The organism is Gilliamella sp. wkB72 (assembly GCF_001693745.1).
GTDB classification, from domain to species: domain Bacteria; phylum Pseudomonadota; class Gammaproteobacteria; order Enterobacterales; family Orbaceae; genus Gilliamella; species Gilliamella apicola_E.
The window spans coordinates 1-57,671 of sequence record NZ_LZEI01000002.1; the positions used below are offsets into that span (position 1 = coordinate 1).

Annotated in this window: 58 protein-coding genes (1 of these 58 running past the window's edge); 25 read left to right on the forward strand and 33 right to left on the reverse strand. The window is 34.7% G+C overall.

The genetic code is table 11. The features are described from left to right. The first annotated feature begins 559 nt into the window (after positions 1-559). Positions 560-2,452: a tRNA uridine-5-carboxymethylaminomethyl(34) synthesis enzyme MnmG gene (mnmG, locus tag A9G07_RS00390; RefSeq protein WP_065733595.1), complete on the forward strand. Its 1,893-nt coding sequence runs from the start codon at positions 560-562 to the stop codon at positions 2,450-2,452. Continuing rightward, positions 2,430-3,029, forward strand: coding sequence for a 16S rRNA (guanine(527)-N(7))-methyltransferase RsmG (gene rsmG / locus A9G07_RS00395; RefSeq protein WP_065733596.1), 600 nt, complete (start codon positions 2,430-2,432; stop codon positions 3,027-3,029). The genes mnmG and rsmG overlap by 23 nt, the downstream gene beginning before the upstream one ends. 29 nt (positions 3,030-3,058) lie before the next feature. Here rsmG and A9G07_RS00400 read toward each other — a convergent pair whose 3' ends face one another. Continuing rightward, on the reverse strand, positions 3,059-4,291 hold the full coding sequence (locus A9G07_RS00400) for an N-acetylmuramoyl-L-alanine amidase (RefSeq protein ID WP_065733597.1): 1,233 nt from the start codon (positions 4,289-4,291) through the stop codon (positions 3,059-3,061). Positions 4,292-4,557: 266 nt separating this feature from the next. Between A9G07_RS00400 and miaB the strand changes: the two genes are divergently transcribed. The 5 genes from miaB (at position 4,558) to A9G07_RS00425 (ending at position 11,344) form a co-directional block, all read left to right on the forward strand. Further along, on the forward strand, positions 4,558-5,985 hold the full coding sequence (gene miaB / locus A9G07_RS00405; RefSeq protein ID WP_065733598.1) for a tRNA (N6-isopentenyl adenosine(37)-C2)-methylthiotransferase MiaB: 1,428 nt from the start codon (positions 4,558-4,560) through the stop codon (positions 5,983-5,985). A gap of 91 nt (positions 5,986-6,076) precedes the next feature. Then, positions 6,077-7,078 carry a PhoH family protein gene (locus tag A9G07_RS00410; protein ID WP_081303306.1) on the forward strand — a complete coding sequence of 334 codons (1,002 nt, stop codon included), beginning with the start codon at positions 6,077-6,079 and terminating at the stop codon, positions 7,076-7,078. Positions 7,079-7,107: 29 nt separating this feature from the next. Beyond that, positions 7,108-9,039 carry a penicillin-binding protein 2 gene (mrdA, locus tag A9G07_RS00415; RefSeq protein ID WP_065733599.1) on the forward strand — a complete coding sequence of 644 codons (1,932 nt, stop codon included), beginning with the start codon at positions 7,108-7,110 and terminating at the stop codon, positions 9,037-9,039. Next, positions 9,039-10,148 (forward strand): peptidoglycan glycosyltransferase MrdB, encoded by a 1,110-nt coding sequence (gene mrdB / locus A9G07_RS00420; protein ID WP_065733600.1) that lies wholly within the window; start codon positions 9,039-9,041, stop codon positions 10,146-10,148. The genes mrdA and mrdB overlap by 1 nt, the downstream gene beginning before the upstream one ends. Positions 10,149-10,162: 14 nt before the next feature. After that, positions 10,163-11,344, forward strand: a complete 1,182-nt coding sequence (locus A9G07_RS00425; RefSeq protein ID WP_065733601.1) for a serine hydrolase — start codon at positions 10,163-10,165, stop codon at positions 11,342-11,344. 154 nt (positions 11,345-11,498) lie between these two features. Here the strand turns inward: A9G07_RS00425 and fliR are convergent, their stop codons facing one another. The 13 genes from fliR to fliF form a co-directional block, all read right to left on the reverse strand. Further along, entirely contained in the window at positions 11,499-12,302 is an 804-nt protein-coding gene (gene fliR / locus A9G07_RS00430; protein WP_065733602.1) for a flagellar biosynthetic protein FliR, read from the reverse strand. A 5-nt stretch (positions 12,303-12,307) separates the two neighbouring features. Further along, positions 12,308-12,577, reverse strand: coding sequence for a flagellar biosynthesis protein FliQ (gene fliQ / locus A9G07_RS00435; RefSeq protein WP_065561876.1), 270 nt, complete (start codon positions 12,575-12,577; stop codon positions 12,308-12,310). Between the two features lie 14 nt (positions 12,578-12,591). Continuing rightward, positions 12,592-13,335 carry a flagellar type III secretion system pore protein FliP gene (gene fliP / locus A9G07_RS00440; RefSeq protein ID WP_065733603.1) on the reverse strand — a complete coding sequence of 248 codons (744 nt, stop codon included), beginning with the start codon at positions 13,333-13,335 and terminating at the stop codon, positions 12,592-12,594. A gap of 1 nt (position 13,336) precedes the next feature. Further along, positions 13,337-13,714 carry a flagellar biosynthetic protein FliO gene (fliO, locus tag A9G07_RS00445; RefSeq protein ID WP_065733604.1) on the reverse strand — a complete coding sequence of 126 codons (378 nt, stop codon included), beginning with the start codon at positions 13,712-13,714 and terminating at the stop codon, positions 13,337-13,339. 13 nt (positions 13,715-13,727) lie between these two features. After that, on the reverse strand, positions 13,728-14,042 hold the full coding sequence (gene fliN / locus A9G07_RS00450; RefSeq protein ID WP_370632649.1) for a flagellar motor switch protein FliN: 315 nt from the start codon (positions 14,040-14,042) through the stop codon (positions 13,728-13,730). 46 nt (positions 14,043-14,088) lie between these two features. After that, on the reverse strand, positions 14,089-15,120 hold the full coding sequence (gene fliM / locus A9G07_RS00455) for a flagellar motor switch protein FliM (RefSeq protein ID WP_065733605.1): 1,032 nt from the start codon (positions 15,118-15,120) through the stop codon (positions 14,089-14,091). Between the two features lie 5 nt (positions 15,121-15,125). Next, positions 15,126-15,587, reverse strand: coding sequence for a flagellar basal body-associated FliL family protein (locus A9G07_RS00460; RefSeq protein WP_065733606.1), 462 nt, complete (start codon positions 15,585-15,587; stop codon positions 15,126-15,128). Positions 15,588-15,756: 169 nt separating this feature from the next. Next, positions 15,757-16,842 carry a flagellar hook-length control protein FliK gene (locus A9G07_RS00465; protein WP_065733607.1) on the reverse strand — a complete coding sequence of 362 codons (1,086 nt, stop codon included), beginning with the start codon at positions 16,840-16,842 and terminating at the stop codon, positions 15,757-15,759. Continuing rightward, the gene (gene fliJ / locus A9G07_RS00470) at positions 16,832-17,296 is read right to left on the reverse strand and encodes a flagellar export protein FliJ (protein WP_065561869.1); all 465 of its coding nucleotides are present in this window, start codon (positions 17,294-17,296) and stop codon (positions 16,832-16,834) included. The genes A9G07_RS00465 and fliJ overlap by 11 nt, the downstream gene beginning before the upstream one ends. Further along, positions 17,280-18,677: a flagellar protein export ATPase FliI gene (gene fliI, locus A9G07_RS00475; protein WP_065733608.1), complete on the reverse strand. Its 1,398-nt coding sequence runs from the start codon at positions 18,675-18,677 to the stop codon at positions 17,280-17,282. The genes fliJ and fliI overlap by 17 nt, the downstream gene beginning before the upstream one ends. Then, on the reverse strand, positions 18,667-19,425 hold the full coding sequence (locus A9G07_RS00480; RefSeq protein WP_081303307.1) for a flagellar assembly protein FliH: 759 nt from the start codon (positions 19,423-19,425) through the stop codon (positions 18,667-18,669). Before A9G07_RS00480 ends, fliI begins: the two co-directional genes overlap by 11 nt. After that, complete coding sequence (gene fliG, locus A9G07_RS00485) at positions 19,409-20,407, reverse strand: flagellar motor switch protein FliG (protein ID WP_065733610.1); 999 nt, start codon at positions 20,405-20,407, stop codon at positions 19,409-19,411. The genes A9G07_RS00480 and fliG overlap by 17 nt, the downstream gene beginning before the upstream one ends. After that, positions 20,407-22,101: a flagellar basal-body MS-ring/collar protein FliF gene (gene fliF, locus A9G07_RS00490; RefSeq protein ID WP_065733611.1), complete on the reverse strand. Its 1,695-nt coding sequence runs from the start codon at positions 22,099-22,101 to the stop codon at positions 20,407-20,409. The genes fliG and fliF overlap by 1 nt, the downstream gene beginning before the upstream one ends. 171 nt (positions 22,102-22,272) lie before the next feature. Between fliF and fliE the strand changes: the two genes are divergently transcribed. Further along, positions 22,273-22,566: a flagellar hook-basal body complex protein FliE gene (gene fliE / locus A9G07_RS00495; protein ID WP_416380056.1), complete on the forward strand. Its 294-nt coding sequence runs from the start codon at positions 22,273-22,275 to the stop codon at positions 22,564-22,566. 235 nt (positions 22,567-22,801) lie between these two features. Here fliE and fliT read toward each other — a convergent pair whose 3' ends face one another. From fliT to fliD, 3 genes are read right to left on the reverse strand one after another with little or no spacing between them, the layout of a single operon-like run. After that, positions 22,802-23,152, reverse strand: coding sequence for a flagellar protein FliT (fliT, locus tag A9G07_RS00500; RefSeq protein WP_065733612.1), 351 nt, complete (start codon positions 23,150-23,152; stop codon positions 22,802-22,804). A gap of 2 nt (positions 23,153-23,154) precedes the next feature. Beyond that, positions 23,155-23,523, reverse strand: coding sequence for a flagellar export chaperone FliS (gene fliS / locus A9G07_RS00505; protein WP_065561862.1), 369 nt, complete (start codon positions 23,521-23,523; stop codon positions 23,155-23,157). A gap of 11 nt (positions 23,524-23,534) precedes the next feature. Continuing rightward, positions 23,535-24,968 (reverse strand): flagellar filament capping protein FliD, encoded by a 1,434-nt coding sequence (fliD, locus tag A9G07_RS00510; protein WP_065733613.1) that lies wholly within the window; start codon positions 24,966-24,968, stop codon positions 23,535-23,537. 660 nt (positions 24,969-25,628) lie between these two features. Here fliD and A9G07_RS00515 point away from each other — a divergent pair. From A9G07_RS00515 to flgL, 8 genes are all read left to right on the forward strand, one after another. Beyond that, on the forward strand, positions 25,629-26,441 hold the full coding sequence (locus tag A9G07_RS00515; protein ID WP_065562537.1) for a flagellin N-terminal helical domain-containing protein: 813 nt from the start codon (positions 25,629-25,631) through the stop codon (positions 26,439-26,441). A 172-nt stretch (positions 26,442-26,613) separates the two neighbouring features. Further along, positions 26,614-27,330 carry an RNA polymerase sigma factor FliA gene (locus A9G07_RS00520; RefSeq protein ID WP_065562536.1) on the forward strand — a complete coding sequence of 239 codons (717 nt, stop codon included), beginning with the start codon at positions 26,614-26,616 and terminating at the stop codon, positions 27,328-27,330. 185 nt (positions 27,331-27,515) lie between these two features. Then, on the forward strand, positions 27,516-27,836 hold the full coding sequence (flhD, locus tag A9G07_RS00525; RefSeq protein WP_141673924.1) for a flagellar transcriptional regulator FlhD: 321 nt from the start codon (positions 27,516-27,518) through the stop codon (positions 27,834-27,836). Positions 27,837-27,849: 13 nt separating this feature from the next. After that, entirely contained in the window at positions 27,850-28,455 is a 606-nt protein-coding gene (gene flhC / locus A9G07_RS00530; protein WP_081299485.1) for a flagellar transcriptional regulator FlhC, read from the forward strand. 55 nt (positions 28,456-28,510) lie between these two features. Then, entirely contained in the window at positions 28,511-29,398 is an 888-nt protein-coding gene (motA, locus tag A9G07_RS00535) for a flagellar motor stator protein MotA (RefSeq protein WP_065733614.1), read from the forward strand. Further along, positions 29,398-30,285, forward strand: coding sequence for a flagellar motor protein MotB (gene motB, locus A9G07_RS00540; protein WP_065733615.1), 888 nt, complete (start codon positions 29,398-29,400; stop codon positions 30,283-30,285). Before motA ends, motB begins: the two co-directional genes overlap by 1 nt. A gap of 148 nt (positions 30,286-30,433) precedes the next feature. Then, positions 30,434-32,077 carry a flagellar hook-associated protein FlgK gene (gene flgK / locus A9G07_RS00545; protein WP_065733616.1) on the forward strand — a complete coding sequence of 548 codons (1,644 nt, stop codon included), beginning with the start codon at positions 30,434-30,436 and terminating at the stop codon, positions 32,075-32,077. A gap of 15 nt (positions 32,078-32,092) precedes the next feature. Then, complete coding sequence (gene flgL, locus A9G07_RS00550; protein WP_065733617.1) at positions 32,093-33,031, forward strand: flagellar hook-associated protein FlgL; 939 nt, start codon at positions 32,093-32,095, stop codon at positions 33,029-33,031. A 94-nt stretch (positions 33,032-33,125) separates the two neighbouring features. Here flgL and flgJ read toward each other — a convergent pair whose 3' ends face one another. From flgJ to flgB, 9 genes are read right to left on the reverse strand one after another with little or no spacing between them, the layout of a single operon-like run. Next, positions 33,126-34,115 (reverse strand): flagellar assembly peptidoglycan hydrolase FlgJ, encoded by a 990-nt coding sequence (gene flgJ, locus A9G07_RS00555; RefSeq protein WP_065733618.1) that lies wholly within the window; start codon positions 34,113-34,115, stop codon positions 33,126-33,128. A 12-nt stretch (positions 34,116-34,127) separates the two neighbouring features. Continuing rightward, positions 34,128-35,231, reverse strand: a complete 1,104-nt coding sequence (locus A9G07_RS00560) for a flagellar basal body P-ring protein FlgI (protein WP_065733619.1) — start codon at positions 35,229-35,231, stop codon at positions 34,128-34,130. Positions 35,232-35,242: 11 nt separating this feature from the next. Then, entirely contained in the window at positions 35,243-35,920 is a 678-nt protein-coding gene (locus A9G07_RS00565; protein WP_081299484.1) for a flagellar basal body L-ring protein FlgH, read from the reverse strand. 10 nt (positions 35,921-35,930) lie between these two features. After that, the gene (gene flgG / locus A9G07_RS00570; protein ID WP_065562527.1) at positions 35,931-36,713 is read right to left on the reverse strand and encodes a flagellar basal-body rod protein FlgG; all 783 of its coding nucleotides are present in this window, start codon (positions 36,711-36,713) and stop codon (positions 35,931-35,933) included. An 18-nt stretch (positions 36,714-36,731) separates the two neighbouring features. Next, on the reverse strand, positions 36,732-37,481 hold the full coding sequence (locus A9G07_RS00575; RefSeq protein WP_065733620.1) for a flagellar basal body rod protein FlgF: 750 nt from the start codon (positions 37,479-37,481) through the stop codon (positions 36,732-36,734). A 14-nt stretch (positions 37,482-37,495) separates the two neighbouring features. Next, positions 37,496-38,707 carry a flagellar hook protein FlgE gene (flgE, locus tag A9G07_RS00580; protein WP_065562525.1) on the reverse strand — a complete coding sequence of 404 codons (1,212 nt, stop codon included), beginning with the start codon at positions 38,705-38,707 and terminating at the stop codon, positions 37,496-37,498. Positions 38,708-38,723: 16 nt separating this feature from the next. After that, positions 38,724-39,404 carry a flagellar hook assembly protein FlgD gene (gene flgD, locus A9G07_RS00585; RefSeq protein WP_442903349.1) on the reverse strand — a complete coding sequence of 227 codons (681 nt, stop codon included), beginning with the start codon at positions 39,402-39,404 and terminating at the stop codon, positions 38,724-38,726. A 52-nt stretch (positions 39,405-39,456) separates the two neighbouring features. Further along, entirely contained in the window at positions 39,457-39,864 is a 408-nt protein-coding gene (flgC, locus tag A9G07_RS00590; protein WP_141677437.1) for a flagellar basal body rod protein FlgC, read from the reverse strand. 2 nt (positions 39,865-39,866) lie between these two features. Then, positions 39,867-40,277 (reverse strand): flagellar basal body rod protein FlgB, encoded by a 411-nt coding sequence (gene flgB, locus A9G07_RS00595; protein ID WP_065733623.1) that lies wholly within the window; start codon positions 40,275-40,277, stop codon positions 39,867-39,869. Positions 40,278-40,427: 150 nt separating this feature from the next. On the opposite strand from flgB, the gene flgA reads away from it, so the two are divergent. The 5 genes from flgA (at position 40,428) to flhA (ending at position 45,278) form a co-directional block, all read left to right on the forward strand. Further along, a complete protein-coding gene (gene flgA, locus A9G07_RS00600; protein ID WP_081303308.1) occupies positions 40,428-41,090 on the forward strand; it encodes a flagellar basal body P-ring formation chaperone FlgA in 663 nt (220 codons plus the stop codon). A gap of 78 nt (positions 41,091-41,168) precedes the next feature. Beyond that, the gene (gene flgM / locus A9G07_RS00605) at positions 41,169-41,456 is read left to right on the forward strand and encodes a flagellar biosynthesis anti-sigma factor FlgM (RefSeq protein WP_065733625.1); all 288 of its coding nucleotides are present in this window, start codon (positions 41,169-41,171) and stop codon (positions 41,454-41,456) included. Positions 41,457-41,478: 22 nt separating this feature from the next. Then, positions 41,479-41,913, forward strand: a complete 435-nt coding sequence (locus A9G07_RS00610) for a flagella synthesis protein FlgN (RefSeq protein ID WP_065562519.1) — start codon at positions 41,479-41,481, stop codon at positions 41,911-41,913. 137 nt (positions 41,914-42,050) lie between these two features. After that, on the forward strand, positions 42,051-43,181 hold the full coding sequence (flhB, locus tag A9G07_RS00615) for a flagellar biosynthesis protein FlhB (RefSeq protein WP_065562518.1): 1,131 nt from the start codon (positions 42,051-42,053) through the stop codon (positions 43,179-43,181). 15 nt (positions 43,182-43,196) lie between these two features. Next, complete coding sequence (flhA, locus tag A9G07_RS00620) at positions 43,197-45,278, forward strand: flagellar biosynthesis protein FlhA (RefSeq protein ID WP_065733725.1); 2,082 nt, start codon at positions 43,197-43,199, stop codon at positions 45,276-45,278. Positions 45,279-45,312: 34 nt separating this feature from the next. Here flhA and A9G07_RS00625 read toward each other — a convergent pair whose 3' ends face one another. The 3 genes from A9G07_RS00625 to A9G07_RS00635 form a co-directional block, all read right to left on the reverse strand. Continuing rightward, positions 45,313-46,695, reverse strand: coding sequence for an NCS1 family transporter (locus tag A9G07_RS00625; RefSeq protein ID WP_065733626.1), 1,383 nt, complete (start codon positions 46,693-46,695; stop codon positions 45,313-45,315). Positions 46,696-46,737: 42 nt separating this feature from the next. Continuing rightward, positions 46,738-48,105, reverse strand: coding sequence for an allantoinase AllB (gene allB / locus A9G07_RS00630; protein WP_065733627.1), 1,368 nt, complete (start codon positions 48,103-48,105; stop codon positions 46,738-46,740). Between the two features lie 332 nt (positions 48,106-48,437). After that, a complete protein-coding gene (locus tag A9G07_RS00635) occupies positions 48,438-49,073 on the reverse strand; it encodes an NAD(P)-dependent oxidoreductase (RefSeq protein WP_065562515.1) in 636 nt (211 codons plus the stop codon). Between the two features lie 177 nt (positions 49,074-49,250). Between A9G07_RS00635 and A9G07_RS00640 the strand changes: the two genes are divergently transcribed. Further along, the gene (locus A9G07_RS00640) at positions 49,251-49,586 is read left to right on the forward strand and encodes a winged helix-turn-helix transcriptional regulator (RefSeq protein ID WP_065733628.1); all 336 of its coding nucleotides are present in this window, start codon (positions 49,251-49,253) and stop codon (positions 49,584-49,586) included. Positions 49,587-49,673: 87 nt separating this feature from the next. Here the strand turns inward: A9G07_RS00640 and A9G07_RS00645 are convergent, their stop codons facing one another. Further along, a complete protein-coding gene (locus tag A9G07_RS00645; protein ID WP_065733629.1) occupies positions 49,674-50,204 on the reverse strand; it encodes a hypothetical protein in 531 nt (176 codons plus the stop codon). Positions 50,205-50,397: 193 nt separating this feature from the next. Between A9G07_RS00645 and treR the strand changes: the two genes are divergently transcribed. The 3 genes from treR (at position 50,398) to treC (ending at position 54,689) form a co-directional block, all read left to right on the forward strand. Beyond that, on the forward strand, positions 50,398-51,354 hold the full coding sequence (gene treR / locus A9G07_RS00650; RefSeq protein ID WP_065733630.1) for a trehalose operon repressor TreR: 957 nt from the start codon (positions 50,398-50,400) through the stop codon (positions 51,352-51,354). A 163-nt stretch (positions 51,355-51,517) separates the two neighbouring features. Then, positions 51,518-52,945, forward strand: coding sequence for a PTS trehalose transporter subunit IIBC (gene treB, locus A9G07_RS00655; protein ID WP_065562511.1), 1,428 nt, complete (start codon positions 51,518-51,520; stop codon positions 52,943-52,945). A gap of 70 nt (positions 52,946-53,015) precedes the next feature. After that, the gene (gene treC / locus A9G07_RS00660) at positions 53,016-54,689 is read left to right on the forward strand and encodes an alpha,alpha-phosphotrehalase (protein WP_065733631.1); all 1,674 of its coding nucleotides are present in this window, start codon (positions 53,016-53,018) and stop codon (positions 54,687-54,689) included. A 58-nt stretch (positions 54,690-54,747) separates the two neighbouring features. On the opposite strand, the gene A9G07_RS00665 is transcribed toward treC, so the two are convergent. From A9G07_RS00665 to A9G07_RS00675, 3 genes are all read right to left on the reverse strand, one after another. Then, a complete protein-coding gene (locus tag A9G07_RS00665) occupies positions 54,748-55,557 on the reverse strand; it encodes an AraC family transcriptional regulator (protein WP_065733632.1) in 810 nt (269 codons plus the stop codon). Between the two features lie 96 nt (positions 55,558-55,653). After that, a complete protein-coding gene (locus A9G07_RS00670) occupies positions 55,654-57,183 on the reverse strand; it encodes a DHA2 family efflux MFS transporter permease subunit (protein WP_065733633.1) in 1,530 nt (509 codons plus the stop codon). Next, a protein-coding gene (locus A9G07_RS00675; RefSeq protein WP_065733634.1) for an HlyD family secretion protein crosses the window boundary here: on the reverse strand, positions 57,180-57,671 show its end. Its footprint extends 681 nt past the window's final position; only the last 492 of its 1,173 coding nucleotides appear in the window; its start codon lies off the right edge, out of view — the gene reads right to left on this strand; it ends in the stop codon at positions 57,180-57,182. Before A9G07_RS00675 ends, A9G07_RS00670 begins: the two co-directional genes overlap by 4 nt.

Consider the following 57,671-nt stretch of genomic DNA (forward strand, 5'->3'; position numbering starts at 1 on the left):
GTCGCTAAGTATGATCAAAGATCATATTTCGAACTTTATAATGATCATTAAAACTCATAATTACATTTTTATTGATCATAATATTTAAGATGTATAACTTTTTTAACCAGAATGATCTAAATAATTAAGATTAAATTATAGACAATAAAAGATAAAATTTAAGCAAACAAATTTATTTTTTGTGGATAACTCTGTGATAAACCCACTATATAAGCTGTTATAATCATATTAATAACCTTAAAAGTAAAAAAGGTTGTGGATAAAAATAAGAGTTATAAACAGGATTAACTAAAAAAAGATCCGATCAATTAACAGCATTAGACGATCATTAAGATCCTATAAAATAATCATAAAAAAGAGTTATCAACAAAAATGATCCAAACTAATAATAGTAAAAATAAAAAAGATCACAAAAAGATCTTATTTAATTTAAATGATGATCAAAATAGATCATTTGACGTAATAAAAAAGATGAGTAAAATTCCTTACGCTAAATAAAACCAAATCACCTGATCAAAATAATGATCATCTATCTGTAAAATAAAAAACGAGGCTTTATATGTTTTATCCAGATCTTTTTGATGTCATCGTCGTTGGTGGTGGCCATGCCGGAACAGAAGCAGCAATGGCATCAGCAAGAATGGGCCGAAAAACATTACTTTTAACCCATAATATCAATACGTTAGGACAAATGTCATGTAACCCTGCTATTGGTGGTGTTGGTAAGGGACATTTAGTAAAAGAAATTGATGCAATGGGTGGATTAATGGCACATGCTATTGATCTTTCTGGGATCCAATTTAGGATCTTAAACAGCAGCAAAGGTCCTGCTGTAAGAGCAACACGAGCTCAAGCGGATCGATCTTTGTATCGTAAAGTAATACGAACAACCCTTGAAAACCAAGAAAACTTAATGTTATTTCAACAATCAGTTGAAGACGTGATCATTGAAAACGATCAGATCACGGGGGTGGTTACACAAATGGGTGTTTCATTTAAAGCAAGATCTGTTGTATTAACTACTGGCACTTTCTTAGATGGCAAAATCCATATAGGACTTGATAATTATAGTGGCGGTAGAACGGGTGATCCTGCTTCGATAGGTCTTTCCAAATCGTTGCATCAATATCCATTTAGAATGGGTCGTTTAAAAACAGGAACGCCGCCTCGTATCGATGCTAGAACCATAGATTTTTCTAAATTAGGTACACAATACGGTGATGATCCTGTGCCTGTATTTTCATTTTTAGGTGATGCTAAACAGCATCCTAAACAAATTCCTTGTTATATAACAAGTACTAATGAAACCACACATGATATTATTCGAAACAGCTTAGATCGTAGCCCTATGTATACAGGTGTTATTGAAGGTGTAGGTCCACGATATTGTCCATCAATCGAAGATAAAATAATGCGTTTTGCTGATCGTAACTCGCACCAGATCTATTTAGAACCGGAAGGTTTAGACAGTAATGAAATTTATCCAAATGGAATATCAACAAGTTTACCTTTTGACACACAATTAGCTTTTGTTCGCAGTATGAAAGGACTGGAAAATGCCAATATAGTCAGACCAGGTTATGCGATTGAATATGATTACTTTGATCCTCGTGATCTCAAACCAACTCTTGAAAGTAAAGTGATCAAAGGCTTGTTTTTAGCAGGACAGATCAATGGTACTACAGGTTATGAAGAAGCCGCTGCTCAAGGTATGCTGGCAGGATTAAATGCAGCTCGTTTTGTTTATGATCAAGATCAATGGTATCCAACGCGTGATCAAGCTTATTTAGGGGTTTTGGTTGATGATCTTTGTACTTTAGGTACTAATGAACCTTATCGTATGTTTACTTCACGAGCTGAATATCGCTTAATGTTACGTGAAGATAATGCAGATATTCGTTTAACAGAAATTGGACGACAACTTGGAATGGTTGATGATTACCGTTGGCAACGTTTTAACGAAAAATTTGAAGCTATTGAACAAGAAAGAGCACGTCTTCGTGACATTTGGGTTCATCCTCACATTGAAACAATTGATGAAGTTAATGCGGTATTAAGCGCTAACCTTACCAAAGAAGCCAATGGAGAAGAGCTGCTTAAACGCCCTGAAATGAGCTACAAAACTCTACAATCCCTGTCTTTATTTGCACCAGGGCTAAGTGATGATCAAGCAGCAGAACAAGTTGAAATTCAAGTTAAGTATGACGGCTATATAAAACTACAAATTGAAGAAATAGAAAGACAAAAACGAAATGAGGAAACTCTCATACCTGAGCATATAGATTATGCTGAAATATCAGGGCTATCTAACGAAGTTGTTGCTAAATTAAAACAACATAAGCCGGTTTCAATTGGTCAAGCTTCACGTATTTCAGGTATTACACCAGCTGCAATTTCAATGTTATTAGTTTATTTAAAAAAGAAGAACTATGTTAAAAAAGAAACTCATTAATCTTATTGATCAAGCGGATCTTCCAATCAATTGTCAGCAAATTGATCAACTGATCAATTACGTTGAAATGCTTAATAAATGGAATAAAGCTTACAACCTAACAGCGGTGCGTGATCCTAATGAAATGTTAATAAAACATATTATGGATAGCTTAGTTGTTTCACCTTATTTAGTTGGTAGCACGTTTATTGATGTAGGTACAGGCCCTGGATTACCAGGGATTCCTTTAGCAATTATCAATCCAGACAAACAATTTGATCTCGTTGACAGTTTAGGTAAAAGGATCCGTTTTTTAAAACAAGTTCAATTTGAATTAAAGCTAGCAAATATTCAACCAATTCAAAGCCGTATTGAAGAATATAATCAAAAAAAATTCGATGGGGTAATAAGTCGAGCATTTGCTTCTTTACAAGATATGTTAACCTGGTGTAAACATCTTCCTAATGAACAAGGATTATTTTATGCGTTAAAAGGCAGTGATCTTGATCCTATCCCTGAAGGATTTACACTGAAACAAGATATAAAACTTACTATACCTGAATTGAATGCTGAAAGACGATTAATGATCATTGAATAAAAAACAAATTGATCTAATCACTTTTTAGATCAATTTTTACGTCTTTTCAAATAATCCTTAATACCATCAACTATGGCTTTAGAAACCTGATTTTGGAAGGCTGCTGTTTTAAGTTTTTGCTCTTCAGCTATATTACTAATAAAGGCTGTTTCAACTAAAACTGATGGAATATCTGGCGCTTTTAACACTGCAAAACCTGCTTTTTCTATCGATGGTTTATGTAATTTATTCACATTTTTCATTCGATTTAAAATAGCACTTCCTAATAATACACCATTAGAAAGGGTTGTTTTTTGTACTAAATCTAAAATAGTGTTATCTAAATATTTATCACCACTTCGGCTAACCCCACCTATTTGGTCTGCATCATTTTGAGTTTGGGCTAAATAACTTGCAGCAGAACTACTAGCGCCACGTGTTGATAAAGCAAACACAGATGAACCTCTAACAGATCGACTAGCAAAAGCATCAGCATGGATAGAAACAAATAGATCTGCATGTAAAGATCTTGCCTTTGCCACTCGAACTTTTAATGGAATAAAAACATCTTCATTACGAGTCATATAAACTTTTATATTGGGTTCTTTTTTTAGCAAACTATATGCCCGTCTGGCAATTTGCAAAACAATGTCTTTTTCTCGTGTTCTTTTATAGCCAATCGCACCAGGATCCTCACCACCATGACCAGGATCAAGCATAACAATAATAGGCGAGTTTTTATTTTTATTCGTTGGTGATTTTATTTGCGCTTGTTTTTTATTTAGATCCCCTTTTTGATACTCTTCTAAAAGCGCAAGTAAAGGATCATCATTAGCTGTAGCCGGTTTAGACGGATAAAGATCAACGACTAATCGATGTTTAAATTCAGCAATGGGTGGTAATGTAAACGTATTAGGATCAATACCCTGTTTTAATTCGATCATAATACGTACAGTTTTAGGATCTAACTGTAATGCACGTATAGATTTAATAAAAGGATCACGGCTTAAAACTTTTGTCGAAACGGTTTTTAATATTGGATTTAAATTGAGATTATCAATATCAATCACCATACGATCAGGGTTATATAATTGTGCGCTTTTATAATTAAGCTTAACGTTTGATTCTAACGTTATTCGTGTATAGGTTGATGAAGGCCAAACACGCACAGCAACAACTTGAGCCATTGCCGCAGCAAAGCCAACTCGTGTAACAGATAATAAACAAGTAGCAATAATGCCTTTGATCAAAAAGCGCTTTGTTGGACTAAAAGTTTTTGACATACCTAGACACTTTTATATTAGTAATATTAATAGGCCAAGAATAATAGCATAAAATAAAACGATATTAAAAAGAATGATTATCATAATCAGTTGTTTTTTCGATAGATTAATTACTAATTAGACATTATTTTTCAAATAAAGCATATAAATATAGTTTTTTATATTAATTATAGACCCTACAATCACAAAGGATTACAATATGGCACGCTAAAATCACGGATTTAAACCCGTTTTCATTTTAACAATTAAATATAGCTGAGTTATTGATGAGCAAAAAATTACATATCAAAACTTGGGGTTGCCAAATGAATGAATATGATTCAACAAAAATGGCAGATCTCCTTGAATCCACCCATGGTTTAACTTTAACAGAAAATGCCGAAGAAGCAGATATTTTACTATTAAATACTTGCTCTATTCGAGAAAAAGCCCAAGAAAAAGTCTTTCATCAACTAGGCCGTTGGAAAAATTTAAAACAACATAACCCTGATATCATCATTGGTGTAGGTGGTTGCGTAGCATCACAAGAAGGTGCACATATCCGTAAGCGTGCTCCTTTTGTTGATATTATTTTTGGACCACAAACGTTTCATCGTTTACCCGAGATGATTGAACAAATTCGTAGTGGTAATGGTCATCATGTGGTTGATGTTAGTTTTCCTGAAATTGAAAAATTTGACCGTTTACCCGAACCTCGCAGTGAAGGTCCAACAGCTTTTGTTTCAATTATGGAAGGATGTAATAAATACTGTACTTATTGTGTGGTACCTTACACCCGTGGTGAAGAGGTGAGCCGACCTTGTGATGATGTAATTTATGAAATAGCTCAACTTGCTGAACAAGGTGTACGCGAAGTTAATTTACTGGGTCAAAATGTAAATGCTTATCGAGGACCAACTTTCGATGGTGATATTTGTTCTTTCGCTGAACTACTACGCTTAGTTGCTGCTATTGATGGTATTGATCGTATTCGCTTTACAACCAGCCATCCAATTGAATTTACTGATGATATTATTGATGTATATCGTGATACGCCAGAATTAGTTAACTTTTTACATTTGCCGGTACAAAGTGGTTCTGACCGAGTGTTAAATTTAATGAAACGAACTCATACAGCAATTGAATATAAATCAATCATTCGCAAATTACGCAAAGTTCGTCCTGACATTCAAATTAGTTCAGACTTTATTGTTGGATTCCCTGGTGAAACCCAAGAAGATTTTGAACAAACCATGAAACTCATTGCTGATGTTAATTTTGATTTAAGTTATAGCTTTGTCTATTCAGCACGACCAGGTACACCTGCTGCTGAAATGGAAGATAACGTTTCTGAAGAAGAGAAAAAACAAAGGCTCTATATTCTCCAAGAACGAATCAATCAACAAGCAATGCAATTTAGTCGTCGCATGTTAAATACTGTGCAACGTATTTTAGTTGAAGGCCCCTCTAAAAAAGATCTTATGGAATTAACTGGACGAACAGAAAATAATCGTATTGTTAATTTTGAAGGTAGTCCGGATATGATTGGTAAATTTGTTGATGTTGAAATTACCGATGTTTATCCTAACTCATTGCGTGGTAAAGTAGTAAAAACAGAGGATCAGATGAATTTACGTGTGAGTGAATCACCAATATCGGTCATTTCTCGTACCCGCAAAGAAAACGATTTAGGTGTGGCTATCTATCAACCATAATTAAATAATGATTGAAATAAAAATATATAAAATGTTGATAAATTTTGGCTCAAAAGAACGTGATTAAAATAAACGATTTGGGGACATATCTTTGAATATTACGACATATGAAACAATGCTTGAACCAGCAGATAATCAGCGGCTTAATAGTCTTTGTGGTCCTTATGATGACAATATCAAACAACTTGAACGACGATTAGGATTAGAAATAAACCATCGGGGTAATCAATTTGCTATTACTGGCGATACAATTTGTGCAAAAGCGGCAACTGAGATTTTGCAATCGCTGTATAAACAAACTAAAGTAAAAGACAGTATTGTCGATATAGAACCAGAGCAGATACATTTAGCTATTAAAGAATCAGGTGCGTTAGAAAAAGCTAATGAACACGCACCTAGTTATGTTGATTTGCATGGTAGCAAACAAGTGATGATAAAGACCAAGCGAGGAGTAATAAAACCGCGCACGCCTAATCAAGCACAATATATTGCTCATGTATTAGATTATGATATCTCATTCGGTATTGGGCCTGCTGGTACAGGTAAAACCTATTTAGCTGTAGCTGCCGCAGTTGATGCACTTGAAAAACAACAAGTTAGGAGAATTGTATTAACACGCCCTGCTGTTGAAGCTGGTGAAAAATTAGGTTTTTTACCGGGTGATTTAAGCCAAAAAGTTGATCCTTATTTGCGTCCGCTTTACGATGCTTTATTTGAAATGCTTGGTTTTGAAAAAGTCGAAAAATTAATTGAAAAAAGTGTGATTGAAGTTGCACCATTAGCCTATATGCGTGGGCGTACACTCAATGATGCATTTATTATTCTCGATGAAAGCCAAAACACAACGATAGAACAAATGAAAATGTTTTTAACGCGCATTGGTTTTAATTCTAAAGCGGTAATAACGGGTGATATAACCCAAATAGATTTACCTCGTCATCAAAAATCTGGGTTACGTCACGCAATAGAAGTATTAAATGAAGTTGATGATATTAGTTTTAATTTTTTCAAGAGTGAAGATGTAGTTCGCCATCCTGTGGTAGCTAGAATTGTTAATGCTTATGAAAAATGGGAACAAAAAGAACATCTATAAACAGAATTTAGAGGAGTTAGATTATCTCTATTTCAGGTAAAAAAGGCTATATTCGCGATCACTCCGCAGAAACAAACTTATTTTTGCGTAGAGCACTGTTTGCATTTGTCGTAATTATACTACTAATTTTTGTATTATTAGCGAATTTAGCTGATTTGCAAATATCGAATTTTAGTTATTACAGCACCAAATCGAACAATAATCGTATTGAAATTATCCCTATTCCTCCAAGTCGCGGTATGATTTATGATCGTAATGGCACGCCATTAGCGATAAATAATATTACCTATCAACTTAATATTGTTCCTGACAAAACTAAAAACCTTAATGAGCAATTTGAACAATTAAAAAAGATTGTTGATTTAACTGATGAGGATATTGAAAATTTCCAAAAGGAGCGACGAAATTATCGATCTCATCGTCCTGTACCACTTAAAGAAAACTTAACTGAAAAACAAATTGCTCGGTTTATTGTTGATCAGCATCGATTCCCTTTTGTATCGATTGTAAAAATTCAACATCGATATTATCCATACGGTGCTTCACTTACCCATATTCTTGGTTATATATCTAAAATAAACAGTCAAGATAAGCAACGTTTAGAAGAAGAAAATAAAGCTAGCAATTACGTGGCTACCTTTAATATTGGAAAAATGGGGATTGAACGATATTACGAAGATGTTTTACATGGTACGGCGGGTAACGAAAAGGTTGAAGTCAATAGCCGAGGTCGTATTGTTCGCTTACTTGAACAACATCCACCACAAGCGGGAGAAGATATCTATTTATCCATTAACCTCAAATTACAACTCTATATTGAATCACTGCTTGCTGGACGTAAAGCCTCTGTTGTTGCTATTAATCCAAATAATGGTGAAATATTAGCAATGGTATCAAGCCCAAGTTATGATTCAAACGACTTTGTAGGTGGTATTTCAAGTAAGAAATATAGTGAGTTACTTAATGATCCAAGTAAACCACTATTTAACCGTGCCTTGCTCGGTGCTTATCCCCCAGCTTCAACTGTTAAACCATTTATTTCGATAGCAGCATTAAGTGAAGGCGTTGTTTCACCAAAAAGTGTGGTTAACGATCCGGGTTGGTGGCAATTACCGGGTACTGAAAGACGTTATAGAGACTGGTTAAAATGGGGACATGGCCATGTCGATGTATTACGAGCGATAGAAGAATCAGTAGATACCTATTTTTACCAAGTTGCATATGATATGGGTATAGATCGCTTAAATTTATGGATGACTAAGTTTGGTTATGGCCAGCGAACAGGCATTGATATCTCGCCTAGTGAAGAGACACGAGCTGTCATGCCAAGTCGTGAATGGAAATTAAAACGCCATAAAAAATCTTGGTTACAAGGAGACACTATTCCTGTTGGCATAGGTCAAGGTTATTGGACAGCAACGCCAATGCAAATGGCTAAAGCATTAACTACACTAATTAATAATGGTAAAACCTATACACCACACTTTTTATTATATAAAAAGAGCGACATTATCAATACCAATCAAAATCAACCTTTGATTGATCCGTCAAAATATATTGAAAAAAATAGTCTTGTTGACGTTAATCCAGCCTATTGGGCATTAGCAAAAGAAGGTATGCACCGCGTAATGTTTGGTGCTCGAGGCACCGCGCGTAAAGTTTATGCAGGCGCTAAATATCAAGCCGCGGGTAAATCAGGTACTGCTCAAGTTTATGGTTTAAAAGAAAACGAAACCTATAACGCACATAGAATACCTGAACATTTACGCGATCATGCTTTATTTATTGCTTACGCACCTTACGATAAACCGAAAATAGCCTTAGCGATTGTTCTGGAAAATGGTGGAGGAGGAAGCTCCAACGGTGGTGCAGTCGCACGTAAGATACTTGATTATTATCTTGAAGGTGATAACTCAACGGAATTAAACGATGAATCACCTAATACAGGACATGAAGATTAATGATGAATAATATTAAGAAATCTTTTTGGCAAAAGATACATATTGATCCGCTTTTTTGCTTATTTATCACCTTACTACTTGGTTATAGCCTTTATATTCTATGGAGTGCTAGCGGCCAAGATGTAGATATGATGCAAAAAAGAGTGATCCAAATATTACTTGGTTTTTTTGTGATGATTGTCTTTGCACAATTTTCACCAAGAAGTTATGAACAGTGGGCACCTTATCTTTATATTGTTTGTATTTTTATATTGCTATTGGTTGATATTTTTGGTTACACCAGCAAAGGTGCTCAACGCTGGTTAGATTTAGGTGTTATTCGTTTTCAACCGTCAGAAATCGCTAAAATAGCTGTTCCTTTAATGGTGGCTAAATTTATTCATCGTGATGGTTGCCCTCCACCACTAAAAACCACCTTACAAACATTAGCTATCATCGGTGTGCCAACACTATTGGTGGCAATGCAACCCGATTTGGGAACTGCTATTTTAATTGTCATGTCCGGTATTTTTATTATCTTTTTGGCTGGCATTAATTGGCGATTTATTCTTGTTGCTTTGATATTGTTGGCTATTTTCGTACCGATTATGTGGTTCTACTTAATGCACGATTATCAACGTGAACGAGTACTAACGCTAATTAATCCTGAACGTGACCCTAATGGTACCGGCTATCATATTCTTCAATCTAAAACAGCAATTGGATCAGGTGGAATATGGGGCAAAGGCTGGCTAGAAGGCACCCAGTCACAGTTAGAATTTCTACCTGAACGCCATACTGATTTTATTTTTTCAGTCATCGCAGAAGAATTTGGCTTTATTGGCTCGATTATTTTGCTGGTCTTATTCTTATGCTTAATAATTAGAGGTTTGATTATTGCCTCTCAAGCACAAACGACTTTTGGCCGAATCCTTTCTGGTGGTTTAATTTTGGTCTTTTTTGTCTATGTATTTATTAATATCGGTATGGTCAGTGGAATATTGCCAGTAGTTGGTGTACCATTACCACTAATAAGTTATGGTGGCTCATCATTAGTCGTTTTAATGGCAAGTTTTGGCATTATGATGTCTATTCACACTCATCGATATATGTTATCTAAAAACATTTAACGGAATTTTTATAAATGAAAAAGAAATTTAAATTATCTTTTGGATTATTAGTGCTCGCAATATGTTCTTCTGCTTCCGCGGAAATGGCTTTTCCTATACCGGCTATTCCACAATTAGATGCTGAAGCGTATATCTTAATGGATGCCAAATCTGGCGAAATTTTAGCGCAATATAATGCGGAACAACAACGTGATCCAGCAAGTTTAACTAAAATGATGACAAGTTATGTTGTTGGTCAAGCCTTAGAATCAGGCCGAATTAAAAATGATGATATGGTATTAGTGAGTAAAGATGCGTGGGCAACAGGTAACCCAGTATTAAAAGGCTCATCATTAATGTTTTTAGAAGTCGGTAAGACTGTTTCGGTCTCTGATTTAAATAAAGGTATCATTATTCAATCGGGTAACGATGCATGTATTGCTATGGCTGAACATGTTGCAGGTAGCCAAGGTGCTTTCGTTAATTTGATGAATGAATATGCGAAAAAAATTGGATTACAACACACTCATTTTGAAACTGTCCACGGACTCGATGCTCCAGGTCAATATACCACAGCTAAAGATATGGCGTTGTTAGGTCAGGCTTTAATCCGTGACTTACCAAAAGAATATGCAATTTATAAAGAAAAAGAATTTACCTACAATCTTTCTAAACCTCAAATGAATCGTAATGGATTACTTTGGGATACTACATTAAATGTAGATGGCATTAAAACTGGACATACTAATGCAGCCGGTTATAACCTTGTTGCTTCTGCTGTTGATGGTAATACGCGTTTAATATCAGCGGTATTGGGTGGTCGAACATTTAAAGGTCGTGAAGAAGAAAGTAAAAAATTACTTACGTGGGGATTCAGATTCTTTGAAACGGCAAATCCAGTAAAACCCAATGATCCACTCGCGATTGAGTCAATTTGGTATGGTGATGAAAATAAAGTTAAATTAGGTGCGATCAATGGCGCTTATATCACAGTGCCAAAAGGTCGTTCAGCAGATGTTAAAGTGCAATATACCATTGATGATTATATTTATGCACCAATAACCAAAGGAACAGCGGTAGGTAAAATTCAATTTTTATTGGATGATAAAGTTATCAATGAACAATCTTTAGTTGCGCTTGAAAATATTGAGGAAACCGGATTCTTCGGCGGTATTTGGGATTGGATATGTTTACAATTCCATAAATTATTTAATTAATTTTTTCTTAATAACCGCTGTGTGACTTTTGTTTACGCAGCGGTTTTTTCTTTTAAGCAAAATTTGATTTTATCAAGCGTTAATTATCTCTATTTAGGCGTTCAAAAACCCCGTTCCTCAACTTTTTTTAGAAAAAAGATAGTTGCTTATTTGGCTAATTAGATACGTCAGCAAGATAAATTAATATTCGAGAAATTGTTGAAAAGATCTGTTCTAAAATTGATTCGACAAACAATGGTAAAGCAGAAAATAGATACGATAACATCGTTAGCCCACATAATAATGTAAGCGGGTAGCCGACTACAAAAATTGATAGTTGCGGTGTAAATCTATTCAATAAGCCCAATGACAGATTAATAATAAGTAATAGTGTCATTAATGGTAATGCCAACATAATGCCGTTATTAAATAATAGACCCGTTATTTCGATTAAGGCTAAATAGCCGTTTTGTTTTAAAGGATAGACCGTAATAGGAATGATATCAAAACTGTTAGCTAATCCGTAAAGTAACCATAAATGACCATCTAAACTTAGAAATATCAACATAGCAATAATATTAATTAAACGTGATAATACCGAGGTTGAAGGTCCGCTGATAGGATCATAAAAAGTCGCCATTCCTAATCCCATTTGCATACTAATTAACTCCCCCGAAAATCTAACCGTCATAAAGGTAAGTTGTATTGCAAAACCAATTAGGATGCCAATTATGATTTGCTGAGCAATAATCCAGATGCCCATTAACGAATAAAGGGTAAGGTTGTCGTCTAACTTTGGTAAAGGTAACACAATGACAATAAGTATTGCTAAACCTATTTTTACTCGGTTTGGTACTTCTTTTTCGCCAGTGATTGGTGCGACCATAATTAAAGCTAAAATACGAACAAAAGGGAGAAAACTTGATTGAACCCAAGCAAAAAAATCAATATTCAATAGATCGACAATAGCTAAATCCATTAAGGTTAACTTGTTAGGTTGGGAATGCTAGTGATGACAAGGCGAATATAGTCGATCATTGTGGTTAGCATTGATGGACCTAAAATAATTAATACTAGAATAACAGCCAAAATTTTGGGGATGAAAGATAAAGTCATCTCATTAATTTGGGTTGCTGCTTGTAGTAAACTGATGATTAATCCTGTGACCAGTGCCGCTATTAATAAAGGACCAGCAAGCGATGCTGCAACCTTGATGGCTTGTATGGCGAAATGGCTAATATATTCAGATGGCATTATATTCCTTTACTTTAACTAAAAAAACTTTGTGCTAACGAACCTAATAGTAAGTGCCAGCCATCAGCTAATACAAACAACATAATTTTAAATGGTAGAGATACCGTTGCGGGTGGCACCATCATCATCCCTAACGCCATTAAGGTACTGGCGACAACTAAATCAATTACTAAGAAAGGAATAAACAGTGTAAAGCCAATTTGAAAAGCGGTTTTGAGTTCACTAACGATAAAAGCCGGCACCAAAATTCGTAGTGGGATATCTTCACGAGTTTGAATTTCATTCGTATGAGACATATTTACAAATAACCCTAAATCGCTTTCACGAGTCTGAGAGAGCATAAATTCACGAAGCGGTTTTGTTGCTTCATTTAACCCTTCTTGCATGGTGATTTGTTGTTTCGAATAAGGCACATACGCCTCTTGATATATTTTATCGAGTGTTGGTGACATGATAAAAAATGTCATAAATAACGCAATGCCTATTATCACTTGATTAGGTGGTGCAGATTGTGTGCCAAGTGCACTTCGCAATAATCCTAATACAATAATGATCCGAGTAAAACTCGTCATTAGTAGTAGAATAATAGGGATAAAAGTGAGTAAAGTTAAAAAGACTAAGGTTTCAACTGGTAAAGACCAACTTTGTCCTTCTTGATAGGGTGTTTGAGAAACAATTGTTAATGGTGATAATTCAGCAAAACTACATTGACTAAAAAACAGTACGTTTAGCAAAATAATATGTATTAACCGCACTATGTTACCTCTTGTTTAACACAGACTGTAATATCTGATTAAACAGATTACTTTTTGACAATTGCTCAACCTCAGCGGGCTCAGCTAATAACATTTCAGTGCGTTGTTCATTTATGGTATGCAGTAATGTCATTTGTTGTGCAGTAATACCAACGACCAGTAATTGATGATCAACATAAACCAGAAGAATGCGCTCTTTAGCGCTTATATTATAAGTTGCTTTAACATCAATAAATTGTTTCGTAGACTTTTTCCAACCAATTCGTTTTATTATCCATGCTAAAAATAAGATAACAGCAATTACACAAAAAAATGCCATACCGATCTGGCTATATAGGCTTGATTCTATTGGAATGGGTGATAAAGTTTGTGATTCTGTCATGGTTATCTCATTTTTAACGGCTTAATCTGCGAACGCGTTCAGATGGAGTAATAATATCGGTAATTCGTACTCCATAATTATCGCCAACTACAACGATTTCACCTTGGGCGATTAAGTAACCATTGATAAGTATGTCTAAAGGCTCACCGGCTAAACCGTCTAAGGCTATAACTGAACCCTGAGTTAAATTTAAAAGATCTTTAATGGCCATTTTAGTTCGACCAAGTTCTACGCTTAGATTAACTGGAATATCTAGGATAAGGTTAATATCTTGCTTTTTTACATCTGTTGGTTGTGGCGAAAGGGTTTCGAAAATAGCTTCTTTCATTACTGATTCATCACTAATATTTAGTTGGCTATCATCACTTGGTATATCACTCATTGAACACTCCTTCATTCAATTGTTCTAAAACTGGATTGCTTATCTGATCTACTTGGATTGCATATTGTTTATTGACGCTACCATAATGACCTTTTAATACTGGTACACCACCAATGGTGACATCAAGGCTTGTTGGTTTTTCGATATCCAAAATATCACTGACTTTTAAAGCTAATAATTTGGCAACAGTTGTTTGAATGTTTGTAAAGTTTGCGACTAATTCAACAGTTGATTGTTTAATACCACTAGTAAGAGAACTCATCCACACGTTATCATCTTGGTGAGTTTGGTTTTCGATTGGTGGTTTAATTAATAGCTCTTTAATTGGTTCAACCATTGCATAAGGAATACATATGCAAAATGTTCCTTTAAAATTACCAATTTCGACTAAAAATGATGAAGCTAACACAACATCGTCAGGTGAGCTGGTAATGTTGGTAAATTTACTTTCTACTTCAGAACGGATGTATTCGGTTTCAATGTTGTATACGTCAATCCAGGAACTTTGATAAGTAGTTAATGCTAGACCTAATACTCGTCGAATAATCTCTTGTTCAGTATGAGTAAACTCTCGTCCTTCAGTATCAACATTAGTAGTATGGCCATCCCCACCAAAAAGAGTATCAACAACAATAAATACTAATTCAGGTGAAAATGAAAATAAGCAACTTCCCCGCAAAGGGTTAAGATGAACTAAATTTAAATGATTGGTTGCCGAAACATGTGAAAACTCTTTAAACGTTTGGGGTTCAATGGGTGAGGTTATAACATCAGTATTTCGACGTAATAAATTAAATAATCCAATTCTGAATTGACGCGCAAAGCGTTCATTAATAATCTCTAACGCGGTTAGTCTTTCAGGGATAAAGCTATGTTTAACTGATATATCATAAGGCTTAACTTCAGTCCGTTTACTTTGTTGTAAATGATAATTTTGCTCAGCATCATTTTTTATACTGGCTGAATTATTTTGTGAATGCAAAGATTCACTTTTATCGGTATTAGGTTGAAGCTTATCAGACATGATAATTACCTTACAATGAAATCAGTAAATAGAACTTCATCAATTTTTACTGAATGTTTTGCATCATATTGGCGAGATAATGCCATTTTTATCTGCTCTTGTAATTCAAGTTTGCCTGACTCTTTCTTTAAATTATTAACATACTGTTTTGAAGTTAACAAAAGTACGTCACTTCTTACTTCAGGAAGATAATCTAATAAAACGGTTTTTTGTTCTTCATCAGCGACGCGTAATACCATACCAACATATAGAATTTTATTGATTTCTAAATTTTCTTTAGATGGAGGTAGTGAAATCGTGAAAGGTTTTAGTGTTAAAAAAACCGGTGATAACACTTCTGGTTCTACCTGGGGCGTCGTTTTTGGAGAATTTTGTAACCATAAATAAGCAGCAAAACCTGTTGCTAAAAGGGTAATTAAAATAAGTACTAGATTTAAAATACTTATCTTTTTCTTGGTAGTTTGCATATTTATTATTGTCTCAATGAAATTTAATGAAATGTCTATTTAAATAGCCAAAAATTACCAAAATAATAAATCATGCTTTAAGAATTAATTGGAAGAATAGGCAGTAAAAATATGACCTATTCAACCTTTTTAATCTCTAGCTACGTAGTACTGTTTCAAATACTATTATTTAGGCAAAAATACTTAACCCGGATTGAACAATGTTTGATGGATGTTCAAGTTCATGAAGTGTTTGATTTTTATCGTCCATTAATTGTTCTATTTCAAGCTCTTGTTTATAAGGTGATGAGGAGTCATTCATCATTGAAAAATCACTAATATCGGTCTGCTCTAACATAATACCTTGCTCTTCCAATGAAGTTCTTAATTGGGGTAAAGCTGATTCTAACACGCTTTTAACCATATTATGTGCAACAGCCATGTGAAGGTTCATTTTGTCATCAACTATTGCCAATTTAATATGCAGCGAACCCAATTCTTCAGGGTGTAATTTGATTTCCGCATTTTGGATACCTTGACGACAAGTGAGACTAATTTTTTCGTTTAATGTTTTTTGCCATTCAGTAATATCCATTGGCATAGGTAAATTTATATTTAACGTTTTTTGACTTTCAATTAATGGTGTTGATGAGGTTAATTGATTTTGGCTATGGACTAGTAATGTAGGTTCTTGTTCAAAGTGGCTAATATCAACATTGGTGATAGGTAAATCAATATTAGTATTTTGAGTATTAGTAAGAGTTGGTAATGGTTGATTTGAGGTTTTAACAGAGTTTATATTTGTTGATATATTATGCTCATCATTCGTTAGCAAGCTCGTTTGTTCATTTGCTTTAATGATCACTTGTTCACTACTATTAATAATAGTGAGTATTTCTGCTGCTTTTTCATCTACATTGATATCATCAGAAGCTGGTGTCTCTAAAAGTATATCATTAGCTGTAGTATTAATTTTTAATTCACGTATCGCTGGCTGTTGAGTATTATTATGCTCATTATTAATTATAGGCTGTTCATCGATTTGCAAAGTTAGTGGAAATAATGTGAATAATTCATCACTATCTTCCTCTTCTTGAGGATCTAATTGATGATCGAGTTTGTTCTCGAGAATATTAGCTTTGGCTAGGCTATTATTTTCGCCTTGTTTTTCATTAAACTGTAATAAAAGCTGAAAAAAGTCGTCTTCAATAATTGATATTTCATTCAATTCTATAGGTGATATTAATGGGATATCACTAAACTGATTAATATTCATTCAACATTCTCCTTGCTAACTGCTGCTGTGCAAATTCATCGGTTAATTTTTGTTGTAAACGGCTTTGCTGTAGCAGTAGTTTTTTATCTTGTTTATCCAATAATGTGGTGTAAGTATTGAGACTTTTTTGTGATTGATTTAGCTCATTGGTGATCTGTTTTTGTTTAATTTCTAAAGTTAACAATAACTTTTTTTGTTGTGTGATCCCTTGCTCAATAGCAGTAATAAAAGCATTAAAATTGTTCAGTTCTGATCCTGTAATGCCAACTGATAACGCTTTATTTAAGCGCTGTTGGTACTCATTATAGTAATCATTCAATACATTTAGTTGTGATTGAGCATTACGCTTATTATCATGCGCATTTTTTAATTTAATCAATTTGTCGTCGACTGATTTTTCAGCTAACTTTTTTAATGTTAAAAAGGCAAATTTACCATTATATTGATTGGCCATTGTTCTTTCCTAAGTTTGAATCAACAATTCTTGCTAACTGTTGATAAGCGTCTTGATAACTACAATGTTCATAAATTCCTTGTTGTAAAAATTGTTGCATAGCAGGAAAAAGCGTTATTGCCTTATCTAATAAAGGATCGGTTCCTGCTACATAAGCCCCAACATTAATTAAGTCACGATTTCGTTGGAAACTTGAAAATAATTGCTTAAATAACCGTGATTTTTTTTCGTCTTTGGTTAGTTCTGTCATCACGCGACTTATTGATGCTTCAATATCAATAGCTGGATAATGACCTGATTCGGCAAGAGAACGGGATAAAACAATATGTCCGTCGAGAATTGCTCTAGCTGAGTCAGCGATAGGATCTTGCTGGTCATCACCTTCGGTTAGCACGGTATAAAAAGCGGTAATAGCGCCTTTGCCTTCTGCGTCATTACCGGCTCTTTCAACTAATGCGGGTAATTTTGCAAATACTGAAGGAGGATATCCTTTAGTCGCTGGTGGTTCACCGATCGCTAAGGCTATTTCACGTTGTGCCATGGCGTATCGTGTTAATGAATCCATAATGAGTAATACATTAAATCCTTGGTCACGAAATTTTTCAGCAATTTTAGTCGCGTAGGCTGCACCTTGTAGACGTAATAATGGCGATACATCAGCTGGCGCGGCAACAACAACAGATCGAGCTAAGCCCTCTTCACCTAAAATATTTTCAATAAAATCTTTTACTTCTCGACCTCGCTCACCGATTAAACCAACCACAATAATATCGGCTTTGGTGTATCTTGCCATCATGCCAAGTAAAACACTTTTACCAACGCCTGAACCTGCAAAAAGCCCCATTCGCTGACCTTGACCAACGGTTAATAATGCATTGATTGCACGAATGCCAACATCGAGAACTTGATGAATTGGTGTTCGGGTTAGCGGATTTAGTGTTTTATTAATTAATCCTTCATATTCGATATCTTCAGGTAATGGTTTGCCATCGAGAGGTTTTCCCATTGCATCGACAACTCGGCCTAATAACCCCATACCAATTGGTAAAACTTTGTGACTAAAATGTGTTAAATCATATTGTGATGTATAAACTCTTGCATCGAGTAATATACCGTCAGTTGATTCAAACGGCATGAGGTATAGTGTTTTTCCTTTAAAACCAATTACTTCACACTCAACCGCTTGGATATTGCCATCTAATTGTCGTTCAACAAAACAGTTGGATCCTAATGGTAGTTTTAAACCAATAGCTTCTAGAACAAGACCAGACGCTTTAACCAATCGACCATATTGACGAATTAAAGATGCAGACTCTAATTTCTGTTTAGCACTATCAATTTTAGTTGCCCATTGCGTACAAAAGCTCACCTTAACACTCATCTCCATGCACTGTGTCTGAAATAATTTGCCAGTGATTGGTTATACTTGCGTCGATCTCATTTGTTTCAGTAAATATTTTGCAGCCACCTAATTCTATATTTGCATCGGCAATAAATTGCCATTCGTTTTTTAGTTGATCATCTAGCAGTGGCTCTAGCCATAAAAAATCATTCGGATTGATTCGAACCACAATCGGTGTAATTGTATTTTGTTCAATTAATGACTTGATCGAATGCATTAATTGCTTTTGTTTTACTTTGGATAACGAACCAACAGTTTTTTCAGCGGCAAGTAAAGCGAGATCAAATAGCTTTGGTACAATTTTTTCATCAATTTGATTAATTGACTGCTGAAATTGAATTGCTAGATTTTTGATGGATTCAACAGTATTTAATTTTTCTTCGTTTATCTGTTGTTCTATTTTCTCCAGGCCTTCTTGTTGGCCTATTGTTAACCCTTCCTCATACCCTGTTTGTTTACCAATATTGAAACCTTCTTCTTTACCTAGATTAAAGCCTTCTTGATAGGCTTCTTCTCTTGCTTGTTGTTTGATATTTTCAAGTTCTAGCGTTATTTCAGGGCTATTAATATCAATAAAATTGGTATCGGCCTCATCGACTATTTCAAGTTCTGGTTCACTCTCTTCTAGCTCATCGGTTTCTGGTATAAGTGGTGATGATTCTGCTAAATCTTGAAAGTGTAATGGTTTCCAAGTTAAGGTACTAGCTTGATTATACATATTCATCATCACCGCTACTTAAGATCATCTCACCAGTTTCAGCTAAACGACGAGCAATAACCAAAATTTTCTTCTGTTCGGTTTCAACTTGTGACAAGCGCACTGGTGGTCTGTTTTCTAAATCTTCACGTAATATAGATGCAGCACGTTGCGACATATTCGATAATAATTTTTCCCGTAATGGTTCTGTCGCACCTTTCAGGGCAATAATTAAGGTTTCATTATCCACATCTTTGAGTAGACGTTGGATACTTCTATCATCCACATCAACCAGATTTTCGAATAAGAACATTTCATCAATGATTTTTTGAGCTAACTCATTGTCATAATCACGTAATGCATTGATAACCAATTCTTCTTGTTGTGATTTCATCAGGTTGATGATTTCTGCTGCGGTGCGGATACCACCCATATTATTAAGTTTAATATTTTGTCCATGTAGTAAAGTTGATAACGATGTTGATAAAACTTCTAGCGCTGAAGGCTCTACTCCACCGAAGGTTGCAATACGTAGCATTACATCATTACGCAGATCATCATCAAATAGATTTAATATCTCAGCAGCTAAGTCACGATTTAAGTGAACTAAAATTGTGGCGATAATTTGTGGATGCTCTTTCTTAACTAAATCAACAGCTCTGGCCGCATCAACAAAATTAAGCATTTTTAAGCCATCGGTAGTATCTTCAATATCGGTATCTAACAGTTCATCAAGTAGACGGCTGGCTTTATCACTACCAATTGATTTTTCGAGAACTTTTCGTAGATAGCCATTAGTATCGGTATTTAATACGGCACAATCATCAAGTGTGGTTTGACAATCATTAAGAATATTTTTGAGTTGTTCTTGGGTTAATTGTGGTAATCCCATCATGGCACTACTAATTTGTTGTACCTCTTTATGGTCTAAAAATTGCATTACTTTTGCAGCTAATTCTTCACCTAAAATCATTAAAATTGTCGCTGCTTTTTGAGATTCACTTAAATTCATTACTCGGTGTCCTTCTTGTTCATCCAACCACGAATAATGAGAGCCATTACACGAGGATCTTTTTCGACAATTTTTCGGATGTATTGCTGTTGTTGCATATTATCTTCAAAAATTTTCTGTTGCAGTTTACTGTGTGCTTTATAATCAAGCTTATCTTCAGCGCCCATCGTGCCGTCAGATTTATCCGTATTGAGGTATTGTCTTTGAATCTTAATCCATACCGAACGCAGTACTTTTCGCCATGCATACCATATTATTAAGATATAAATTAGATATTTAATTGCCGTTTTCAGCATGTCGTAAACTTCATGTTTTTGTAAAAAGGTGATGGCGTCATTTTCATCATCTATTTGATCTGTAAATTTCAAATTTGCTACTGTTAATGAATCACCACGTAAGTCAGAAAATCCAATAGCTTGACGTGCTAATGCTTCAATATGAGTAAGCTCTTCTTTATCGAGTTTTACCCATTTTTCGACCGCTTCATTTTTTTGATTTTCTTCATTTGACGATGCAACTTCATTGATTGTCGCAAATTTATAATTAACTAGAACCGCGACAGATAAGCGCTTGATACGGCCTTCAGGAATTTTGCTATGAATAATTTGACGATTAACTTCAAAGTTCAACGTATTATTGGATTGTAAATGATACATTTTTTGCTTGTCGTCTTTATCTTTTACTTCATTCTCTCCATCAATAGGTGCACTTGGTGTGGGTACTGGTTGGTTAGATAAAGCCCCTGGTACACCACCAATAGCATTGCTTGATGCTAATTGACGGTTTTCAACTTGCTGCTTACTGCGAATGGTTTGATTGTTAACATCGCTATTAGGATCATAGATTTCGGATGTTGATTCCTGACTGCTAAAATCAATGTCAGCATTAACTTGAACTTTAACATTTTGTTTACCTAAAATCGGTATAATGATTTTTTCTACGCGTTCACGCACCAAATTTTCGATTCGTTCACTATATTCTAATTGGGCAACATTAACGTTAGTATCGCGGTATTTTTCTCCAGTCAATAAATTACCGTTTTGATCGATGATAGTGACTTTATCCGCTTGTAATTCCGGCACACTACTTGAAATTAGATGGATAATAGCGTCAATTTGACCTTGAGATAGCGAGCGACCAGGTAATAAAGTTAATGCGACTGATGCAGAAGGGAATTTTCTTTCTCTAACAAATAAAGAGGGTTTTGGCATAGCCAAATGCACTCTGGCATCATCAACACTACTAATGATTGAAATTGTTCTAGATAATTCGCCTTCTAATGCTCGTTGATAATTGATTTGTTCATTGAACTGGCTCATTCCAAAACTTTCTTTATCAAGCAGTTCAAAACCGATAGCACCGCCTTTAGGTAAACCTTGTTGAGCAATTCGTAGGCGAGTATCATAAATTTTATTTTCGGGAATTAAGATCGTTGTACCGGATGATGAAAACTTATATGGAATATTCATCTTATCAAGTTGGCTAATGATTTCACCGCCATCTTTATCATTCAAATTACTAAATAGCACACCGTAAGCATCACTCTTAAGCCATAAATAGGTGATACTACTTATAGCAATTACGATCACTCCTACAATAAGGAGCAGCATTTTTCGATTTTGTTTTAATTGATTGATAAATGGTAACTTATTCAATATTGATTCGCCTTTGTTACCCACTGACTGGCTATCCATATGTATCCTAATTCTAAACAGGTTAGATTAATTCTAGGGTCTATTATCTGTGTATTTATAAAAATCAATAGCTAAAAAAGCACATGCTTTACCCTTTAGTTATCGCTTTTAGATTGTTATCTTTGTGATAATTTAAGCGGTAATTTTATTAAGATGAATATAATTAATATGATGAACAGTATCGAGGCTTTCAATCCGGCAACTAAATTGGATTTTTCTTCGAATCAACAGGTAAGTAAAGAGCAAAATTTTGTTGCTGAATTAAAAATGGCATTAGATAAAATTAGCCAAACTCAAATTGAAGCAAGTAAGCAAGCTAAAGCTTTTGAAATGGGTGAACCTAATGTTTCATTAAATGAAGTGATGGTTAATATGCAAAAGTCTTCGGTTTCATTGCAATTTGGCGTGCAAGTTAGAAATAAGTTAGTAGCAGCGTATCAAGAAATCATGAATATGAATGTTTAATTTATTAATGATTCTATTTGTTTAAAAATCGTCATTCATCAACTACCAATTTTTATCAAAAATTGGTTTTCATCTATATTGTTAAAAAGTCAGCCTACTATTCACCTTTTATAACCTTAACAAGTTTAATTTAATAATAAAAAAATTTTGAGGAGCGGGGTTTTTAGCGATTCTAATATGCCAAAAACCCCGCTCCTCAATTATTTTTAGTCGATCTTTTTGATTACTTAGTGAATTATGCTAGGTTGGCAATTTTTTGGTAACTATCTATTTTAGTTTGATAATTAACCTGCTCGCCAATGAGTCTGGTAAGTTCACCATGCCGTAGATGTATTAATTGTTCTAATTGCTCTTGATAACCCAAAATATTATTGATATACATTCGAATAATATCTTGCTGAGGTAATGCTATAGTATCTGTAACATTTAGTTGGATATCTTTAGATAATTGGTGGTATTGAGCTTGCCAGCTGATTAATGATTCCCAGTTTTCTTTTTGTGCATTAATTAGCATTTGCTCAACAACATAATTAAGCTTTTCATATTGTTCTAATAATAAATTATTATTTAAAACTGATATTCCCATAACTATGCTATCTCCCGCCAAGCTTGAGCAATGTTATCAAGCAAATTAAAACAGACTTGCAGTTTGTCTTTATCATTATGTAAATTGGCTAAAACCAACTGCTGACTGATGTATTGATATAATTGATCTAAATTTTCGGCAATTTCACCACCTTGCTCTAGATCAAGTGAACTCTTAAGTCCATTATCTATAATATTAATTGCTTTCGAAATGGCTTGCCCTTTGCCTGCAATATTCCCTTTTTCTATATATAACTCAGCTAAACGAATAGCATTAAGTGCGCCCTCGAATAATAAAACAATAAGCTGATGTGGCGAAGCCTGATTAACACTCGTTTCTAAATTAACTTGCTTATAAGCTTGAACTCCCATTTTTATATTCCTTATTTTTTCATGTTCGCCATCATTTCGAATTGCGTGGTTAAGTAATTGCTCATACCATTTAATTCATTGATCAAGATATCTAATTTAGTAAACTGCACGCGATAACGTTCAATAGTTTGGTCAATAGAGTTGTTAACTTGATCATAGCGTTTATCTAATGATTTTAAGGTTGAGTTTAAGCCGTTAGTTGCGGTATCAATCATACCATCACTATCAATGAAGCTACTCACTTTGGCACATACTTCGTTAGCTATGCCTGTCGTTTCACCATCACCAATAAATAGCATGGCGACTGCTTCACTGTTTTCTTTGAGGGCTTTTTCTAATTCGTTTTCTTTAATAATTAGCTTGCCATTACTATCCATATTGATACCGATTTGAGCCAATACAGAGATTTCACCAGCTTGACCTTTCGAAAAGATAGATCGGATACTTTGATCTATATTACGTAGTGTTGAATCACCAACCAGTGGTCCATTATTACTATTTAATTCATCTGAATTGGCATCACTAGCAGTAAATTGAGTTAAGGCTGATATCGTTGATTGTAATTGATTAAATGCCTCCACCCACTCTTTAAGTGCCTCTTGGGTTTTTTCGTTATCCGCGGTAATAGTTAAATTTTGCGATGTGGTGGTTACTGCTTTTAAAGTGATATCAACGCCAGGGATGACATCTTTAACGGTATTTGATGCACTATTGACGGTAATACCATTAAAACTAAATTTAGCATCTTGCGCTTTAGCGATTTCGCTCATTGCTGATGAATCAGCTTGATTAATATCAAAACCAACTAATGAATTGAGTTTTTCATCATCGGATGATATTGAAGTTATAGTTTGTTGTTCACCTGTTTCTTTAGATGTGATAACCAGTTGATAGCTATCGGTTCCTGAACGAACAATTGTGGCATTAACGGGAGATTCACTGATTGAACCATCTTCATTAACCACTTTAGCTTGGTTAATTGCATTTGCGATTGATTCTAAGGATGTTTCATCTTTACCTAAAGTGACATTTAATTTTTGACCATTAGCTTGTTCGATGGTGATTGTTCGCGTTTCATTATTGTTACCTAACGCTGTTTGTTTATCGTTTATTGTATTAGTAGCAACGCTGTGTGCGCTTGCAAGTTGTTGCACACTCACTGCATAATTACCTAATTGAGCATTGCTACTTACGTTAGTAGTAAAGTAGTTGTCATTGCCCGATACCGTTCTAGCTTGGAACAGCTCTTTTTTTTGTAGTTTTGCTGTTGCGCTATTAAATGTTGATAATGCACTTTTTAATTTGCCAAAACCGCTTATTTTATTATTAATTGTTTTTTGCTGTGCTTTTATTGGCGTAAGACGGTTTTTTTCTACCGCTTCTAATTGATCTAATACTTCATTTAAATCAATACCAGAACCAATCCCCAATATACTCATTGCCATGTTTTATTATCCTATTATAAATTCTTTCATCTCTTGTTTTATCGACTGATGTAATAAAAAGTTTAGATATTTTTACTAATAAATAATTAGGTTTTGGCAATGCATATATTGCTAGACGATTTTACCTATTCAAAAACCAGTTATTTATTCAGTTATCAATGTTATATCCATATCAATTTTGCACTGTAAAAAGATGTAGGTGATATATTGCTACTGGAGTAATAAATTATCTTTTTAATCAATGAACTTTGATATTTTAGAGTGTTAAAAGCTAAATGTTTTTCTAAATGGTTTTAAGGATGGCGGTCGTAATTTAAAAATAAAATTAAGTAATGATCTTTCTAATATAATTTCTATTATTAGTAAATTTATTGCAATTATTTAAATAGATAGGAGTTTAGACAATTTTGCCGCGGCCTTTATTAAATAAGGCTATCAACTGTTTTTTACCGATTAATTTACATATAAAAATGTATTAGGACCTCTGATCGTTTCATCAAACTTAATTAGTTATTCGGTTTTATTCGACGACATAAAATAAAAATTAAAAAAATATTAAAGTTTCTTTTTTTAATACCGATAACTAAATCATCAGCAAAAGTATTGAATAATATTTTCAATATCTCGTTGATCTAACTAATCATATTAAAGGAGATAAAAATGGCACAGGTAATTAATACCAATACTATGTCTTTAATGGCAAGAAACAATCTGAATAATTCTCAAAGTGTTCTTGGAACTGCAATTGAGCGTCTATCATCAGGTATGCGTATCAACAGCGCTAAAGATGATGCAGCAGGTCAAGCAATCGCTAATCGTTTTTCTTCAAATATTCGTGGTTTAACTCAAGCTGCACGTAATGCAAATGACGGTATCTCTTTAGCTCAAACAACTGAAGGTGCATTAAACGAAATTAATAACAACGTTCAACGTATTCGTGAATTGACTGTTCAAGCGGCAAATGGTACAAACTCTCAAAGCGATTTAGAATCAATTCAAAACGAAATTGATCAACGTTTAGAAGAGATAGACCGTGTATCTAAACAAACTGATTTCAATGGTACTAAAGTATTATCTGCTGATAAAACACTTAAAATACAAGTGGGTGCAAATGATGGTGAAACTATTGAAATCAATTTGAAAAAAATTGACAGTACTGAACTCGGTTTAGCTTCATTTAATGTTTCTTCAAGCCCAACAGCAGATCCTTTAAAAACACTTGATGCAGCATTATCAAAAATTGATGAATTACGTGGTGAGCTTGGTGCGGTACAAAATCGTTTTGAGTCAACTGTAACTAACATCAACAATACAGTAAATAACTTAAGCTCAGCGCGTAGCCGTATTGAAGATGCAGATTATGCTGAAGAAGTATCTAATATGACTCGTGGTCAAATTTTACAACAAGCAGGTACTTCAGTATTAGCACAAGCTAACCAAGTACCTCAATCTGTACTGTCTTTATTACAATAAAGTATACCTCTAAAATTTTACTTTAATTTTTATACTATAGTAATAATGGTATTTTTTAATACCATTATTGCTAATAATGTTAATTACCTATTTTTTAATACTTTATTCTTGCCATTAACTCAGTCAATTATCGTCATAATATTCCTTAGCATTTTTTACAATGGTTTAGGAAATGAGTGATAACCTGTATAACTCTCAGGGTGTAGTGAATCAAATCGATTGGCAACAATATATCTATTTAGTTCGTAATGAAGCGTTGAAATTAGCTGTTCGTTTACCGACGACGATTGAGCTTGATGACTTGTTACAAGTTGGTTATATCGGTTTATTAGAATGCATAAAACGTTATGATGCAGCACAAGGTTATACTTTTACTACATTTGCTATTCCTAGAATAAAGGGAGCAATGTTAGATGAGTTGCGTAGTCGTGACTGGCTACCAAGGCAAACCCGAAAAAAAATTAAAGATGTCACTAACGCCATTAATGAATTGGAACAAATTTTAGGTGTCCCACCTAATGATCACCAGATAGCTGCACATCTGCAATTGTCTCTTACTGAATATCGCAAGGTGTTATTAGATTCAAATTATAGCCAAATCTGTTCTTACGATGAGATACAAAAAAAACTCGGCGATAATTTGGATGCGCTGATTGAGCCTGATTCCGATAACAATCCTTTTGCTTTTATTATTAATGATGAAATTCGCAATATTATTGTTCAACAAATTGATAACTTACCTGAAAAAGAAAAAATGGTTTTAGCGCTCTATTATCAAGAAGAGTTGAATTTAAAAGAGATTGGAAAAGTGTTAGATATTAGCGAATCTCGCGTAAGTCAATTACATAGCCAAGCAATAAAACGAATACAAAGTAAAATTAATATATAAAAAACAGAATAAAACAGTAAAACATGAAAAAATAAATTGAAAATAAATCGAAATGATTTTTTTATTGACCTTTTGCTTTTAAAAATGTAACTTTAAGTGAAAAAAAACGAATTAAGATATTTTTTACTGATTTCGCATTTTTTTATGCGAGAAAAATATAAATTTTGGTGAGTAAATTGGGAAATATACAAGAAGACGATATTTTGAAATGTATACATCATTTAAATCTTTCAACGCTTTTATTAAGCCAAAGAATGATAGAGAAAGATAAAGTGATGGCAATGTATCGATTAGGAATTGATGAAAAAACCGCTGATATTTTGAGTAATTTAAGTGCTTCTCAAATGTTGGTTTTATCTGAAACCAATCAATTAACGTTTCAATTTCGATTTAAAAATTCAGCAATGATGGAAAAATTAACTGAAGAGTCTCGCGTTAGTGATATAAAGCAGATGCATACAGGGATCCTTCTATCAAGCTTACTTTTAGATTCTATTAATAAGTAGGTAAATGATAAAAATGAGTAGCAAAAGCATTATCCAAAAATATAAAGAAGTCCAATTAGCTATTCGATTAATTACACTCGGCGCTAGAATTCAAATGTTGGAAAGTGAAACTAATTTAAGCCGTGGAAAGCTGATTAAATTATATAAAGAAATCCAAGGATGCCCACCACCTAAAGGTTTACTCCCTTTTTCTACCACGTGGTTTATGACTTGGGAGCCTAATATTCATTCAAGCATGTTTTATAATGCTTACCGATTTTTAGTCAAGCATGGTACTAAATCTGGAGTTCATGCAATTGTTAAAGCTTATCAACTTTATTTAGAGCAATGTTCCCTTCATCACGATGAAGAGCCGGTTTTAGGCTTAACTCGTGCATGGATTTTAGTTAAATTTGTTGAAAGTAATGTTATGCAGCAATCGTGTTGCAAAGAGTGTAAAGGGCGATTTATTACACACGCTTACCAGCCACATAATAGTTTTGTTTGCAGTTTATGCCAACCGCCATCAAGGGCCGAAAAAAATAATAAAACGCATAAAGAAAGCCAAGCAAAATGCTTACAAGTTTTATCAATACCTAGTGCATTCAACTTAGTCACCGCAAATCAGGTAACGGTTTAGATAAGCAATTAATTAAAAAAGTTTAGTTACATTTTATAGAGATAAAGGAAAGCCAATGCTAATAATTATAGGATATATTGTTGTTATCGCTTCTGCTTTAGTTGGTTATGTGCTAAGTGGAGGGTATTTGGCAGTACTTTTTCAACCATTAGAGTTTCTGATAATTGGTGGTACAGCTATTGGTGCTTTCATTGTAAGTAATGAAAAGAAAGCAATAATTGCTACACTTAAATCGTTAGGTAGTTTATTTAAAACATCAAAATATAATAAAACTCTTTATTTAACATTAATTAATTTAATGTACACCATTTTAACTAAGATACGTCAAAATGGGGGGTTATCTATTGAAGAAGATATTGATAATCCAAAAGAGAGTGAGTTATTTAAAAAGTATCCACTTATTCTTGCCAATCCACAAATATGCGATTTTATCACTGATTATTTACGTTTAATGATTAGCGGAAATATGGAAGTTTATGAAATTGAAGCATTAATGAATGAAGAAATTGAGACGTATACCCATGAGTTAGAAAAACCTGCAGATGCGATTTCTAGTGTGGGCGATGGGTTACCTGCTTTTGGGATTGTGGCTGCGGTTATGGGAGTGATTAACACATTAGCACAAGCAGATAGGCCTGCCAGCGAGTTGGGTGAACTTATTGCACATGCTATGGTTGGAACCTTTTTAGGAATTTTACTGGCTTATGGGTTTGTTTCGCCACTAGCTGCTTTATTAAGACAGAAGAATGCTGATACAGTAAAAATTTTAGAATGTACTAAAGTTATTCTTATTGCCAGTATGCATGATTATGCTCCACAGATTTGTATTGAGTTTGGTCGAAAAACTATTTTTTCGCATGAGCGACCATCTTTCTTTGAATTAGAAAAATATATTCAAGAAGTGAAAGATAAAAATGCTAACCCAACAGAAAATAATGAATAATGAAAGATAAGCCAGTAAGAATAATTATTTCTAAAAAAAAGTCAGGGCATGGCGGTGGCCATCATGGTGGTTCGTGGAAGATTGCTTATGCAGATTTCATGACTGCTATGATGGCACTTTTTTTAGTCATGTGGTTGATAGCCAAATCCAGCCCGCAAGAATTACAAGGAATTGCCGAATATTTCAGAACGCCATTAATACTAGGTCAAAATGGTGGTAAAAATATTAGCGATAGCGAAAGCCCTATTCCTGGTGGTGGCGATGATGTCAGTAAAAGTTTGGGCGAAGAGCAACAGAGCATAATAAATGAACAACCAATAGATCCCAATATAGTTGAAAGAAATCAATTGATCGAAACTGCTCGTAAAATTTATGAGGCGTTTGAACTTGATCCTCGACTGCAAAAATTAGCGGCTAATCTTATTGTTGAACTAACTGAAATGGGGTTAAGAATTCAGATTTTAGCAACTGATGATAAACCAATGTTTGATGTTGGTAGTGCAGTTATTCATCCTAATATGCAAGAAATTCTTCACGCTCTAGCACCAATAATAAACGATTTACCCAATAAGATGACCTTATCTGGGCATACTGATGAGCGCCAGTATATAACAGGTGATAGAGGTTATAGTAACTGGGAATTATCTGCTGATAGAGCAAATTCATCAAGACGAGAACTTATCGCTGCTGGATTAGATTCAAGCAAAATTATTCGAATTATTGGTTTAGCTGATACGGTAGGTTTAAACAATCCTAATTATAGTAAAGATGCTAATCGCCGTATTAGTATTTTAATTTTGAATAAGTCAGCTCAAAAATATATTGAAGATGAAAATACAATGACGGGAATAGATTTTTTAAAACAAGCAACTAAATCTGAAAAATAGCATTGGAATTACACAGGTTAAGCCTGTTAAAAAATTAAATTTCAATTATTTTCTAAAAATAACTAAAGTTTTATCTTTTTTATCCGATATAAGAATAACCCTTTAAGTTAATAATTTGATTATTGACTAAATATATTTAGGAGCTTTTATGTCAAATTCATTGATGAATACCGGTATTAGTGGATTAAATGCTGCGCAAAATATGCTTAATGTTATAAGCAATAATATTAGTAATGCGCATACCGTTGGTTACAATCGTCAACAACAAATTTTGCAACAAGCAAATGGCACTAAATATAATTATGGTTTTGTTGGTAACGGTGTATCTGTATCATCAGTTAATCGGGCATATAATAGTTTTGTGGTTGGCCAATTACGTCAATCTCAATCACAAAATGGCTCTATAAAGGCTTATTACAATGAATTGTCAAAAGTCGATAATTTATTAGCGGAGAATGATAATAGTATTTCCTCGCAACTAAATAGTCTGTTTGCAAGTTTAAATAAACTTTCTTCAAATGCGGGTGATGCCGCTTCCAAGCAAACAGTAATAAATGATCTTAGCTCGTTAGTCAGTCAGTTTAATAAAACGGAATTGAATTTAAAAAATCAGATTGCCAATATCAATACTGAAATTGTTAATAATGTTGATACCATTAACTCTTATACCCAACAAATTGCTGATCTTAACCAAAAAATAGCGAGATTACAGGCAGTAAGTGGTGGTCATGAGCCGAATGCATTGCTTGATGAACGCGATCAACTGGTTAATGAATTAAGCGAGATGATAGGCATCACTGTTACTGAGCAAAATGGACAATACAATATTTCACTACCTAATGGTTTAAGTTTAGTACAAGGGTCATCGGCAACTCAGTTATCTGTACAGCCGTCTAAAGATGATCCTGCTTTAAATACAATTATTTACACTCATAATTCTGGTGCGACTCAAGAACTATCAACTCAAAATATCGCATCAGGCCGATTAAATGGATTATTAGCTTTTCGTGATGGACCACTCCTAGAAGCTCGCAACCAATTAGGTTTGATTGCGTTAAATCTAGCAGAACGATTTAATGAAGTACACATGTCAGGGGTTGATATTAATGGCGAACCAGGTCAGAAATTATTTGATTATCATAGCCCAACTAGTATTGCTAACGCCCAAAATCAAGGTAATGCCACTGCTAAAATTAACTATAACTCAGTGACAGACGTCAAAGCATCTGATTATAAAATTGAGTTTAATGGTAACGATTGGATCGTAACCAGATTATCTGATAACAAGCAAATTACCCCACAAGTTGAAGATGGTAAATTATTGTTTGATGGATTATCTATTGAAATAAATGGTGATCCAGTAGCGGGTGATAGTATCTTACTTAAACCTGTTGCAGATGTAGCATCATCACTCCAGCTACTAGTTAAGGATGTCAACAAACTAGCAACAGGTATTAATGATGATGAAAATGGTAATGGCGATAATCGTAATGTAGCTAAATTGCTTGATATCCAAAATGAAAAATTAATTAATGGCACTAAAACGTTAAATAGTGCTTATAACGCCTTAGTTAGTTATGTGGGAAGTGAAACACAGACAGCTAAAATTTCAGCGCAATCTAGTCATAATATTACTCAAGAAATTTATGAGCAAAATCAATCAATATCAGGCGTTAATATTGAAGAAGAATATATCTCTATGCAGGTTTATATGCAGTATTACCAAGCTAATGCAAAGATTATTGATGCGGCAACCACAATATTCGATACCATTTTAGGTTTAGCTAAATAATAGAAGGGTTTAAATATGCGTGTTAGTACTAATGCAATGTATCAAAAAAATTTAACGAGTATTTTAAATACCAACAGTAAATGGCAAAAATCAGGATTGCATTTAGCAACCGGTAAAAAAATCTTATCACCTTCTGATGATCCTATGGGGTCATCGCAAGCATTAATTTTAAAACAGGCTCAATCAAGAAATACTCAGTATCAATCAGCTCGTGAAAGTGTTAATAACTCGTTAAGTCGCCAAGATACAGTACTAAAAGAAGCGAATACTGTTATCCAATCAATTCAAGAGACACTAGTTTATGCGGGTAATGAGACGTTAAACGATGAAAATAGACGTGACTTAGCCAATAAATTACAAGGACTAAAAGATCAATTAATTTCGTTAGCTAATGCTAAAGACACTAATGGCAATTATATCTTTGCTGGAAATAAAAATGATACACCTCCTTTTGTTGTGGATGAATCTGGTAAAGTTAATTATGTCGGTGGTTCTACAACGATTAATATTTTCATTGATGATACGCGTGAAGTGTCATTAAGTTTTACTGGTGATCAGATTTTTATGTCAGGCGCCAATAGTTCTGTGGAAAGTGATGTTTTTGCTAGCATAGATTATGCATTAGAAGTACTGCATATCGATTTGGATGATAATGACCCTGATGCGATTACGCAATTCAGAGAAGGTTTATCGAAAGCTAGTCAAGGCGTTGATAATTCGTTTGAAAATATCTCAACAGTTAGGGCTGCAGGTGGTAATGTGTTGGCGGAAGTTGAACGATTAACTGCACTAGGTAAAACCTTGGACATTGATTTTCAAACACAAATTAGCCAAATTGAAGATGTTGATTGGTATGAAGCCATTGCAGATTATGTGATGTTACAGGCAAATTTACAAGCAGCTCAATATACTTTTATGAATATGCAAAATATGTCCTTATTTCAAATGAAATAACTTTCTGTCATCACTTATTTAAATCGTTAATAAACAGGAGGCTTATGCCTCCTATTTATTAACTTCATTAAAATTTAGTTAATTTATTTAGTTATTATTTAAAGGCAATTTGTCTAAAACCTGATATTGATTTTTGCGGTGTATTTCTAGCAATTTCTTCAATTCGACTAATAATTTGAATTAACTTTTCGCTATAGTTAGGATCGGTTGCATAGTGTGCATCTTGCAGTGCTTTGGCTGCGGTTCTTGCATCAGGTGCGTTAACAACGGCACGATAACGTGGGCTTTTGGTAAGTAAATCAAGATAATCTGCTAATGCATGTTGTTTACTTTTATAAACTCTAAATTCATCTTGAATCTTAACCATATTGTTATTTAAAAATTCTCGTGTTGTTAACCGAGTTGAATTGCCTTTCCATGATGATGTCGCTTTTATGCCAAAATAGTTGTGACTTGGTTGATTGTCGGCTGTTTTTATCTGCTTTTTACCCCAACCTGTTTCTAAGGCCGCTTGTGCAATGATAACCTCATAAGGAATACCTGACATTTTGGATGCCTTTTTAGCTGGTTCAAACCACTCGACTATAAATTGCGTGATATGGTCTTTATCAAAATCATTAACTGCTGGCGGTAATGGTTTGACGTTAGTATTCGTTAATTTATTCGTTTGCTGGTAAAGCATTTGACCTAATGCCGCAGGCGATGAATTTGAATCACTAAATAAAGATTGTGCTAATTCAATATTATTAGCCTGAGATTGTGGGGTAATAGATCTATTTGGCTGATTATTTAATTGTTTGGCAATAATATTGGCAAGACCTAATCCTTTACCTGCAGCCTGTTGAGCAATTTGCTGATCAAACATCGAAGTAAATAACTGCATTGCAGATTGATTAAATAATCCACCATTAGGAACGGCTTTTCGCATAGATTGCATCATCATATTGACGAATAGTGTTTCAAACTGATCGGCAACTTGCTTGACACTTTCACTTGATCCACTAACAGCGTTACGCCTTAATTGGCCAATGCTCGAAAAATCATAAGCAAAGCGATTAATAGACTGATTAACTAGGTTTTTCATAATAATTATGCTTTAAATCGTTTCCAATGCAGCGTGCAAACAACCTGCGGTTTTTAATGCCTCAAGTATCGACATTAATTCTGTTGGATTTGCTCCTAATAAATTAAGTGAGCTAATTACTCGGTTTAAATCAGCGCCAGAAGCTAAATTATGTAATGCTCCGCCATCTTGTTCGATGCTAACCTCATCATCAGGAACAACTACGGTTTGTCCTCCGGCTAACGGAGTGTTAGGCTGGCTAACTTTTAATTTGTTATTGACCACCACAGACAAATTACCATGAGCAACGGCACAATTGTCTAATTGAACTTTTTGATTCATCACCACCACGCCAGTGCGCGTATTAATGACTACTTTTGCTGAAATTGGTGAAGCACTAATTTGTAGGTTTTGAATCTTTGATAATAATTTAACTCTTGCCTGGCTATCTTGTGGCATGTTCAATTTAACCGTCATACCATCTAAAGCAACTGCGATATTTTTTTGTACCTTGTTAATTGCTTCAGCGATTTTTGATGCCATGGTAAAGTCAAAATGGTTAAGGTGTAAATGAATGGTACTTTTTTCATCTAAGCGGGTTGTTAATTCCCTCTCAATTGTCGCTCCACTCGGAATAGTTGCACCAGCCATTTGATTAACTGTTACACTACTGCCTTTGCTGCTTGCGCCCATACCACCAACAAAAAGATTACCTTGAGCAATGGCATAAACTTGATTGTCGGCACCTTTCAATGGCGTCATAATCAATGTGCCACCGCGAAGGCTTTTGGCATTACCTAATGAAGAGACAACAACATCAATTTGTTGCCCAACTCGTGCATAAGATGGTAATTTAGCCGTTACCATTACCGCAGCAACATTTTTTAATTGCATGTTACTACCTGATGGTACGGTAATACCTAATTGTGAAAGCATGTTGGTTATACTTTGAATAGTAAATGGTGTTTGTGAAGTTTGGTCTCCAGTACCATCTAGCCCAACAACAATTCCATAGCCTACTAAGGCGTTTTCACGCACGCCTTGAATAGTTACTAAATCCCTTATTCGTTCGGCATAACTATAGGGTGTGCCCACTATCATTATTAAAATAATAAAAGTTCGTAATTTATTAAACATAATCAGATTCATTAAAATGGTGAAAGATTAAAAAACAGGCGTTGTAACCAACCCATAGTTTGTGCTTCATCAATGTAGCCATTACCTACATATTCAATGCGAGCATCGGCAACTTGAGTTGAAATAACGGTATTGTTACCACTTATTGTCCTTGGGTTAACAACGCCTGAAAATCGAATAAATTCTGTTCCCTGATTTATTGCAATTTGTTTTTCACCAATTACTTTTAAATTGCCATTAATCATGACATCTTGAACGGTGACGGTGATGGTTCCACTAAATGTATTTTTTGCATTAGCGCCACCTGATCCTTTAAAATCGTTACTGCCTGAGATATCAGTATCTACTTTGCCTCGACCAACTAATCCATCTAAAAAGTGAGGAACGGTTTTTACACCTAAATTTACCCCACCATTACGGCCAGCATTAATAGATGAACTTTTACTCGCACTCACATTTTCTTGTAATACAATAGTTAATACATCACCAATATTGCGAGGTCTACGATCTTCAAACATTGGTTGATAGCCAAAACTACTTGGTTGTGATGCTTGATATATTGAGCCACTTGAATTAACAATTTCTGGCATTTGAGGAACAATACTGGTTTGCCCTTCAACTAATGCTTTTTTAGGTAATTGGCTACAACCAACTAATAACATCATTACTAAAATATAAAGATATCTCATTATCATAGTTTTATAACTGATTTAAACGTTGCAACATTTGGTCAGACGCTGATATTGCTTTACTGTTAATTTCGTAAGCACGTTGTACTTGAATCATGTTAACTAACTCTTCTGCGACATTTACGTTAGAGGTTTCGATATAACCTTGATAAAGCAATCCAGCACCATTTAATCCTGGTGTATTTTCAGTTGGAGCACCGGAGCTTTCGGTTTCTAAATAGAGATTTTCCCCAACACTTTCTAACCCAGTGTCATTAATAAAAGTATGTAATGTTAATTGGCCAACTTGCACTTGAGTTGATTGATTGGCTAAGGTCACACTAACAATACCATCCCGTGCCACGGTCATTTTTATCGCATTTGATGGAATGTTGATGGTTGGTTGAATTTCGTAACCAGCAGCCGTAACTAATTGACCATTTTGGTTAACTTGAAAAGCACCACTTCGAGTATAAGCTAGCGTTCCATCAGGCATCAGAACTTGGAAAAAACCTTGTCCATTAATAGCAATATCACTGCTATTATCAGTTAATTCTAAATTTCCTTGGCTATGGATTCGTTCGGTAGCTACAGGCCTAACACCGGTACCAATTTGTAATCCAGAAGGTAGTGTTGTTTGTTCAGATGATTGAGCGCCAGGTTGGCGAATAGTTTGATATAACAGATCTTCAAAAACAGCACGTTGGCGTTTAAAACCACCAGTACTAACGTTGGCTAAATTATTGGAAATTATATCCATATTCATTTGTTGTGCAGTTAGCCCAGTTTTTGCAATCCATAATGATTTGATCATTGCGTTTTCCTATTTTAATTATGTTAACGATAATATTTGATTGGCTCTTTGTGCATTTTCATCAGCTGTAGTAATTTGCTTCATCTGCATTTCAAATTGACGAGAATGGCTAATCAAATTCACCATTGCAGTAACAGGATTAACATTACTGCCTTCTAATACTCCAGACATCAGTTTTGCGTTAGGATTATCTTGTAATACTGCACCAAGATTGTTAACAGGTGTTGCATGAAAAAAACCGTCATCGCCACGTACCAACTCATTAGGTTCAAGGTGAACTTTCTTTATTTTTCCAACTTGAGCAATGGTTGTGCGTTTATCACCTGCACCTAACGCTGATAAAGTTCCGTCGGCACTGATACTAACCTGTGAACGCTGAGGAACTGTTAATACGCCATTATCACCAAGCAATGGATGACCTTGGATATTAAGTGTGCCATTTTCATCAATTTGAATCGCACCATTACGAGTATATGCTTCACTACCATCAGCTAACTGTACAGCTAGCCAATCATCTTCTGATAAAGCAACGTCTAAATCTCGCCCAGTGTAATTAAATGCACCCATTGTTGAATCATAGGTAGGCGTGGTTGCAGCAACCATGGTCCTTGTTGGCATACTATTACCCACAATAGGAACGGCTTTCATTGCCGTTAATTGAGCACGAAAGCCTGCTGTTGATACATTAGCTAAGTTATGACTGGTTATGGATTGTTGATTTAATGTTTGGCTAGCGCCAGACATGGCAGTATAAATAACGCGATCCATACATATTCCTTAAGTTATCTTAAATTAACTAATGTATTAAGAATTTGATCTTGCGTCTTAATGGTTTGAGAATTAGATTGATAATTACGTTGGGCAACAATCATATTAACTAATTCTTGGCTCATATCGACATTGGATGATTCAACGGCACCACTGGCTAATGATCCAAAAGTACCAGTATTGGCTGAGCCTAATACTTCACCACCAGAATTTAGTGTTGAACGCCAGTTATTATTCCCTGCTGACTCTAATCCATTAACATTGGCAAAATCAGCCATGGCAATTTGACCTAATAACATGGTTTGTTGGTTAGAATAAACACCATAAATAGTGCCATCATTGTTAATACTATAGCCAACTAAATCACCTGCTGCGTAGCCATCAACGATAGGGGTTTTTATGCTACCGACTTCTTTACCCATATTTTGTTGAGTGCTGTTTGCAAGTGATAATGTAAAGCTATTATCTTCTGATCCATTTATGCCATTAATATTGATAGTCATTTCGGGATCGCTGATTAATTTGCCTGATGAATCAAATTCCATTTTTCCTAATGCTTGTAGGGTTGCATTAGGATCGCTACTATCAAGGTAATGAACATCCCATTGGTTATCTGCTGTTTTTACATAAAAAAGCTGAACATTGCGTTGATTACCTAATGAATCATAAGTGGTGATAGTGGTTGAATAATTAAATGTGTCAGCATCTGTTGCATTAATCGGTTGTTTTTCAGGAACTTTACTATTTGAATTTAGATTTGTTTGCAAAGCAGCTTTATTGGTTGCTGATGCATTTAACATTTCTTGTGAAATTTTTAATGGACCCGGTGCTGAACCTTGTTGAATTTGTGGTGGAGTACCTGTCGCAAGATAACCAGTCAAATTGAAGCCGTCAGCAGATACGATATTACGTTCAGCATCTAATTGAAACTGACCATTACGGGTATAGTAGATTTGTCCACTACTATCAACTAATCTGAAAAATCCATTACCTGAAATCGCCACATCTAAACTGTTGTTGGTTGAAGTTGTTGTGCCGTCATTAAAATTTTGCATAACAGCAGCAACTTTAACACCCATCCCTACTTTTGAACCGGCATAGATATCAGCAAATGAAATACTAGCACTTTTAAAGCCAACTGTTGCAGAATTGGCAATATTATTACCAATAACATCTAATTGTTTAGAAGCGGCATTCATACCACTGATTGCTTGAGAAAATCCCATATAAACTTATTCCCCTTTAAAGAATTTGACGCACTTCGTCAATACTAATTGAACCAAGTATCCCTAAATCAAGTAATACTTTATTATTAACTTTGCTATTAATTACTCCGTAAACAACAGAGTAAGCTAATGGTGTTGATGTGACTTTTTGCCCTTCGTAAGTAGCATTCACTGAAAACGTGTAGCTACCATCTGGAGCTAAAGTTCCATCGTTAAGTTCTCCATCCCAAGTAAAAGAGCTAACACCAGCAGGGATGGAACCAAGATCAACTTCACGTACAACATTACCATTTTCATCTTTTATGGTGATGACAACCGAATCAGCATCACGCATAAGTTCAAAACCAAATGGTGTAGTAATGGTTTCTTTTTCACTTTCTGAACCTTCTACTTCTGATGTTGCGACTAATATTTTATTACCAGGAACCATAACGCCTTTACCAATCATATTGCTTGCATTGACTGATAAACTATCGTCAATCTGGCCTGAAACCATACCTAACGTTGTATTCAGTCGTTCAATGCCAGCTAACGTATTAATTTGAGCCAATTGCGAGGTTAACTGACTATTATCCATTGGATTGGTTGGATCTTGATTCTTCATTTGGGCAATAAGTAATGTTAAAAAATTATCTTGTAACTCCTGACTAGAATTACCATCAGATGAACCTTTCCTCACTGCTTGTGGACTTGCCATATTTGATGATTCTGAAACTGGTACATTCGAAATACCCATGAATTAAGCCCCTTTATTGCCCTAAGGTAAGTGTTTTAAGCATTAAGCTTTTTACGGTATTAATGACTTCCACATTTGCTTGGTAGCTACGAGATGCTGAAATGGTATTGACCATCTCTGCCACTACATCTACATTAGGTTTTTGAATATAACCTTTTTCATCAGCTAAAGGGTGCTTAGGATCATAGACTAAATTCATTGGTGATGGGTCTTCGATGACCTCAGATACTTTTACTCCAGCAACGCTATTTGGATAATTAATATCATCGACTTGGAAAATAACTTGTTTAGCTCGATAAGCCTGACCTGAAGTACTTGTAACACTATCAGCATTTGCTAAATTACTCGCACTAACATTCATTCGTTGAGTTTGAGCCATTAAGGCAGAACCAGAGATAGAAAAAATAGAGAAGCTCATAATGGTTATCCTTGCTGTAATACGGATATTACATTTTTAAATTGTTCACCTAAAAATGTTAAATTACTTTGATAATGGATACTGTTATCCATAAAAGCTGTTCTTTCTTGATCCATTTCAACAGTATTACCATCAGCAGATGATTGATAAGGAATGCGATACAGAAGTTGATAATCAGCTGAGCCAATAGTGTTGGTTTGAATATGTTTTGCCGATGTTGTATTAAGCTTTATATTATTAAGCGTATGTTGATTATTGATTGCTTTTTTTAATTCAATATTAAAATCAATATCTCTAGCTTGATAATTAGGTGTATCACTATTGGCAATATTGGTCGCAAGTATATTTTGTCGTTTTTCACGAACATTTAATGCTTGTTGATGAAAGTTAACAAAAGTATCTAATTTATTTAGCATAAAATCATCTCATCTTTTTTTATGTAGAGAATTTTAAGCAAATCAAAAAAAAATCATCGTATAAATAACGATAAAAATTGCCCTTATTTCAACATTCAATAAATTAGCTGATAAAGTAAAATTTAGTTACCAATAATGTTGTGAACAAATATGTCTCAGTTTATAAAATATATAAGCCTTTTAGGTGTGTTGTGTAGCTCAAAAATAGCTTTGGCTAACTCAATGGAAAAACAGATTAGCGATCTAATCTATCAACAAATTAGCGAAGCTAATATTGATAATATTGCTATTGATTACCTCACTTTAAAACCTCAGTTAAATTGTGATTCACCAACATTTGCGATTTTAAATAAAAATAAGCAGTGGGGTAATTTAACTATTACTGCTAAATGTGAAAACATTACTAAATATATTCAAGTTTATGTTGCTGTTACTGGGAGTTATGTTATGGCGAATCAGCCGATAAGTGCAGGAACATTAATGACAGAGCAGCAAGTGAAAATGCAATCTGGGCGGTTAGATAAATTACCACCTGCTGTAATTTTGAATAAATCAGCGGTTATCAATCATATTGCTTTAAGAAATATTAATAATGGTGAGCCAATTAAAAATTCAATGTTACAGAAAAATTGGCATGTTAAAGCAGGTCAAACTGTAAAAGTAATTGTTAATGGTGAGGGTTATTCAATTGCTGCTAATGGCAAAACACTAAGCAATGGTGCTTTGGGTGAATTAATAAATATCAAACTTAATACAGGTAATATTGTTCAGGGTGTTGTTACAGAAAAAGGTATCACAATTTTAAATAAATAAAATTAATGATTTTCTGATTTTTGCCGATAATTAGATTAAACCTCCCCTATAAACCTCAACGTTAATTGAAGGAATTTTATGAGTATAGATGCAACAAAAATGGTTACCGCCGTATCAGGGGTACTTAATCGTATAAATGAGCAAAATAAAAAAACTAATGCATCTGTGCAAAACTCAAGTAACTTAACGTTGAATGTTAAGTTAAGCCAAAATACTATAGCAATGTTGCATTCAACTGAAAATGATATCGATATTAGTAAAATTGAAAAGATAAAACAGGCCATTACTGAAGGTAAATTAGTGATCAATCCAAATAAAATTGCCGATGAAATTATTAAGCAAACTTTCGAAAATATTGAAATCTAATTGATTTTGAAGGAATGTCGTCATGTTAGAATTAGATAACATTTTTAATAATGTAACAGTTATGTTACAAGCCCTGTCAGATATTTTAGAAGCTGAACAACAAATATTATTTAAAAATAATTCAGTAAATCAATTGAGTGAAATTATAAACCAAAAAAGCCAATTACTTATTGAGTTAAAATTACTGGATGAAAAAAGACTAAAAGTTAGTCAGCAATGCAATATTCAATCACCTTATAGTGAAAAACAAGAGTTAGCATTAAAATGGCAAGCTATCACAAAAATGACTCAGCGATTAGCTCAAATCAATCGGGAAAACGGAGTGCTTATTCAAAACCGAATGAACGTAACTCAACATTCAATAGATTATTTGAAAAGCATGAATAATCCTGCTGTTTATACCCATAATGGTTATCAACAACCAGAAACTATTTCATCTAAACGCGCTAAAGTTTAATCATTTTGAAGTTGTTTCACGGTAAACGAGATAAATAACTATTAAATTAGGGTCTTATTAAGCCAATAACTTTATCAAGTTGCGTTCATACTGTGCTGTAAACGGTAATTAGGCAATAAAATTGATTTAATTAAGATATGGCTGATGATAGTGATCTAGATAAAAGCGAACAACCCACCGATAGCAAATTAAAAAAAGCCAAGGAAAAGGGACAAATCCCACGATCTCGCGAGTTAACATCGTTAATTATTTTGTTGGTTAGTATCCTATTATTTTGGATGATGGGCAGTCATTTTGTTGCTAATTTAAAAACAATTATTCAACACGCTATGTTGGTTGCATACCGAACAGATGATGATAAACAAATTATTTTCAATTTAATTAATTTATTAACCGCTGGATTTTGGTCGATTTTACCTATTTTTTTCGGATTAGTCATTATTGCCATCATTGCACCTATGGGAGTTGGTGGTTTACTTTTTAGTTTGCAATCAATTAAACCCAATTTTGGTAAATTGAATCCGATTAGCGGATTTAAAAGAATTTTTAGTATTCGAATTTTTTCAGAGTTATTTAAAAGCCTGCTTAAAGTTGTTTTAATCGGTTTTGCCGTGACATTGTTTCTAATCAATCAATTTCCAAATATGCTTTCGCTGCCAAATATGTATTTAAATAGTGCATTATCTAACGTTATGCAGCTGCTTATTTATTCAGGAATATTAACTATTTTAGCTTTAATTCCTATGGTTGGATTTGATATTTTTTATCAAATCTGGAGTAATTTAAAAAAATTAAAAATGTCTAAACAAGAGATTAAAGACGAGTTCAAGGAGCAAGAAGGTAATCCACAAATTAAAGGTCGCATTCGCCAGATGCAACAAGCAATAGCAAGACGTCGAATGATGAAAGATGTACCAAAAGCCAATGTTATTATCACTAACCCAACTCATTATGCTGTTGCACTACAATATGATGATAAAACTATGTCTGCCCCTAAACTGATAGCTAAAGGTACCGACAATATCGCTATCAAAATTAAAGAAATTGCCCAAGAGCACCGCATTCCACAATTAGAGGCTCCCCCTCTCGCTCGGGCTTTATATCGCTATGGTGAAATAGGACAAACCATCCCAGCCGAACTCTATGCTGCTGTTGCGCAAATTTTAGCCTGGGTTTATCAATTAAAACGTTGGCATAAACATGGTGGTGATAAGCCTCAAAAACCAACGAATATACCGATCCCTGAATCTTTATCCGTGAATGAGTAAAAGTAAATCTCTATGATGAAATCAAAATTAGCCAATTTATTATCAGTAAATCTATCAAAAAGTGGTCATTATCGAATTTTAACAGGACCAATGCTTATTTTATTGATTCTTTCAATGATGGTATTACCTTTACCTGCATTTATATTGGATCTGTTTTTTACTTTTAATATTGCATTATCAATTATTATTTTGATTGTTGCCTTGTTTACTAAGCGGGTTTTAGATTTTGCGGCGTTTCCTACAGTTCTGCTTTTTGCAACGTTATTACGACTATCGCTAAATGTTGCTTCAACTCGGGTTGTACTGTTAAAAGGTCATACTGGTAGTGATGCAGCTGGTAGAGTTATTGAAGCTTTTGGGCATTTTTTAGTGGGCGGTAATTTCGCTATTGGTATTGTTGTCTTTATTATTTTAGTGATTATCAACTTCATGGTAATCACTAAAGGTGCTGGTAGGATAGCTGAAGTTGGTGCTCGCTTTGCGTTGGATGGTATGCCGGGTAAACAGATGGCAATTGATGCTGATCTCAATGCTGGATTAATTGGTGAAGATGAAGCCAAAGCACGGCGCGCAGAAGTTACACAGGAAGCCGATTTTTATGGCTCAATGGATGGTGCGAGTAAGTTTGTACGTGGTGACGCCATCGCTGGATTACTAATTATGGCCATAACCATTGTTGGTGGATTATTAGTTGGGGTAATGCAGCATGGTATGACATTTTCAGATGCGAGTAAAACCTATGTATTATTGACTATTGGTGATGGTCTAGTTGCACAAATTCCCTCACTGATTATTTCTACCGCTGCGGGTGTAATTGTGACTCGGGTTACCTCACAAGAAAACATTAGCGATCAAATGCTCAAACAGTTATTTAATAATCCTCAAGTATTAATATTAACTGCGGTTGTTATTGGTTTGCTTGGACTGATTCCAGGGATGCCAAATTTAGTATTTTTAATGTTTACTGCGGTATTATCAGTAATTTCTTGGTGGTTAACCAAACAAAAGAAAGTTGAGAAATCAGTTGCCGCTCCACCCAAAAGTGTTGCAGCGCCAACAAATATTGACGCTTCATGGTCTGATGTCAATATTGAAGATATCTTAGCGATGGAAGTTGGATACGGGCTCATTCCTATGGTTGATCAAAACCAAAATGGTGAATTACTTGGTCGAATTCGTAGTTTGCGTAAAAAGTTTGCGCAAACATTAGGCTTTTTACCGCCTCAAGTTCATATTCGCGATAATCTCTCGTTATCACCTTATCAATATAAAATTTTTATAAAAGGTGGTGAAATTGGTCAAGGCGAAATAATGAATAATAAATGGTTAGCGATCAACCCCGGCACAGTAACCGAAACTATCGAAGGCATTGAAACTATTGAGCCGGCTTTTGGTTTACCTGCTGTTTGGATAGATGAAAATGACAAAGAAAATGCACAAATATTGGGTTACACTGTTGTTGATACTAGTACCATGATTGCCACCCATTTCAATCATTTGTTACATCAATTTGCTAGTGATTTATTGGGACGGTTAGAGACACAAGAATTATTGGATCGAATAAAGCAGGATATTCCTAAATTAGTCGAAGATTTTATTCCTGACGTAGTGCCTTTAACTACTTTTCATAAAATTCTACAAAACTTACTTTCTGAAAAAGTGTCGATTCGTGATATGCGCACAATTATTGAGACGATTTGTGAACAGGCACCAAATCAAAATGATGCCTATCATTTACTCAGTATTGTTAGAATAGCGCTAGGGCGTGTGATTACCCAACAATGGTTTCCTGGGACGGAACCGATAAGAGTAATTGGATTAAATATTGATTTAGAAAGAATATTACTGCAAGCTTTGCAAAATACTAGTAATGTTGAACCGGGACTAGCAGAACATATTCTTCAACAACTCAAACAAGCATTAAATCAGCAAGATGCAATGGGAGCGCCGCCTGTTTTATTGGTTAATCACACATTAAGAGCTATGCTCTCCCAGTTTTTAAGACCTAATTTTCCTCAATTAGCCGTGTTATCTAATTTAGAAATACCTGATAACCGAAAGATCCAAGTGACATATCAAATTGGCAGTGAATTATGATAAATTTACTGCACAATATTGATCGTCATTTAATCTATTTTTTTTCAAATATTGTCCCTTTTTTGAAAGGTGAGTTTTTAAATGAGAATTTAGTGAGCAATATATAACTTATACCACCAACAACAAAGCCGACAATCCATGTTAAGCTCACTTCATAAAATGCAGCTGCTGATCCAATAAGCATCGCTAGAATAGCAGCGGGGTTAAATCCAGCAAATTGACCGTTGTTATCATATAGTGTATTTACATCAATTTTTTGGCGACGTAACAGATAGTATTCCACTAACAAAATTGCCACAATTGGTCCCAAAAATGCGGAGTAAATTAGAATAAATAAACCTAATCCTTTTGCTGAGGTATCCTGAACAAGAACCCAAGGAAAAGAAGCGATAGCTAATAATCCTGTAATGGTTACTGCTACTTTATATTTAGCTTTTGTTAATAACGTAATTACGTAAGCTGGTGGGATGATATTAGCAACGATATTTACAGCAATGGTACCTAATACAATAAAGGATGATACCACAATGGTGATATATGGATTATTTACTACAATCGCAAATGCTTTAACTGGATTAGAGTTACCTGTGACTGAAGCTAACATCACACCAATAGTAATAATAAAACCGTAAGCAACAAAAATTGGTAGAAAATAGAGGAGCCCCCTTTTTTTATCGCTAAAACCTGCTTTTAGTTCTCGTGAGTAATCAGCTGCACTAAGAAAAATTGCGGCGTAATTACCTAAAAACATCATAATGAAGCCACAGAATGGTAATCCCCAAGTCCCTTCGGTATTTACCCATTTGTCTATAATAATCTCTTGATGATTATTGAGTAATATAATAAAGACATAAATTAACGCACAAAGAATAACAATTGAAATTAACGTTTCTACCCATTTTATTGCATGGAATCCATAAAGCGACAAAGCGATTTGGAAAAATTGTAAAATAAGAAAACAGATAAATATATTATTAAAATCACCATTAGATAATATTCTAATAATTTCATTGAGTGCAGTTGCACCTATCCAACTTTGAAATCCATACCAAACAATAGCAGGAATACCGCGGAGTAATGAAGAAATAATAGCGCCTTTTATACCAAATGACATGCGAAGTTGTACCACATAAGGAATACCTGTGCGATATCCTAAGCGATCATTAAAAACAAAAATCGTCGTAATAATCAATATTGCAATTAACGTTGCGGCAAAAGTTTGGAAAATATTCATGGTGGCCACACCAGCTACAACTAAGCTTGCACCTAAGGTCATATTACCCAAATTCATGCCATCGCCAATCCACATAAAAGAATAGGCTAAAGGATTCATAGTTCGATCTTTGCTAGATTTGGGTAATAAAGAACTATCAATCTGCATCGATGTATTTGGTGATTGTGCTGTATTATTCTTCATGACTTTCCTTCCCTACTTATTTCTGTCGTTTCAATTCCATTATTAACGCCGAATAAATTCACCTCTTGGTGTTGAATTAATACCGGCATTAATTTGATAAATAGTTTTGCCTCGTAATAATGTTTGAACAACTTGTGCACCAATTTGTCGTCCTACATAAGGACTAAATTTATTACGATATTCGAGATCTTGTTCTTTTAATACATAGCTAGAATGAGGTTTAATAAAGATGATGTCAGCATCTTTACCTACTTGAATTGAGCCTTTAGTTGGTAAGTTGTATCTTTCAGCAGGGTTTTTAGCGATGATATCGGCAAATTGTTTTAATGACATACCCCGTTTTTGTACGGCTTCATCAAACATAATATCCACATTATTTTGAACACCAGAAATTCCGCCCCAAGCATCAAAGGCATTGGCTTTGTCTTTTAAATCGTAAGTACATGGTGAATGGTCAGACACCGCAGTGATGATGTGGCCAGCAAATAGATATTTCCATAATCCTTCTTGAGCTTGCTGATCACGGATTGGTGGTGAACATTTTGCAATTGGTCCAATAGCATCCAATTGGTCTGTAGTAAAATAGAGGTAATGGATACAGGTTTCGCACGTCACATTAATGCCTTCTTGGCGTGCTTTGATAACCTCTTCAACTCCTTCAGGACAAGCGACATGGCATATATGAATCGGGCACCCAGTTTGTTTAGCGAAAAAGATTGCTCGACGAATTGCTTCAACTTCAGTAAATGCCGGACGGGTTGCTACATATTGTGATAATTTATTTTCGCCTCGTGCTTTAGCTTGTTGCCCTAAAATATCAGTAATTGCGGCATTTTCTGCATGGATAGCTAACACTTTACCGGTTTTAGCAATTTGGCGCATTCCTTCCCATAATGCATAATCATTTACATTGGCAAAATCACCGTCAAGGTTTGGATCACCACAGGTTGCCATAAAACATTTAAATGCCGCAACACCTTCTTCGACTTGTTCTGCAATACCATTATTGGTCAGATTATAAGGAACTAATCCACCATAAGAAGCAACATCAACATAAAGTTTTCCTTCACCAGCAGCATATTTGGTGCGAAGAGTTTCACCACTAGTAGTCGCCGGGAGTTGGTTCAGAGGCATTTCAACAAAGGTTGTTACGCCTCCTTTTGCACATGCCTTTGTTCCTGTGATATAGCCTTCCCACTCATGACGAACACCACCAGGTTCACTAATATGAACATGAATATCAACCATTCCGGGACTAACAATTAAGCCATTAGCATCAATAATTTCATCGGCTTGCACTAAATTAGGGCCAATTGCTGCAATTTTGCCATTTTTTATTGCAATATCGGTATAAGTTTCGCCAGATTCGAGAATGACAAGACCATTTTTAATAATGAGATCGTACTGCATAATAATTTTCCCAACTGAATTGATTACAAATTAGACATATACTAATTCATATTATCAGTATTATTTGTTTTATCAAATTTTCATAATAATCTTTATACTTATGCAATAAACGTGCCACAAAATCAAAAAGTAAGTCATAACTGACATGATTTGGTTTTCTTTAAGTGTGGTTGCACTAAAATGATCCATTTAAATCAGTTTGGTTAATTTTTTTGCACCATTTTGGGTGATTAGATAGGAAAATCGAATAAAACATTGGAATGATTAGATTATGTGCCTTACATTAAAGTAAACCTTTTAGGTATCGCTATTAATGTAAGGTCTTAAAAATATTATTTAGTAGCTACAGTAAAACGTTGTTTAATGTGTTTTGCATTCTCCGCTTCATCAATCATCGCGATTGCATAGTCAGCATAGCTGATTTGACTTTTCCCTTGGCTATTAACCAAAATTTGCTCGCCACCAACAATATAATGACCAGTTCTTGGACCATCAGCAATAAACTCAATTGCTGGGCTTAGATAGGTCCAATTTACATCATTACAAGTTCTTAATTGATCTAAAGCTTTTGCCATGTTATTGGCTAATGGTTTAAATTCATCCGGGAAATCCGGAGAGTCAACTAAACGAATAGTATGCTCAGGATTGACATATAAACTACCTGCACCGCCAACAACTAATAAACGATTAGGTTTACCGCTTAAAATATCAGTTAAGTGTTTTAAGCTAGTTTGATGTTGTGGAAGGGTTTCTGGTGTCCATGCTGCAAAAGCATCAATAATGACATCAAAAGGTTTCAAATCTTCATAAGTTAGATCAAACAGATCTTTAACTAGAATTTTTGCCTTAGGGTCAACATGAGCGTTGGGATTACGAACAATCGCCGTTACATCATGTCCACGCGCAATTGCTTCTTTAACGATCAGACTACCTGACTTACCACTAGCACCAATAACCGCAATTTTCATTTTTTACTCCTTTATTAATTTATAAGTATTGTTTGATTCAGGTTTTAAATTGGAAAAATCTTTTAACAATTTGATATTTTTAGGTTAATATTCTAAGTATCTATTGTAAAGTAGGTACCAAGCAGTAATATAGTTACTGAAATGATACTATTATTGAATTTAAAGGATTTTTAACTAATGTCACTCAACGTAATTTTACCTCCTTGCCCTGTCGAAATTACCCTTATGTTAATGGGTGATAGATGGAAAGTCTTAATCGTTCGTGATTTATTAACAGGTACAAAACGCTTTGGAGAATTAAAAAAATCACTAAACGGTATATCTCAAAAAGTCTTAACCCAACATCTAAGAACAATGGAAAAAAACGGCTTAATCAGCCGCAAAGTCTATGCCCAAGTACCACCTAAAGTGGAATACACATTGACCGATGTCGGGCAAAGTTTAAAACAAGTGCATGATGCTATGTTAGCGTGGGGAAGTGCTTATAAATCAAAACAAAGTGCTAATAAATAGGTTTCATTTATAAAATGATTTTTCTATTTATACATAAGTAATGTTAGTAAACTAATAGCATGATTTTCATTAAGCAGAAAATTATGGCTAATTAGCCTCAAATTTAGAACAAATGAAATAAAATTCATCCGGCTTTGAGTCTTTATCCTGACCAATTACGATTGTATCTGGGTAGAGATTATTGTCAGTAATAGGGGTAATTTCCTTTCGGAATATGTCTGTATCATTTAAAGGAATAGGTTCTTCACAGCTGCGTAATATAGGGTTAACCTCAATCAATTTAGCGAACTTGTGCATATCACCTTTGGCTTTAGCATAAAAAGATGTGACAAAATTATCGCTTTCATAACGAATCATATTAACCCATACATTCTTAACTTTGATAGGTTGCTCAAAATAGTATTCGATTTCATTTATACTATCTTGTTTTTTTATAGTAATTTTTTGTTTTGCAAGTTCAGCAATGATCTTTTTATCTTCTATGGCAAAAGGCTTTGACTGACATAACAAAGCTGATCTAAATTGTTCTGTTATATTCTTCGTGTCATCACTAGACGCATAGCCAGATAAACTCAAAAAATATAGCGTGTAACCTAAAAGTAAATATGATTTTTTCATAATTAATTGTCTATGTGAGGTTATTAATGCTTTGTTGATTCTGTTTTATTCCTCTAGTCAAATCTCAATCTAATTATAAATGAAGAATAAGTAATAGTTAATAATTTTGATATTAACTTACTAGCCACCCTATCGCCATTTTGTTAAAACTATATTACTATGATTTAATTGATTTTCATTCTAAAAATTGATTATGAATAAGCCATCACCGAATTTAACCATTAAAGATATTGCCAAATTGAGCGGGGTGAGTAAATCCACTGTTTCGCGAGTTATTAATCACGACCCAATGGTGAAGGAATCGACACGTAACAAAGTGATGGCAATTGTTGAACAATATCAATTTACCCCATCCAAATCAGCTAGAGCAATGCGTGGTTATGGTAATAAAGTGATTGGTATAATTGTTACTCGCCTTGATTCCATATCCGAAAATCATGCAGTTCGAAACATGTTGCCTGTTTTTTATGCAAATGGGTATGATCCGATTATCATTGAGAGCCAATTTAGCCCGCAAAAAGTCGAAGAACACCTGACAATGTTAAAAGAAAAGCAAGCTGACGGTGTAGTGATTTTTGCTTTTACAGGATTGAATAGCTCTCGGCTGACATTTTGGCAAGATAAATGTGTGGTTATTGCTAGGCCTTTTTCTGATTATACTTGCATTTGTTATGATGATGTAGGGGCGGTAAACAAAGCATTAACCTATTTATATCAAAAGCATAAAAAAATTGGCTATATTGGTATTACTAAACAAGATCAGACTACTGGTGAATTACGCTACCAAGCGTATACTAATTTTTGTCATACTCATAAACTTAAGCCAAATGCGGTGCTTGGCAAATTAAGTTATTATTCTGGTTATGAACTTGCCGAGTCAGTATTGGTTGATTCACCAACAGCAATCATTTGTGCTACCGATTCAATTGCTTTAGGTCTAAATAAGTTCTTATCTGAAAAAAATATCAATAATATTGTTGTTATTAGCATTGGTAGTAGTGAGCTGCTTAAATTCTTGTTTACCAAAACGATTACTGTCGATCTTGGTTTTGATAAAGCGGGTACTTATGCTGCAAACGAGTTATTGCAAATACTACAAAGTGGAGCAAAACCTAAAATTATTACGGTTCCTTCCCAAATACTCATTTAACTATTTTTGAGTGATATATTGCCTAAAATTGTGAGGTTTATCACAAAAAGGGAACGTTCCCATTTATTTAAATAATAATTCAATTTATGCTTAATTGTTACCAAATTAGGGTCGAAATAATTAAAAAAATTTTGGCTTAAATTGAAAATAAGGAGACTTAACAATGGCAAAAGCACCTAAAGTTTCAACAAAATCAATTATGCAATTGATTGAACTTGTTGGAGGAAAAGAAAACATTGCTAGTGTTACCCATTGTTTGACAAGATTAAGGTTTGCGCTTGCTAATCCCAAATTAGCCAATGTTGAAGCGATTGAAGGATTGTCTTTTGTCAAAGGATGCTTTAATAATGCCGGGCAGTTTCAGGTTATTATTGGAACGGATGTGGATAGTTATTACAAATTATTGATTGAACAATTAAATATTGACGAAGCGACCAAAGAGCAAACAAAAGCCGCAGCTAAACAAAATATGTCATGGTTTGAACGGTTAATCTCAAATTTAGCTGAAATTTTTGTACCATTATTACCTGCACTGATTGCGGGTGGTTTATTACTCGGCTTGCGTAATGTAATTGGTGAAATGCCAACTATTAACGATAAACCGCTTACTGACACGTATACTTGGTTGGTACCTATACATAGTTTCCTTTGGTTACCGTGTGAAGCGATTTTCCACTTTTTACCGGTGGCTATTTGCTGGTCTACAGTCAAAAAAATGGGCGGTTCTCCTGTGTTAGGGATTGTTTTAGGCATAACATTGGTTTCTCCACAACTGATGAATGCTTATAATCTAGGGAAAATCGTTCCTGACGTGTGGGATTTTGGTTGGTTTACGATTCAAAAAGTCGGCTATCAAGCACAAGTGATTCCATCTATTTTTGCTGGTTTGGCATTGGGATGGATCGAAACTCGATTACGTAGAATTGTCCCTAATTACCTAACTTTAGTGATTGTCCCAATCGTATCACTGCTATTAGCCGTCGTCCTTGCGCATTTTCTTTTAGGGCCAATCGGACGAATGTTAGGCAATGGTATTGCTTATGTGGTTAAATATTTAATGACTGGTGATTATGCCTTCATTGGGTCAGCAATTTTTGGATTCTTTTATGCACCGTTGGTTATTACTGGAATTCACCATACTACATTAGCTATCGATATGCAGATGACAGAAAGTATGGGCGGTACACCGATTTGGCCAATCATTGCTTTATCCAATATTGCTCAAGCTTCAGCCGTTGTTGGCATCATTTTGATCAGTCGAAAACATAATGAGCGCGAAGTTTCCATTCCTGCTGCTATATCCGGCTATCTAGGTGTTACTGAGCCAGCTATGTACGGTATTAACTTACGCTATAAATTCCCAATGTTCTGTGCCATGGTCGGTGCAGCTAGTGCTGGGTTAATCTGTGGTTTATATGGTGTATTATCTAATGGTATCGGTGTGGGGGGATTGCCCGGTATCTTATCAATAAAACCTGTTTATTGGTCAATTTATGCCTTAGCAATGCTAGTAGCGATTATTGTTCCGATCGCATTAACCATCATTGTTTATAAAATAAAACAGAAAAAAGGCACACTAAATATCCAATAATGATTATAAATAGTAATTCACCCATTTTATGTGAATTTAATTTTACTGATTAAAAATAAAAGAGTAAGCAATGAATAAAATAGATATCCCGTGGTGGCAAAATGGTACTATCTATCAAATCTATCCCAAAAGCTTTCAAGCCAGTGGCGCGGGTTCAACGGGGGATTTATTAGGCATTATCAGCCGATTAGATTATCTGAAAAATCTGGGCATTAGTGCGATTTGGTTAACGCCAATTTATCCCTCTCCGCAAGTTGATAATGGTTATGATGTATCGGATTATTATGATATTGATCCGGCTTATGGCACGATGGACGACTTTGAATTATTGGTGAAGCAGGCGCATGAACGTGATATCCGGATTATGATGGATATGGTATTTAACCACACTTCAACAGAGCATCCATGGTTTAAATCGGCCTTAGATAAAACCAGCCCATTTCGATCGTTTTATATTTGGAAAGACGCCAAAGCTGACGGATCAGAATCCAACAATTGGCGATCTAAATTTGGCGGCAAAGCCTGGCAGTGGCATGAGCAATCAGGACAATACTATTTACACCTGTTTGCAAAGCAGCAAGCCGATCTCAATTGGGAAAATCCAACTGTCCGCCAAGAGATTAAAAACGTCTGTCAATTTTGGGCGGATAAAGGGGTTGATGCATTAAGGTTGGATGTGATCAATTTGGTTTCTAAACAGCAAGACTTTCCGGATGACGTACAAGGTGACGGACGAAAATATTATACGGATGGCCCGAAAATACACGAATTTTTACAAGAGTTAAGTCGGGATGTTTTTCAACCTAATGGTTTAAAAACAGTGGGTGAAATGTCGTCCACTACGCTTGAAAACTGTCAAAAATATGCCGCATTGGATGGCAAAGAGTTGACCATGACGTTTAATTTTCATCATTTAAAGATTGATTATCCCAATGGGGAAAAATGGACGCTGGCTAAGCCCGATTTACTTGAACTCAAAAAAATACTTGGCTATTGGCAAAAGGGTATGCATGGTAAAGCGTGGAATGCAATTTTCTGGTGTAATCACGATCAACCCCGCATTGTGTCACGTTTAGGTAATGAAAATCAATACCATAGCGAATCGGCCAAAATGCTGGCAATGATTCTTTATGGACTACAAGGCACGCCGTATCTTTATCAAGGTGAAGAGATTGGGATGACCAATCCCCATTTTACCCATATTTCGCAATATAAAGATGTGGAAAGTCTTAACATCTATCAAGAAAAAATTGCCGAAGGTGTGTCAGAGTCTGATATGTTAGCGATTCTTGCCAGTAAATCACGGGATAATAGCCGAACGCCAATGCAATGGGACAACACCGTCAACGCCGGATTTAGTCAAGGTAAACCTTGGATTGAGGTGGCAAACAATTACCCAAAAATCAATGTGAAGGCAGCACTTGACGATCCTAATTCCATTTTTTATTGCTATCAAACTTTAATCAAATTACGCAAAACATACCCGATCTTTATTTTCGGTGACTATCAAGATCTAACGCCTGATAATGCTGATTGTTGGTGCTATGTCAGACATTGGAATAATCAAACGTTACTTGTGATAGCCAATCTGACCGAAAATACGGTTAAATGGCAATTGCCTAAAGCATTGGAAAATAGTTCTTGGCAAAACTTGTTAAGTAATTACTCAAATCAAACAGAGTTTGAAGGTGAAATGGTATTACAACCTTATGAGGCTATGTATTTGTTGCACGAAAATAATTAGCAATTTTTAACATACTAAAATTAACGCAGAATTGAATGGCTCAGCTGGGTCTGGTGAGTTATTTTTCTGCTGGCTTATGCAAACAATAAATATGTTTACCATATTTATTGTTTGGCAATTTTTGATTATAAATTAACGCTCGTTTCAGCTCTGAGGGCCTTAATCCGAAACTTGCAACACAAGTTCGGCTAAAGTGAGCTGAATCGGCAAAGCCCATATCATTAGCTAACGTTGTTAAAGTTGCCGATGCGTCAAGCGTATTAATAACATCACGCAATCTTTTCCATAACAGGTAGCCTCGGAAATTGATACCTAGATTTTCTCGAAATAGATGTAAAAAACGACTTTCGGATAAATAAATTTTATCAGCAATTTCTTTTGAGGATATCTGTTTTACCGGCAATAACGAAATTATTGAGGTCGCTTTAACTATGCGACTATCTTGCCGACAAAGACAACTGGTATTAGGGCGATATAATAGATTAACAATATGCTCGATATCGAATACCTGTTTATTTTCAATAGTATGTATAAAATATTGTGCCAGTATTGAGGCTTCTTCACGCGATAAACGATAAATAGGATCGTTTTCGGTAAAATGTGACAACAAATGAAAATAAGGCGCGTCGGGTTCGAGTAAAAAATTGATAGCGCAAGTTGTATTTAATTTATGTGACAGATTTGAACGAATAATAAAACCAAATTCACGATACTTTTTATCTTCTGTTTCTAAACTTAAAAAAATATCGTGCAGTGATATCGTTAATTGTAAACAAGGATGGCGATGAAATTCGGTATTAACGTTATGGAGAAAGTACAAAGTTGCTGACTCTTGTTCATCTAATTTAATCACCGAATCAATATGCAAAATGCGCTCTCCTGCTTATTTTATATCTGAATAATACACCACTGATTGATACTTTACTCCTGTCATAAAAATCACGTTGATTTAATTAGCCAAGTATCAATTAACCTTCACTGAAGATTTTGCTAACCATACTATACCAATCAAACCTAAAAATATCATACCATATAGCCAAAATATTTCATTAATGCCAATTAATAATCCTTGATTAGTAATCTGTTGAGCCAACATAGTTGATACTTGCATGTCAGATAAATCTAGTTGATTGAATTGTTGATAAGTGTAATTTAATGCTTGGGTATTTTGATAAATTATATCAGTCAATTGACTGTGATGAATCACTTCACGACGCTCCCATAAAGTAGCGGTTAACGAGGTACCAACTGATGTCGACAACGTTCTAAAAAAGTTAAAGATACTGCCGGCAATTGCTAATTTATGAATAGGAATATCAGATAAAATAATAATATTTAATGGCATAATAAAACATGCTATCGCAAAGCCTTGATAAAACTGCGGCCATGCTGCATCAGCAAAGGTCATGTTTGATTCAAATGTATATGCTCGCCAAAAAAAACAGAGTGCAAACACAATAAAGCTAAACGTCACCACTTTACGCATATCGACATTTGAAGCAAATCGGCCAATTATTGGCGCAAGAAAAATAGGAACCAAACCAATTGGCGCCAAAACTAAACCGGCGTAAGTTGCAGTATAACCAAACACACGTTGTAATAATTGTGGTTGAATAACCAGCGTGCCAATATGGAGTAAAAATGCCAAACTGATACAAATTGTGCCAATGGTAAAATTTCGAGATTTAAAAACGGATAAATCAATAATTGGATAATCTGTTGTTTGTTCCCAAACAATAAAATAACTAATAAAAACAACAGCTAATACAGAAAGAATAATAATCTGATTAGAATTAAACCAATCAAGTTCTTTTCCTCTATCTAATACCAGTTGTAAACACCCCACGCCAGCTATAAATAAAACTAATCCAATTCTATCAATGGGTAATTTGCTGGTAGCCGTTTCACGATCTTTTAATAAAAGGTGAACACCAAACCAAATGATGATCCCGAAAGGAATATTGATTAAAAAGATCCATCCCCAAAAATAATTATCACTAATCCAACCACCTAGAATTGGACCACAGATTGGCGCAATAATAATTGTCATTGACCATATTGCTAATGACATATTTTTTTTGGCCGGCGGGCAATACGCTAATAGCAAGCTTTGCGATAGAGGGATGATTGGTCCAGAAACCATACCTTGCAATAATCTAGAAAAAATCAGCATGGCTAAACTATTTGAAATACCACAAAGCCAAGAAGTGACTACGAAAAATAAGATAGAATAAGTAAATAATTTCACTTCACCAAAACGCTGAGCTAACCATCCCGTTAAGGGGATCGAAATAGCATTAGCAACGGCAAAAGAGGTGATAACCCACGTTCCTTGCGAATTTGAAGCACCAAGATTACCCGTAATGGTTGATAACGCCACATTAGTAATTGTTAAATCCAAAATCTGTAAAAACGCGATTACCGCTAATAAAATAATTAGTAAGATAAATCTGATGCCAGTTAAAGGCAATGAGGACGCTTTACTTTGATTCATTGAATAATCTGCGTAGCGTAGAAATTGGTTTTTACAATATCCTCAACGAGCTGCTCAAATTCAGTTTCATCAAAAGAAAGTGAATCCGTTTGATATTTTATCGTCTTCGCTGGAATATCGGTTAAAAGCTTACCTGACGTATCATGCGTATCCACATTAACATTCATTGATAAGCCTATACGTAATGGAAATTGTTTAAGTTGCGCTTTGTCTAATTCAATCCGTACCGGTAAACGTTGAATCACTTTGATCCAATTTCCTGTCGCATTTTGTGCAGGTAGCAAAGAAAAAGCGCCACCGGTGCCCATCGCAATACCACTTATCTTTCCTTTATACTCAACTTTTTCACCATAGTAATCACTTTCTAAGGTAACTGACTGACCGATACGAATATCGTTTAACTGTACCTCTTTAAAATTTGCTTCTACCCATACTTGATCTAATGGAACAATAACCATTAAACGCTCACCTTTAGTCACTTGTGTACC

Excerpts from the sequence above, each read along its gene's own strand:
- fliS (WP_065561862.1), bottom strand. The coding sequence starts at position 23,523 with ATGGGAGTTCAAGCTTATAAGCAAGTTAATTTAGAAACGAGTGTTAAT.
- A9G07_RS00560 (WP_065733619.1), bottom strand. The coding sequence starts at position 35,231 with ATGTTTAATAAATTACGAACTTTTATTATTTTAATAATGATAGTGGGC.
- fliI (WP_065733608.1), bottom strand. The coding sequence starts at position 18,677 with ATGAGTGTTAAGGTGAGCTTTTGTACGCAATGGGCAACTAAAATTGAT.
- fliG (WP_065733610.1), bottom strand. The coding sequence starts at position 20,407 with ATGAATTTAAGTGAATCTCAAAAAGCAGCGACAATTTTAATGATTTTA.
- fliJ (WP_065561869.1), bottom strand. The coding sequence starts at position 17,296 with ATGGCCAATCAATATAATGGTAAATTTGCCTTTTTAACATTAAAAAAG.
- mrdB (WP_065733600.1), top strand. The coding sequence starts at position 9,039 with ATGATGAATAATATTAAGAAATCTTTTTGGCAAAAGATACATATTGAT.
- A9G07_RS00635 (WP_065562515.1), bottom strand. The coding sequence starts at position 49,073 with ATGAAAATTGCGGTTATTGGTGCTAGTGGTAAGTCAGGTAGTCTGATC.
- fliT (WP_065733612.1), bottom strand. The coding sequence starts at position 23,152 with ATGGGAATATCAGTTTTAAATAATAATTTATTATTAGAACAATATGAA.
- flgM (WP_065733625.1), top strand. The coding sequence starts at position 41,169 with ATGAGTATAGATGCAACAAAAATGGTTACCGCCGTATCAGGGGTACTT.
- flgB (WP_065733623.1), bottom strand. The coding sequence starts at position 40,277 with ATGCTAAATAAATTAGATACTTTTGTTAACTTTCATCAACAAGCATTA.
- miaB (WP_065733598.1), top strand. The coding sequence starts at position 4,558 with ATGAGCAAAAAATTACATATCAAAACTTGGGGTTGCCAAATGAATGAA.
- motA (WP_065733614.1), top strand. The coding sequence starts at position 28,511 with ATGCTAATAATTATAGGATATATTGTTGTTATCGCTTCTGCTTTAGTT.
- A9G07_RS00610 (WP_065562519.1), top strand. The coding sequence starts at position 41,479 with ATGTTAGAATTAGATAACATTTTTAATAATGTAACAGTTATGTTACAA.
- flgK (WP_065733616.1), top strand. The coding sequence starts at position 30,434 with ATGTCAAATTCATTGATGAATACCGGTATTAGTGGATTAAATGCTGCG.
- fliE (WP_416380056.1), top strand. The coding sequence starts at position 22,273 with ATGAACAGTATCGAGGCTTTCAATCCGGCAACTAAATTGGATTTTTCT.
- flgJ (WP_065733618.1), bottom strand. The coding sequence starts at position 34,115 with ATGAAAAACCTAGTTAATCAGTCTATTAATCGCTTTGCTTATGATTTT.
- fliD (WP_065733613.1), bottom strand. The coding sequence starts at position 24,968 with ATGGCAATGAGTATATTGGGGATTGGTTCTGGTATTGATTTAAATGAA.
- A9G07_RS00625 (WP_065733626.1), bottom strand. The coding sequence starts at position 46,695 with ATGAAGAATAATACAGCACAATCACCAAATACATCGATGCAGATTGAT.
- flhC (WP_081299485.1), top strand. The coding sequence starts at position 27,850 with ATGAGTAGCAAAAGCATTATCCAAAAATATAAAGAAGTCCAATTAGCT.
- flgD (WP_442903349.1), bottom strand. The coding sequence starts at position 39,404 with ATGGCAAGTCCACAAGCAGTGAGGAAAGGTTCATCTGATGGTAATTCT.
- A9G07_RS00575 (WP_065733620.1), bottom strand. The coding sequence starts at position 37,481 with ATGGATCGCGTTATTTATACTGCCATGTCTGGCGCTAGCCAAACATTA.
- flhA (WP_065733725.1), top strand. The coding sequence starts at position 43,197 with ATGAAATCAAAATTAGCCAATTTATTATCAGTAAATCTATCAAAAAGT.
- rsmG (WP_065733596.1), top strand. The coding sequence starts at position 2,430 with ATGTTAAAAAAGAAACTCATTAATCTTATTGATCAAGCGGATCTTCCA.
- A9G07_RS00460 (WP_065733606.1), bottom strand. The coding sequence starts at position 15,587 with ATGCAAACTACCAAGAAAAAGATAAGTATTTTAAATCTAGTACTTATT.
- fliN (WP_370632649.1), bottom strand. The coding sequence starts at position 14,042 with ATGAAAGAAGCTATTTTCGAAACCCTTTCGCCACAACCAACAGATGTA.
- A9G07_RS00640 (WP_065733628.1), top strand. The coding sequence starts at position 49,251 with ATGTCACTCAACGTAATTTTACCTCCTTGCCCTGTCGAAATTACCCTT.
- flhB (WP_065562518.1), top strand. The coding sequence starts at position 42,051 with ATGGCTGATGATAGTGATCTAGATAAAAGCGAACAACCCACCGATAGC.
- A9G07_RS00480 (WP_081303307.1), bottom strand. The coding sequence starts at position 19,425 with ATGATGAATATGTATAATCAAGCTAGTACCTTAACTTGGAAACCATTA.
- A9G07_RS00670 (WP_065733633.1), bottom strand. The coding sequence starts at position 57,183 with ATGAATCAAAGTAAAGCGTCCTCATTGCCTTTAACTGGCATCAGATTT.
- mnmG (WP_065733595.1), top strand. The coding sequence starts at position 560 with ATGTTTTATCCAGATCTTTTTGATGTCATCGTCGTTGGTGGTGGCCAT.
- A9G07_RS00465 (WP_065733607.1), bottom strand. The coding sequence starts at position 16,842 with ATGAATATTAATCAGTTTAGTGATATCCCATTAATATCACCTATAGAA.
- fliR (WP_065733602.1), bottom strand. The coding sequence starts at position 12,302 with ATGGATTTAGCTATTGTCGATCTATTGAATATTGATTTTTTTGCTTGG.
- motB (WP_065733615.1), top strand. The coding sequence starts at position 29,398 with ATGAAAGATAAGCCAGTAAGAATAATTATTTCTAAAAAAAAGTCAGGG.
- flgG (WP_065562527.1), bottom strand. The coding sequence starts at position 36,713 with ATGATCAAATCATTATGGATTGCAAAAACTGGGCTAACTGCACAACAA.
- allB (WP_065733627.1), bottom strand. The coding sequence starts at position 48,105 with ATGCAGTACGATCTCATTATTAAAAATGGTCTTGTCATTCTCGAATCT.
- treR (WP_065733630.1), top strand. The coding sequence starts at position 50,398 with ATGAATAAGCCATCACCGAATTTAACCATTAAAGATATTGCCAAATTG.
- flgE (WP_065562525.1), bottom strand. The coding sequence starts at position 38,707 with ATGGGATTTTCTCAAGCAATCAGTGGTATGAATGCCGCTTCTAAACAA.
- flgA (WP_081303308.1), top strand. The coding sequence starts at position 40,428 with ATGTCTCAGTTTATAAAATATATAAGCCTTTTAGGTGTGTTGTGTAGC.
- fliQ (WP_065561876.1), bottom strand. The coding sequence starts at position 12,577 with ATGCCATCTGAATATATTAGCCATTTCGCCATACAAGCCATCAAGGTT.
- A9G07_RS00425 (WP_065733601.1), top strand. The coding sequence starts at position 10,163 with ATGAAAAAGAAATTTAAATTATCTTTTGGATTATTAGTGCTCGCAATA.
- A9G07_RS00520 (WP_065562536.1), top strand. The coding sequence starts at position 26,614 with ATGAGTGATAACCTGTATAACTCTCAGGGTGTAGTGAATCAAATCGAT.
- A9G07_RS00400 (WP_065733597.1), bottom strand. The coding sequence starts at position 4,291 with ATGTCAAAAACTTTTAGTCCAACAAAGCGCTTTTTGATCAAAGGCATT.
- fliO (WP_065733604.1), bottom strand. The coding sequence starts at position 13,714 with ATGACAGAATCACAAACTTTATCACCCATTCCAATAGAATCAAGCCTA.
- treC (WP_065733631.1), top strand. The coding sequence starts at position 53,016 with ATGAATAAAATAGATATCCCGTGGTGGCAAAATGGTACTATCTATCAA.
- A9G07_RS00645 (WP_065733629.1), bottom strand. The coding sequence starts at position 50,204 with ATGAAAAAATCATATTTACTTTTAGGTTACACGCTATATTTTTTGAGT.
- fliF (WP_065733611.1), bottom strand. The coding sequence starts at position 22,101 with ATGGATAGCCAGTCAGTGGGTAACAAAGGCGAATCAATATTGAATAAG.
- A9G07_RS00515 (WP_065562537.1), top strand. The coding sequence starts at position 25,629 with ATGGCACAGGTAATTAATACCAATACTATGTCTTTAATGGCAAGAAAC.
- flgL (WP_065733617.1), top strand. The coding sequence starts at position 32,093 with ATGCGTGTTAGTACTAATGCAATGTATCAAAAAAATTTAACGAGTATT.
- treB (WP_065562511.1), top strand. The coding sequence starts at position 51,518 with ATGGCAAAAGCACCTAAAGTTTCAACAAAATCAATTATGCAATTGATT.
- A9G07_RS00565 (WP_081299484.1), bottom strand. The coding sequence starts at position 35,920 with ATGAGATATCTTTATATTTTAGTAATGATGTTATTAGTTGGTTGTAGC.
- fliM (WP_065733605.1), bottom strand. The coding sequence starts at position 15,120 with ATGTCTGATAAGCTTCAACCTAATACCGATAAAAGTGAATCTTTGCAT.